The sequence below is a fragment of the Stenotrophomonas forensis genome (assembly GCF_028752115.1).
Taxonomy (GTDB): domain Bacteria; phylum Pseudomonadota; class Gammaproteobacteria; order Xanthomonadales; family Xanthomonadaceae; genus Stenotrophomonas; species Stenotrophomonas forensis.
Genome location: NZ_CP082270.1, coordinates 3,916,259 through 3,971,187, shown reverse-complemented (window position 1 = coordinate 3,971,187; position 54,929 = coordinate 3,916,259). Strand labels below are relative to the sequence as shown.

The window sequence follows — 54,929 nt, the reverse complement described above, 5'->3', positions numbered from 1 at the left end:
ACCTGGTCGCCGCCTACGCCTACCGCGATACGGGCAACTACTTCTCGGGCAAGCATGGCTACGATGACTTCCCGCAGACCCGGCGCACGCTGGCACCGCTGAATCCGCCGCGTACCGAGGTGTTCAACACCTCCTCGCGCTCGAAGTCGGCGCTGCTCAAGGGCACCTGGCGCATCGACGACGCGCAGACGCTTGAGGCGGGCTACCGCCGTTACGAAGGCACCGCCGGCGAGATCATGGCCTCGCAGATCATCCGCGTTGATCGTGACCGCATCCCGCAGTGGGATCCGGGCCACGTCGACATGGACAGCTACACCCTGCGCTACCGCTTCAATCCGGACAGCGAGCTGGTCGACCTGCGCGTCAATGCCACCTACACCGATACCGACAGCGTGATGTACAACAGCCTGACCGGCATCACGCCGTGGTATTTCGACCGCCGCACCGAGTGGTATGACGCGCCCAGCTTCAGTGGCGACCCGGGCTACAAGGATGCCTACCGCAATCCGCTGCGGCAGAAGCGCTTCGGCCTGGACGCCAGCAACACCTCGAGGTTCGATACGCAGGCGGGTGCGTTCACGCTCGACTACGGCCTGTCCTACAGCGATGAAGACATCGCGCCGGGCAGCTCCGGGCCGGTCATGCACGACGATCTGGTCAACAACCGCTTCCTGCGCAATGCCGAGCGCAAGGAATACAGCGCAGTGGCGTCGCTGAAGTGGCAGCCCGACGAGCATTGGGAGCTGCTGGCCGGTGGCCGCTGGAACCGCGTGGATGTGCATGACCGCAACCGCCTGGCCACGCCCGACGCCTACGAGGTGCAGGGCCAGTACCGCTACACCGAGCTGCTCAACGGCAACCCGGCGCTGCCGTCGTGGCGGGCCAAGCGCATCGCGCTGCTGAACTGGTATCCGGATGCCAACGGCAACTTCACCCAGGAATCGCTGCTGGCCTCGCCGTACAAGAAGGGCACGGTGGCCGACATCGGTGGCTGGAACTTCTACGACGCGGGCAAGGCGCAGGACCTGGAAGTGCCGGTCAGCTGGAGCTGGTCGCAGCCGATCCGCCGCCGCGACAGTGCGTTCTCGCCGACTGCCAGCGTGGCCTACCGCTTCAGCGAAGACACCATGGTCTACGTGAAGTACGCCGAAGGCACCAAGCTGCCAAGCCTGTTCGAGACCACGCTGGGCCTGTTCACCGCTGCCAAGCCGGTGGGTGAACTGAAGCCGGAGCGTGCGCGCAGCTGGGAAATCGGTGCCAGCACCATCCGCTACGACCTGTTCACCGCCGGCGACCGCCTGGCGCTGAAGCTGGCCTACTTCGATACCCGCATCGACGACCTGATCACCCGCGATTACCGCACACTGTCGGCCGGCCTGATCCGCAACGTCGACCGGTTCAAGGTGTCGGGCATGGAGTTCCAGTCCAGCTATGACAGCGGCAAGCTGTTTGCCGATCTGTCCGCGCACTACTACTTCAAGGCCAAGACCTGTGCGCCGGACATTGCCGCCGAGCGTCGCGCCTATGGCGAGCAGCGCAAGAACGCGGAGCTGGCCGGCACGCCGGACTGCGTCGATGGCGGCTTCGAAGGCTCCTACACCAACACGCAGAACCCGCCGCGCTACATGGTCAACCTGACCCTGGGTTCGCGCCTGTTCGACGAGCGCCTGACCTTCGGCACCCGCGTGGTGCACAACGCCGGCCCGATCAGCAAGCTGGACAAGGAATGGAACGTCGGCCTGTCGGCGATCCAGCAGCTGTACCGGCCGACCACCCTGGTCGACCTGTTCGCCAGCTGGAGCTTCAACGACCAGCTGTCGGTGGAGGCGGGCGTGGACAACCTGACCGACCGCTACTACCTGGACCCGCTTGCCCTGGGCGTGATGCCTGCCCCGGGCCGCACCGCGCGGCTGGCGTTGACCTGGAAGTACTGATCGACTGCGCAGTGCGCCTTCGGTGGGTGCGGACCCTGGTCCGCACCGCTCCTGCGCTGTAACGGGTAGCGCCGGGCCATGCCCGGCGCTGTCCATCGCGTGCTTACAGACCGGTCGCGGCCTTCACCGCGTCTTCGTGCAGCGATTCGTTCAGCTCATCCACCACCGTGCTCCACGCCGCATCGGCCTGCAGCGATTCAGACAGGAACTGGCGCTGGGCGTCGTTCCAGTACGGCGCCTCGACCACTTCCACATCGGTGGCCAGCTGGTGCTCGCGGATGAAGCGGGCGATGCCCTCGGCGCTGGCGTCCAGGCCGAGCTGCAGGAACAGGTTGGTCATGCGCGGTTCGGTGGTGATCATCATCGGTTCCTGCGGGAAGAAGGGATGGTCCATTATCGATGCACACGGCCTTGGGGAAAGCCCTGCGGCGAACGTCTACAGCACGACGACCCCCTTGGCATCCCCCATGAACGCACACATCGCCCCTGAAGACAGCCGCAGCCTGCGGCTCAAGGCCGCCACCCGCGACAGTCACGGCGCGCTCGACAAGCGCATCATGGCCGGCGACATCTTCGCCGACCGCAGCAACTTCGCCCGCTTCCTGCGCGTGCAGTACCGCTTCCACCGCAGCATCGACGCGCTGTATGCCAATCCTGCGCTGGACGCACTGCTGCCGGACCTCGGCGAGCGCCGTCGCCTGAAGCAGGTGTCACGCGACCTGCAGGACCTGGAACAGACCCTGCCGGGTGCGGACATTGCTGCGCTGCCGGCCGACCTCCCACTGCCGGCGGCGCTGGGCTGGCTGTACGTGGCCGAAGGCTCCAACCTCGGCGGCACCATCCTGTACAAGATGGCGGCCAAGCTGGGACTGGATCGCGACTTCGGCGCCCGCCACCTTGCCGCGCACCCGGATGGCGCCGCCCGCCATTGGCGTGAGTTCACCGCCGCACTGGACGCGGTGCCATTGAGCGCCGAGCAGGAACAACAGGTGATCGATGCCGCTGATGCCGCGTTCCGCAGCGTGCATGGCCACGTTGAAGTGGAATTCGCCTGATGTACGCCTGCCGCCTGCGGGCACCGCGCTGATGCGCTGGCTCTGGTTCGCGCTGGGTTGGGTGATGGTCGGGCTCGGTGTGATCGGCGCGCTGCTGCCGGTGATGCCGACCACCATCTTCCTGATCCTGGCGGTGGGCTGCTTCGCGCGCAGCTCACCGAAGTTCGAGCAGCGCCTGCTGGCGCATCCGCGCTATGGCCCGTCGCTGCGGCTGTGGCGCGAGCAGGGTGCGGTCTCGCGCAAGGGCAAGGCTTTTGCCAGCGCCGGCATGGCGGTGGGCTTCGCGCTGTTCTGCTGGGGGGCGCACCCGTCGTGGCGCCTGCTGCTGGGCGTGGGCCTGTTCTTCGCGGTCAGCGCCGGCTACGTGCTCAGCCGCCCGGCACCGCGGCTGGAGCCCACGCCTCTGGTGGAAGTGGACGATGCCAATGATCCGCGCTCGGCCCGCCGCCGTGCCGCGACCCCTGATGCTGATGGAAACCGAGACGATGCTGCCTGCTGACCTGGCCCCCGTGGCTGCCCCTGCACTGACGCCCTGGGGCATGTACCTGGCCGCCGACGTGGTGGTGAAGAGCGTGATGATCGCGCTTGCGCTGGCATCGCTGGCTACCTGGACCGTGCTGCTGGCCAAGGGCTGGGAGCTGGCCCGGCAGGCCCGCCAGCTGCGTGCGGCGCGCGCGCTGTTGCTGCAGGCGCCAAGCCTGCCGGCCGAAAGCGCGGAGGCCAGCGCGCAGCAGGGGACCGCGCTGGCCATGCTGGAGGCCGCACGCACCGAACTGCGTCTGTCGCAGGACCTGGACAGCCGCGACGGCATCAAGGAACGCGTCGCGTCGCGCCTTGACCGCATCGAGCTGGAGACCGCGCGCCTGCAGCGACGGGGCATCGGCGTGCTCGCCAGCATCGGCGCGGTGGCGCCGTTCGTGGGTCTGTTCGGCACGGTGTGGGGCATTATGAACAGCTTCATCGGCATCGCCCACAGCAACACCACCAACCTGGCGGTGGTCGCGCCGGGCATCGCCGAGGCCTTGCTGGCCACCGCGCTCGGCCTGGTCGCGGCGATTCCCGCGGTGCTGGTCTACAACCATTTCAGCCGCGTGCTGGCCAGCCTGCGCGGCCTGCTCGGTGATCTGTCCGCGGCCGTGCAGCAGCTGGTGTCGCGTGATCTTGATCGTGCCGTGCCGCGTGCTGCAGCGACACCGCTGCGCGCGGTGCACTGAGGCGCGGCGATGGCAATCAGGACCGCATCCGACCGCGATGACGCGCCGGAAGAAGCGCACGAGATCAACGTCACGCCCTTCATCGACGTGATGCTGGTGCTGCTGATCATCTTCATGGTGGCCGCGCCGCTGGCGACCGTGTCGGTGCCGGTACAGCTGCCGGCCAGCAGCGCCAGCGCCACGCCGCCGGAACAGGCGCCGGTGTATGTGACCGTGCAGGCCGACCTGTCGCTGCGCGTGGGTGAGCACCCGGTGGCGCGCGATGGGCTGGCGGCTGCATTGAAGGCCGCGACCCACGATGACAGCGGACAACGCATCTTCCTGCGTGCCGATACCGATGTGCCTTATGGCGAACTGATGGCGACCCTGGATGCGCTGCGCGCAGCCGGATACCTGAAGGTGGCGCTGGTCGGGCTGGAGCATGGCGCACGATGAGCGGACTGCGGCGCTGGGCGACCAGCCTGGCGATCGTGCTGCTGCTGCACGCGCTGCTGATCGGCGCGGCCTGCTGGTGGGCGGCGCGCGCGCCGGCGCTGACCGCCGCCGCCCCGCCCGCGGCGCTGATGCTGGAACTGGCGCCGATGGCGCAGGCGCCGCAGGTACCGCCGCGCGAGGTAGCCACTGGGCCGCTGCAGCAGCAACAGCAGCGGCAGGCGCCGACGCCGACCGTACGCGAGCAGCCGAAAGCACCCGTGCAGCCACAGGGCGATCTGCCTCCGCCCAAAGCACCGGAACCAACGCCCTCGCCGGAGACCGCCGACGCCAATGTCGCGCAGACCAGCGCACCGCCGCAGGTGGCCGCTGACGCCGCCGCGCGTTATACCGCACCGCAGACCACCGCCGGTGAGCGCAGTCGCGCGGAGGCGACCTGGGAAGGACGCCTGCTTGGGCACCTGCAGAAGCACCGCCGCTATCCGCGCCAGGCCGAGCGCCTGCGCCAGCAGGGCGTGGTCTTTGTGCGTTTCGCGGTCGCCCGCGACGGTGCAGTGTCGGGCCTGAAGCTGGGCCGCAGCAGCGGCTTCGAACTACTGGACCAGGAGACGCTCGATACCGTGCAGCGCGCCAGCCCGGTACCGGCGCCGCCCGCCGAAGTGGCCGGCGACCCGGTGCAGGTGATGGTGCCGGTGTCGTTCTTCCTGCGCGGGCGCTGACCAGCCGTTGCTTGAGCAAGCGGTCGGAGCCGTAGAGTCGAGCTTGCTCGACTGCTCTTGCGGTGCGGGCCAAAAGCAGTCGAGCAAGCTCGACTCTACGGGTTTGCGCATGGCGTGGATTACAGCAGCGGCACCAGCAGCAGCGCCACGATGTTGATGATCTTGATCAGCGGATTGATCGCCGGGCCGGCGGTGTCCTTGTAGGGGTCGCCGACGGTATCGCCGGTCACCGCGGCCTTGTGCGCCTCGCTGCCCTTGCCGCCGAAGTGGCCATCCTCGATGTACTTCTTGGCGTTGTCCCAGGCGCCGCCGCCGGTGGTCATCGAGATGGCCACGAACAGGCCGGTCACGATCGTGCCGATCAGCAGCCCGCCCAGCGCGCGTGGCCCCAGCAGCAGGCCGACCACCACCGGTACCGCCACCGGCAGCAGCGACGGCACGATCATTTCGCGGATGGCCGAGCGGGTCAGCATGTCCACCGCCCGGTCGTACTGCGGCTTGCCGGTGCCCTGCATGATGCCGGGGATCTCGCGGAACTGGCGCCGCACTTCTTCAACTACCGCGCCGGCAGCCCGGCCGACCGCTTCCATCGCCATCGCGCCGAACAGGTAGGGGATCAGGCCACCGATCAGCAGGCCGATGATCACCGTGTGGTCGCTGAGATCGAAGCGGAATTCCTGTCCTGGATGCGCGGCCTGCAGGTTGTGGGTGTAGTCGGCGAACAGCACCAGTGCGGCCAACGCCGCCGAACCGATGGCGTAGCCCTTGGTCACCGCCTTGGTGGTATTGCCCACTGCATCCAGCGGATCGGTGATGTCGCGGATCTCCGAAGGCAGCTCGGCCATCTCGGCGATGCCACCGGCGTTGTCGGTTATCGGGCCGTAGGCATCCAGGGCGACGATCATGCCGGCCATCGACAGCATCGCGGTGGCAGCGATGGCGATGCCGTACAGGCCGCCCAGTGCGAACGCGCCCCAGATCGCCGCGCACACCGCCACCACCGGTAGCGCGGTGGATTTCATCGAGATGCCGAGGCCGGCGATGATGTTGGTGCCATGGCCGGTGGTCGAGGCCTGTGCCACATGCTGCACCGGCTTGTACTGGGTGCCGGTGTAGTACTCGGTGATCCACACGATCAGGCCGGTCAGTACCAGCCCGATCAGCGCGCAGCCGTACAGCGCCATCGGACCGTGCACGTTGTCACCCATCAGCCCGGTGGTGATCGGGTAGAACGCAATCGCAGCCAGCACGCCGGAGACGATCACGCCCTTGTACAGCGCGCCCATGATCGAGCCGCCGGGCTTCACCTTGACGAACAGCGCACCGATGATCGAGGCGATGATCGATACGCCGCCCAGCACCAGCGGATACAGCACCGCGTTGGCGCCCGCCTCGGCCAGCATCAGGCTGCCCAGCAGCATGGTGGCGATGACAGTGACCGCATAGGTCTCGAACAGGTCGGCGGCCATGCCGGCGCAGTCGCCGACGTTGTCGCCAACGTTGTCGGCGATCACCGCCGGGTTGCGCGGGTCGTCCTCGGGAATGCCGGCTTCCACCTTGCCGACCAGATCGGCGCCGACGTCGGCGCCCTTGGTGAAGATGCCGCCGCCCAGGCGCGCGAAGATCGAGATCAGCGAGGAGCCGAAGGCGAGGCCGACCAGGGCGTGCAGCGCCTGTTCCATCGGCAGGCCCATGCGCAGCAGCAGTGCGTAGTAGCCGGCCACGCCCAGCAGGCCCAGCCCGACCACCAGCATGCCGGTGATCGCACCGCCACGGAAGGCGACGTCCATCGCCGCGCTGATGCCGTGGCGTGCGGCCTCGGCGGTGCGCACGTTGGCGCGTACCGACACGTTCATGCCGATGTAGCCCGCCGCGCCGGACAGCACCGCACCCACTGCGAATCCAATGGCGGTGTACCAGCTGAGGAAGATGCCGACCAGCACGAACAGCACCACGCCGGCGATGCCGATCGTCAGGTACTGGCGGTTGAGGTAGGCACGTGCGCCTTCCTGGATCGCGGTGGCGATCGCGATCATGCGTTCATTGCCGGTGGGTTGGCGCAGGATCCAGCGCGCCGAGACGATTCCGAACAGGATCGCGAGAATGGCGCAGCCCAGCGCCAGTGACAGCCCGTGACGTTCCAGCATTAGACCCCTCCGCAAAATGGATGGACAAGCATCCAGTGGCGATGAACGGCACCACGAGGGGGACGACGGGCTGCAGCCTGGAACCAACCCGTACCGACCTTGGAGGTCGTCCGACGTATGGCGGTGTTCAGCATTCCCTGGTGCCCGCAGTATGCGTTCGACGCACCGTAGAGTCGAGCTTGCTCGACTTTCCCCTGGCGCAAAGCGCGATCACGCCCTTTGCACCCCGTTAAGCCATGCTCTGCAAGCCTGCGAAGAGTCCAGAAGGAGATTCCCCCATGCGCCTGTCCCTGTTGATGCTTGCTGCCCTGGTGCCTGCCGCCCCGGCATTCGCCGCGGAAACCCCGGAGCTGCAGCGTGCGGTGGGTGCCCCGCAGGCGGTGGGCGCGGCGCATACGCTGCGCCAGATCCCCGAGGCCTGCGCGCGGCTGGAAGGCGTGTTCACCGGCGATGCGGCAGAGCCGTACCGCTTCTCCGCCGTGCGTACCAGCGAGCAGTGCCAGCCACGCGCGCGCTTCGTCGACTATGCCAAGGCACAGCCGAGTGCCGACAAGGGCTGGAAGCTCAACGATGTGATCCGCGTACCCAGCGCCGCGTGCCCGGCGCAGCAGGCGGTGGTGCGGGTGTGGCGCCTGCCGTCGAGCAACAAGGTCGAGCTGGATGGACAGGGCCAGTCGCGCATCTACCTGGAAGAGGCGAAGAAGCAGGCCGCCGCCGGCAAGATTCCGCAGGTGACGATGTTCGCCGCGCAGCTGCAGATGGAAGGCAAGGCCTGCAACTGAGGCCGTCCGGCGACGCGAATCCACGCGTGGCGTGACGTGAGGTAGAGCCGGCCGCTGGCCGGCAACCGGGCATCACCCGGCCAACGCCGCTCCCCGCGCCACCAGCAGCTCACGCAGGGCCTTGCGGTGGCAGTGTGCTTCATCTTCGCAGTAGCACCCTACGCTGATGTCGCTGTGCTGCGACAGCGCGGCCAGCAGGTCCAGCGCGTGGGCGGCATCGGGCGCCTTCATCTCGGCCTTGTAGTGGCGGAAGAACGCATTCCAGTCGGCCGCGGTTTTCGCCTCGTGCGCCTGCTTCACCAGCTCCGCGCTGGGCGACAGGGTCGGGAACCAGACATCGTACCAATCCTGACTGGCGAACTCGCTGCGCGGCACACCACGCGGCGGTCGCCGCACCGTGCCGATGCGCAGTCCCTCGCCGGCGACGCGTGGCGTACCGAGTCGAACTACTCGCAGTGCCATGGCACACCTCCAAAAAAAAAGGGGACGGAGGGGATTAAGTCGCAACCGCCCCAACGCTGATGGGGGAGGGATGACGGAGGGGCAGTTACGACTTAATCCCCTCCGTCCCCTTTTTCGGTTCAGCCCTCGAAGGGCGGCAGCTTCTGCTTCACCGCCAGGTTCTTCAGGGTGACGTACTTCGGCAGGCCGTCGGGGCCGTAGGGCAGTGGTGCTTCGCCCTTGATCAGCGGTGACAGGTAGGCGCGTGCCTTGGCGGTGATGCCGAAGCCGTCGCGGCGGATGAAGCCGGCCGGCATCTTCTTCTCGTGGTTGGCGATCTTCGACAGCGGCGCCGCTTCAATCTTCCAGCGGTACGGCGCGTCGCTGCTGCGCACGATCACCGGCATCACGCCGTTCTGGCCCTTCAGCGCCAACTGCACCGCAGCCTTGCCCACCGCCTGCGCCTGCTCCCAGTCGGTCTTGCTGGCCAGGTGCCGGGCCGAGCGCTGCAGGTAGTCCGGCAGGGCCCAGTGCACCTTCAGGCCCAGCTGGTCCTTGACCCGTCCGGCCAGGTGCGCGGCTACGCCGCCCAGCTGCGAATGCCCGAACGAGTCCTTGCCGCCGCCGGCATCGGCGACGAAGCGGCCATCGGCAGTGGCGATGCCCTCCGAGGCCACCACCACGCAGTAGCCGACGCGCTCGACCACCGCCTTCACCTTGGCCAGGAACAGCGCCTCGTCATAGGCGCGTTCGGGCAGCAGGATGATGTGCGGGGCTTCGTCATCGCCGTTGCCGGCCAGGCCCGCCGCCGCCGCCAGCCAACCGGCGTGGCGACCCATCGCTTCGTAGATGAAGACGCGGGTGGAAGTCTCGGCCATCGCCGCCACGTCCAGCGCGGCCTCGCGCACCGAGACCGCGGTGTACTTGGCGGCCGAGCCGAAGCCGGGGCAGGTGTCGGTAACCGCCAGATCGTTGTCGATGGTCTTGGGCACGCCGATGCAGGTCAGGTCGTAGCCCGACGCCTTGGCCAGCTGCGAGACCTTCAGCGCGGTATCGGCCGAGTCGTTGCCGCCGTTGTAGAGGAACCAGCGCACGTCGTGCGCGCGCAGCACCTCCAGCAGGCGGTCGTAACGTGCACGGTCAGCGTCCAGTGATTTCAGCTTGACCCGGCACGAACCGAACGCGCCGCCCGGGGTGTGGGCCAGCGCGCGGATGGCGGCGGCGCTCTCCTTGCTGGTGTCGATCAGCTCTTCGCGCAGGGCGCCGAGGATGCCGTTGCGGGCGGCCAGGACCTTGATGCCCTTGGCCCGGGCCTGCTCGATCACCGCAGCTGCGGTGGCGTTGATGACCGCGGTGACACCACCGGACTGGGCATAGAGGAGAGTACCGTTGCGCATGCTTCTACCTGCTCGGGGGAGGGGACATTGCAGGGACATTACCCGGATGCGGTAAAGTGGCGCTATTGCGGTGCAGCGATACCGGACCGTCCGGGACGCGAACCTTCTTTGTTTTCAACACGTTGGAGTCAGGTCAATGCGATTGGTTCTGTTGGGACCGCCCGGTTCGGGCAAGGGGACACAGGCGACGCGCCTGAAGGAAAAGCTGGGGATCGCCCACATTTCGACCGGTGACATGCTGCGCGCGGAAATCGCCGCCGGCACCGAGCTGGGCAAGCAGGCCAAGACGGTGATGGATGCCGGCAACCTGGTGTCGGACGACATCCTGCTGGGCATGCTGGAATCGCGCCTGACCCAGGCCGATGTCGCCAAGGGCTTCATCCTGGATGGCTACCCGCGCAATGTGGCCCAGGCCAATGCGATGGACGGCCTGCTGGCCAAGATCGGCCAGCCGCTGGACGCGGTGGTGCAGCTGGACGTGGCCACCGAGCTGCTGGTCGAGCGCATCGCCGGTCGTGCCAAGGAGCAGGGGCGTGCCGATGACACGCCGGAAGCGGTGCGCCAGCGCCTGCAGGTCTACAACGACCAGACCGCCCCGGTGGTCGACTTCTACGCCGGCCGTGGCACCCTGGCCCGCGTCGACGGCGTCGGTGAGCTGGACGAGATCGAAGCGCGCATCCTGGCGGCGATCAAGGCCTGATCCGGCCGGGCCGGCACACGGTTCCGGCCCTTGGGCGCAAAAAAACACAGGCCTGGTCCGCGAGGATCAGGCCTGTGTCGTTTGATAGGCGCCAGCAGAGGGCTTGCTCAGGGCCCCGCAGCATGAGCTCCCTTGGGGATGGCCTCTTGGGGAGTAGGACCGGTTCGGGTACTGCGGCTGGCAGTTCGAATTGTGTCCGGGTTCACAGAACATCGCTATCGGGAATTCCCTGACAGATGATTGGAGTTTTCTCACATCCTGTGTAGGACTTGTCTTACCCAAGCGCGGACATTGGCCCTATACAGCCGTCATCGGTCACAATCCTCGGTCATGAGCAGCGTACATATCCTTGCAATCGCCGGCACCTTCATGGGCGGCGTGGCCGCCCTGGCGCGGGAACTGGGCCATCCGGTCAGCGGCAGCGACCAGGCCATCTATCCGCCGATGTCCACCCAGCTGGAACAGCTGGGCATCACCCTGGACCAGGGCTATCGCGCCGACAGCGTGCCGGCCGGCACCGATGAGGTGGTGATCGGCAACGCGTTGTCGCGGGGCAACGCGGCCGTGGAGGCCGTGCTTGACGCTGGCCAGCGCTACATTTCCGGCGCGCAATGGCTGTCCGAACGGGTGCTGCCGGGGCGTGACACCCTGGCCGTGGCCGGTACCCATGGCAAGACCACCACCACCACCATCCTCACCTGGCTGCTGGAAAGCGCCGGGCGTTCGCCGGGCTTCCTGATCGGCGGCGTGGCCGAGGATTTCGGCGTCTCCGCCCGGCTCGGCCAGGGCCGCGAGTTCGTGGTCGAGGCCGACGAATACGACACCGCATTCTTCGACAAGCGCAGCAAGTTCGTGCACTACCGGCCGCTGGTGGCCATCCTCAACAACCTTGAATACGACCACGCCGACATCTTCCCGGACGTGGCGGCGATCCAGCGCCAGTTCCACCACCTGGTGCGCACGGTGCCGGCGCGTGGCCGCCTGATCGTCAACGGCGAAGACAAGTACCTGGCCGAAGTGCTGGCGATGGGCTGCTGGACCCCGGTCGAGCGCTTCGGATTCGATCCGTCGCTGGAGTGGCATGCCGAGCTGCTGGCTGCCGATGGCAGCGCGTTCCGCGTGCATCATCGGGGCCAGCCGCTGGGTGATGTGCAGTGGTCGCTGCTGGGCCGACACAATGTGCTCAACGGCCTGGCCGCGCTGGCGGCCGCGCATGCGGTAGGCGTGGCGCCTGCTGATGTGATCCCGGCGCTGGCGCGGTTCCGCAGCGTCAAGCGCCGCATGGAAGTGATCGGCAGCGTTGATGGCATCACCGTCTACGACGACTTCGCCCATCACCCGACGGCGATCGCCACCACGCTGGAAGGCCTGCGTGCCAGGGTCGGCGATGCACGCATCGTGGTCGCGATGGAGCCGCGCAGCAACTCGATGCGGCTGGGTGCACATGCACAGGCGCTGGCGCCGTCGCTGGCACTGGCCGATGAAGTGGTGTTCCTGCACCGCCCGGAGCTGGCCTGGGACGCTGCCGCGGTGATCGCCGCGGTACGCGGCCAAGCGCACGCGGTACCCGATACCGATGCCCTGCTGGCACAGCTGCAGTCCCATGCACGCAGTGGTGACCATGTGGTGTTCATGTCCAACGGTGGCTTCGACGGCGCACCGCGCCGCTTCCTCGCCGCCCTGCAGGCCCGATGAGCGCCGACGGTTCGCTGCCGCTGTTCCCGCTGCACAGCACGCTGGTGCCGGGTGCAGCGGTGGGCCTGCGCGTGTTCGAGCGACGCTATCTGGATCTGGTCCGTGACAGCGGCCGCAGTGGCGAGGGCTTTGGCGTCTGCCTGATCCTCGACGGCCAGGAAGTGGGCGCACCGGCGACGCCGGCGGCGTATGGCGTGCAGGTGCGCATCGAAGATTTCGATGTCGGCGCCGATGGCGTGCTGCAGCTGCGCCTGCGTGGCACCCGCCGCTTCCATGTCGAGCGCACGCGGGTCCGTGACAACGGCCTGGTGGTGGCCGACGTGAGTTGGTGCGAAGAAGATCCCGACGACGAACTGCGGCCACAGCATGCGCTGCTGGCCACGGTGCTGGGGCACATCATCGAACAGGCGGGCGAGGCGTATGCGCCGGCGAATCCGGCACTGCTGGATCAGGCGAGCTGGGTCGGTTGGCGCCTGGCCGAACTGCTGCCGCTGAGCGAGCAGCAGCGCCTGCAGCTGCTGCAGATGGACGACCCGCATCAGCGCCTGCAGCAGTTGCTGGGCTGGATGCCGTAGCCGGCAAAGGCCAACCAAGGTTGGCCACTACCAGAGCGCGGCGTAACTGGCAAACGCCAACCAGGGTTGGCCACTACCAGAGCGCGGCGTAACCGGCAAACGCCAACCAAGGTTGGCCACTACCAGAGCGCGGCGTAGCCGGCAAAGGCCAACCAAGGTTGGCGACTACCAGAGCGCGGCGTAACCGGTAGATGCCAACCTTGGTTGGCAGCCTTTACCCGAAGCGCCAACCAAGGTTGGCGACTACCAGAGCAGCACCGCCTCCGTCAGCGCGCGGTGGTCTTCAACCGCAGTACCGGCAACCCGGTCTCGCCGTGCACGTCCTCGCGCTGCGGCAGGCCCTGTACGGCCTCCTTCACCGCGTTCATGGCCGGGTCGACGCCGCGCAGCGGATGCCACATGCCGATCCATTCGAAGTGGCGCTCGTAGCGCAGGGTCTGTGCGCTGCCCAGCCATAGTGGCGTATCGCCGGGCTGCAGCTGGGCCGGGGCCGGCCACAGGCGCAGTACGTAGCGCTCATCCGGCTGCGCACCCTGGCGCACCATCAGCAGCGCTTCCACCCGCGTTTCCAGCGTGGCCGGCAGTACCGGCAGTTGGTCGGCGCCGGTGTTCTTGTCCAGCATCAGCAGGGCTTCCTGCCAGCCGGCCTGTTCCTGCCGCTTCCAGCCGCGGGCCTCCAGCTGCGCCTGCAGCGGCGCCAGCGGGCCGGCCACCTGCACGTCCAGCGGCCAGCGCTGGTCATCATCGAACTCGTTGCGGCGCGCCGGCAGCGTCGACCAGTCGTGCTGCCACCACGCCTGCATGTCCATCGCCTGCGGCGCCGGCAGGGTCGGTTCAAAGCGCTCCAGCTTCACCGGGATGTGGCGCGGCGCGTACCACATCGCCGCCAGGGCGAAGACGCCGTAGAACAGCCACGCCACCGGCTTCACCCAGAACGAGCGGTTGAAGCGCCGACGGTAGGCGATGCCCAGCACCAGCAGCCAGAACGTGCCGAACAGCATGCCGCCGATCACATCGCTCAGCCAATGTGCACCCAGGTACAGCCGCGAGAAGCCGATCAGGCTGACCACGATGCCCGACACCAGGTACGGCCAGACGCGGGTGCGGCCCGGCATCTCGCGCGCGATCAGCACCGCGAAGAAGCCGAAGGTGATGGTGGCCATGGTCACCGACACCGACGGGAAGCCGAAGCCGCTGCTGGCATCGACCGGGCGCACCACATCCACGGTGGCGCCGAGCAGCATGGTCAGCGCCAGGCCGAAGGCCAGTGCGGCCAGCCAGTGCGCGGCGGCCATCCAGCGTCGGCGCCAGATCAGGTAGCCCATCGCCGCCGCGGTGGCCGGCAGCAGTACCTGCCAGGCGCCCAGCGACGCCAGCGCGGCCATCGGGTAGTCGGCCAGCGGGTTGCGCAGCGCCAGCATGGCCTGGTGCACCAGCAGGTCGATCGCCAGCGGTTCGCCATGCGCGACCACCACGGTCAGCAGCGCGAACCAGCCCCAGCCCAGCACCAGCAGCATCAGCGCCAGCATCGCCAGCGGTACCGATTCACGTCGTTTCGGGTCGAGCACGCCGACGGTGTAGCGGCCCAGCGTCGGGTGGCGGTTGGACCAGTCCAGCAGGCGCGCCAGCCAGTTGTCCATGCGTGCGGCCGACCAGCGGTAGCCGTACAGCACGATGGCCCAGACCAGGCCGAGGATCACCATCAGCAGGCCGACCACCACCACCAGGCGTCCGGCCACGGCGGCCACCGCGTCATAGGCTTCGCCCAGAACCCAGCCGGGGGCCAGGAACAGCACCGCCCAGGAAATGCTGGCGATGCCGCTGGCCTGCATGTAGCGGCTGGCAGGCATCTTCATCATGCCGGCAATGGCCGGCACGAACGGGCGGATCGCACCGACGTAGCGTGCGATCAGGATGCTCTTGAACGCATTGCGGCGGAACAGGTTCTCGCCGCGATCGAGCAGCTGCGGATAGCGGCTGAACGGCCAGATGCCGCGCAGGCGGTCACCCCAGCGACGGCCGATCCAATAGCTGATGCCATCACCGGCGAACGCGCCCAACGCTGCCGCCGCCACCGCGTACGGCCCGGAGATCTGGCCCAGGCCGATGAACACGCCCACCGCGAACAGCAGCGGCAGGGCCGGCACGATGGCGCCGAGAATGATGACCGCATCGCAGAAGGCGATGAGGAAGATAACGGCACCCGCCAGCACGGGGTGAGCGGCAATCCACGCGAGGGTGGCGTCGATCCATGAAGAGTCCATTGCCCGATTATAGGGGCGTGAAGGTGACTGGTTCCCAGCCGCTTCGTGACCGTTTGCAACCGGCGCCATCGCCTAGAATGGGCCCATGCCGCATACGCCAGACGCTCCACCGCATGCCTTGAAGGCCGACAGCTTCGGCCGCATCCTCCTTGTGAAAGGCCCCGATGGCCCGTTCGTGCGCCGCGATCTGGGCGCCACGCCGCTGTGGCTGCGGCTGCCTGCGTGGTGGCTGGCACGCCGCGAAGCACGCGCGCTGCAGCACATCCATGGCATGCCTGACGTACCGCAGTTGCTGGCCTGGGATGGCCGCCACCTCGACCGCAGCTTCATGGCGGGCGATGCGATGTACCAGCGTCCACCCCGCGGCGACGTGGCCTGGTTCCATTCGGCGCGACGGCTGCTGCAGCACCTGCATCGGCGTGGCGTGGCCCACAATGATCTGGCCAAGGAAGCCAACTGGCTGGTCACCGAGGATGGCCGTCCAGCGCTGATCGACTTCCAGCTGGCGGTGATCGGCGATCCGCGTTCGCGCTGGATGCGCCTGCTGGCCCGCGAGGACCTGCGCCACCTGCTCAAGCACAAGCGCATGTATTGCCGCGAGTCGCTCACTCCGGTGGAGAAGCGCGTGCTCAAGCGCACTTCGTGGGTGCGCGAGCTGTGGTTCGCCACCGGCAAGCCGGTCTACCGCTTCGTCACCCGGCGCATCCTGCACTGGGAAGACAACGAGGGGCAGGGGCCGAAGCCGTGAGGGCATCGCAGGTGGTGACCGCCGCGCCGAGTGCGGGCAGCGTGCTGCGCGCGCAGACGGCCGGTGCCCACTTTGTACATGCCTGCCAGGCCAGCACACAGCGCGGGGATCGAACCGCGTTGCAGGCCTACCGTGACATGGCGGCGAGCATTCCTGGCTGGTTCGACGGGCTGATGGCACTGCGCAATCGCGGCATGCGCCTGTTGGGCATGAAGGACCTGGGTTCGCTGCGCGCTGTGCAGGACATCGAGCAACCGCGTCCGGGGCAGCGGCTCGGCATCTTCACGCTGCAGTCGCTGGATGCCGATGCCATCGTGCTGGAAGACAACGACCGCCACCTGCGCGTGCAGTTGGCCCTGCAGTGGCAGGGCGATGTGCTGGAAGTGGCGACGGTGGTGCACACCCACAACGCGTTCGGGCGCCTGTACATGCTGCCGGTAGCCCCGGTGCACCGGCTGATCGTGCCGCACCTGCTGCAGAAGCAGGTACGCGCGTATGGGTAGGTCCAGGCAATGCGTGGATGCGCCGAGGCCGTTGTAGAGTCGAGCTCGCTCGACTGAAACGCCAGAATCAGTCGAGCAAGCTCGACTCCACGAAGGTGAGTGCCGGTGACCTTACGGCGCCGCCGGCACCACCTGCTGGCCAATGAAGTTGCGCTTGGCGTCGAAGTCGTAGGCGATCTGCAGCTGGCCCACATCCGGGCAGGCGTGGCAGTCGCGCAGCGGTGTGCGGTACAGCAGGCGGATGCCGCCATTCTCCAGCGGCGTCGCTCCCGCCGACTGCGCGGGTGCGAACGGCGTCGCCTGCGGGTTGGCCTTCAGCAGTTCCTGCACCGTCGGGTCCGCGCGCAGGGTGTCGTCCAGCTGCACGGCATCCACATCGATGCGCTTGCCACTGGCGTCGACCAGGCGGGTGCCTTCGTTGGTGTTGGCGCGGAACGGGTACTCCACCGTGGCCACGCCCAGCCCGTCACTCTCGTGCCAAGCGGTCACGTAGGCCAGTTCGCCGCCGGTGGACAACTGTTCGGCGGCGGTGATCGCATCGGCGCTGGCGCCACCGGCGTGCATCGCATCGCGCAGGCAGTCACGCGTGGCCGCATTCTCGCCCTGGCGGCAGGCGTTGAGGTCGCCATCCCAGACCACCGCCTCACTCCAGCGCATCCTGCCATCCGCAGCGGCCTTGGCCGCGCTGGGCGCGTCACCGGCGGACGGCTCCTTGCCGGGTTCCGGCGAACGGCCCTGGCAGGCGGTCAGCAGGGCGAGCCCCAAGGCAGGCAGCAGCAGGCGGGAACGGCGCATGGCGTGGACCTCGTGCGTTGTCTGGAGGCCCGAGTATCGTCAAGGCCGGGTGAACTCCGCGTCGGCGCGGCATACTAGCGGCTCATTGCATACGCTGGAGTGTGGAACGTGGGCAGTCTGCAGGGCAAAACGCTTTTCATCACCGGTGGCTCGCGCGGCATCGGCCTGGCCATCGCGTTGCGCGCCGCGCGTGACGGCGCCAACGTGGCGATCGCCGCCAAGTCGTCGGTGCCGAATCCGAAGTTGCCGGGCACCATCCACAGCGCGGCCGAGGCGGTTACGGCGGCCGGTGGCCAGGGCCTGGCCCTGAAGTGCGACATCCGCGAGGAAGAGCAGGTGCAGGCGGCCGTCGCCGCCACCGTCGACACCTTCGGTGGCATCGACATCCTGGTCAACAACGCCAGCGCAATCTGGCTGCGCGGCACGCTGGATACGCCGATGAAGCGCTTCGACCTGATGCAGCAGGTCAACGCGCGCGGCAGCTTCCTGTGCGCACAGGCCTGCCTGCCTTACCTGCTGCAGGCGCCCAACCCGCATATCCTCACCCTGGCACCGCCGCCCAGCCTGGAGCCGAAGTGGTGGGGCCCGCACACCGGCTATACGCTGGCGAAGATGGGCATGAGCTTCGTCACCCTCGGCGTGGCCGCGGAGTTCGGCCCGCAGGGCGTGGCGGTCAATGCGCTGTGGCCGCGCACGGTAATTGCCACCGATGCGATCAACATGATTCCGGGCGTGGATGCCGCCGGCTGCCGCACGCCGCAGATCATGGCCGACGCCGCGCATGCCGTGCTGGTGCGCGAAGCGGCGGGTTTCCACGGCCGGTTCCTGATCGATGATGAGGTGCTGGCGCAGGCCGGTGTCACCGATCTGTCGGGCTATGCAGTGGATGCGTCGCGGCCGTTGCTGCCGGACCTGTTCCTGGATTGAGCTTGACCCGCTGGACGAGGCCGAGGGCTGCGACCCTCGGCCTGCTGCGCTAGAATGCGCAGCTGTAATCGTTTTCAACAAGGAAGTGAACGCATGTCACGCACTCTTTCCCACGCGGCGCTGGCCGCGTCGCTGTCATTGATCCTGGGCGCCTGCGGTGGCAAGGCGCCGGCAACCGCGGGTGACGCTGGTCCTTCCGGCAAGCCGGACGCAAGTACCGCAAGCTCCGACGCACAGCAGCAGTTGACCGCAAAGCTCAACGCCTACATCGGCTGCTTCAACGCGCTTGATTCGAAAACACACGGCAGCATCGAGTCCTACACGCGCTGGATCAAGGACGTCGACGCCGGCCCGAGCGGGCGCGAGACGCAGGTGTACGGGCCGTTCGAGATCAGCGACTACGACATGAAGCAGTGCGACGCGCCGGTGACCGAAGCGATCGCTGCCAAGCCGGCCCTGGCCGATCTTGATGCCGCTGCTGGCCGGTATCAGCAGGCGCTGAAGGCACTGGTGCCGCTCAGCAAGGACGCGCACGACTACTACGATCGCCAGGACTACGAAGACGACCAGTTTGCCAAGGGCAAGCAGATGCATGCGCCTTTGATGGCCGCCTTCAAGGACTTCGTGGTTGCCAGCGAAACGTTCAACACCGCGCTGGAGCGCCACAACGACGCTGCCCAGCGCGAGCAGCTCAAAGCACTGGAACAGGCCGAGGGGCGCACGCGCGAGTACTACCGCCTGGCGATGATGCTGGAAGCGAAGGCGATCGTGGAGTTGATGACCGATGACGGCTTTGATCAGGCCGCGGCCCGCGAGCACCTGGATGCCTTCAACCGCATTTCCGATGAAGCGCACGCCAAGGTTGCCGACCAGCAGCCGGGCAAGACGGACTGGGAAGGCTTCGAGCGTGGAGCCGAGAATTTCCGCCGCGAAGGCAAGGAGCGGCTGCAGCGTGTCAGCGAGAACAAGCCCTACACCGATTTCGAGCGGCGCATGCTTGATTCGCCCTCGATGGCGCCGCGCGGCTCTGCCAGCAAGCTGATGCAGGAGTACAACGCGCTCGTTTTCCAGAGCAATCGCCAGTAACCGAGGCGTTCATCGCGCCATTTTGTCGTAATCGAACAGGTCGATTGCGACGTGACCCATGGCGGGGCGCCGAAGGGCGGCGTCTTCCGGCGCTGCCGGGACGGGTGTGGGCGCGATGAACCACGATGACTGCAGTTTTTACTTGTGCAAGGAACTGATTTGAACGCATCCACACGTATGCTTCCGTTGCTTCTGCTTGGCTCGCTGGCAGGCCTGGCCGGCTGCAACAAGCCGGCGGGGTTGGCCGTGGCCGACCCCGGGCTGGTAAAGGTCAATGCCTACATCGAGTGCTACAACGGCGTCGAGCAGCCCGTCCACGAAGGTTTCCAGGCCTACACCGGCTGGATGAAGGATCCCGAGGCCGGCCCGACCGGCAAGGAAGCGCAACCGCGCTCGCCCGGCAAGGTGCTGTCGCACCGGGTCGAGTATTGCGGCCAGTCGATGACCGACGCACTGGCGAAGACCCCGGCACTGCCGATGGATGGCCCCGCGCGCGACTATCAGCAGGCGTTCCAGGCCCTGAATGCCCTGACCGAGCGCGCCGATGGCTACTTCACCCGTGAAGACTACCGTCGTGATGGGGGCGAAGGCATGCGTGCACAGCATGCGCCGCTGATGCAGGCCTATGCCGCCTTCTTCAAGGCCAGCGAAGCGATGGATGTGGCGCTGGAGAAGAACGAGAACGAGCGCCGCGCCGCGGAGCTGAAGCGGATCGAGGAAAGCGAGGGTCGCTCGCTGGCCTACTACCACCTGCGCATTCTCGGCGACGGCAAGCAGCTGGCCATGGCGTTCCAGGGCGACGCGCCGGACCTGGCGGTAGTGCGCAAGCAGCTGGCCGACTATCAGGCGCTGGTGACCGAAGTGCAGAACGGCGGTGTCGGCAAGGATGACCCGATGTGGGGCCACGTGCAGCGCTCGGCTGACAAGCTGGTGCGTACCGCAGGCCGCGGCGTCGAGCGCCTGGAACAGGGGAAGCCGATCAGCGCCGAAGCGCTGGCGGCCGAGCGCAAGGCCTCGGGCAGCTGGCTCACCACCGATCCTGAAGGCGCGCAGTCGACGATCCTGGACGCCTACAACGACCTGGTGACCACCAGCAACCGCCTGCGCTGAGCGGTGCCGCGCGGCCACGCAGCGCGTGGATCCGCCAAGGGCAGCGCCGGGTCATCCCCGGCGTGCGCCCTCAATGGTTGAACGCATCCGGCAGTTCACCACCGCACCTGCGGCAGTGGCGGGCGTCCGGCTCGTGGCCTTCCAGCCCGCAGTGCGGGCAGCCGCGGGCATCGCGGCGTGCGGCCAGCTCGGCTTCGCGCATGGTGCTGGCCAGTTCGGCGGTGTAGATGCCGGTGGGCACGGCGATGATGCTGTAGCCGATCAGGATCAGTACCGAGGTGACGAAGCGGCCGAGTACGGTCTGCGGCACGATGTCGCCGAAACCGACCGTGGCCATGGTCACAACCGCCCAGTACATGCTGGCCGGAATGTTGCTGAAGCCATGTTCCGGCCCTTCGATCACGTACATCAGTGCGCCAGCGATGATGGTGATGGTGATCACCGTGAACAGGAACACCAGCACCTTGCGCCGGCTGCGCCACAGCGACGTCATCAGCACGCCGCTTTCCTCGATGTAGCGGGTCAGCTTGAGGATGCGGAACACGCGCAGGATGCGCAGCGCGCGCACCACCAGCAGGCTCTGCGCGCCGGGAATGAACATCGACAGGTAGGCGGGCAGGATCGACAGCAGGTCGATGATGCCCCAGATGCTTACCGCATAGCGCAGCGGGCGCTTGACCACCGCCAGCCGCAGCAGGTACTCGGCGGTGAAGATGATCGTGAACGCCCATTCCAGGATGTACAGGCCGGTGGACCATTCGGCATGCAGGTGCTGCACGCTGTCGATCATCACCACCAGGATGCTGGCGATGATCGCCACCACCAGGATCAGGTCGAAATTGCGCGAAGGCCGCGAGTCGTGGCGGTAGATGATGTCGAACCACCGACGGCGCCAGCCGGTCTCGGTGGCGGGGTTCAGCTGGGGGGCGGAAAACGGTCGCATGGGCGCATTGTGCCGCAGGGGTTCCGGCGCGAGAATGGGGATTCCTGAACCCTGCCGACTGCCATGACCGCCGCGACCGACCCGCTGATCTCCCTTTCGCACTACTACCTGCCGGTCTACAAGCCCCGCCAGGTGGTACTGGAGCGAGGCCAGGGCGCCCGCGTGTGGGACAGCCAGGGCCGTGAGTTCATCGACCTGGCCGCCGGCATCGCCGTGTGTGGCCTGGGCCATAACGACCCGGACCTGGTGGCCGCGCTGGTCGAGCAGGCCGGCAAGCTCTGGCACACCAGCAACGTGTTCTACAGCGCACCGCCGCTGCACCTGGCCGAAGAGCTGGTGAAGGCCAGCCGCTTCGCCGAGCGCGTGTTCCTGTGCAATTCCGGCGCCGAAGCCAACGAAGTGGCGATCAAGATGGTCCGCAAGTGGGCCTCCAGCCAGGGCCGCCCGGCCGACAAGCGGGTGATCATCACCTTCCGTGGCAGCTTCCACGGCCGCACCCTGGGCGCGGTGACCGCCACTGCCCAGCCGAAGTACCAGGAAGGCTACGAGCCGCTGCCCGGTGGCTTCCGCTACATCGATTTCAACGATGAAGTGCAGCTGGAAACCGCAATGGCCGCCGGTGACGTGGCAGCGGTGATGCTGGAGCCGATCCAGGGCGAGGGCGGCGTGATGCCGGCCAAGTCCGGTTTCCTCAAGCGCGTGCGCGAGCTGTGCGACCAGCACAACGCGCTGCTGGTGCTGGACGAGATCCAGGCCGGCATGGGCCGCACCGGCACGTTGTTCGCACACTGGCAGGACGATGTGGTGCCGGACATGGTCACCCTGGCCAAGGCACTGGGCGGTGGTTTCCCGATCGGCGCGATGCTGGCCGGCCCGAAGGTGGCCGAGACCATGCAGTTTGGCGCGCACGGCACCACCTTCGGTGGCAACCCGCTGGCCGCGGCGGTCGCCCGCGTGGCCTTGCGCAAGCTGGCTTCGGCGGAGATCGCCGCAAACGTCAGCCGCCAGTCGAAGGCGCTGCGCGATGGCTTCGCCCGCATCAATGAAGAGTTTGGCGTGTTCAGCGAGGTGCGTGGCCGTGGCCTGATGCTCGGTGCGGTGCTGAGCAAGGACTTTGCCGGCCAGGCCGGTGCCATCCTCGACCATGCCGCCGAGCAGGGCCTGCTGACCCTGCAGGCCGGCCCGGACGTGCTGCGCTTCGTCCCGTCGCTGAACATCACCGACGAAGAAGTGGCCGAAGGCCTGAAGCGCCTGCGCGCGGCGATTGCCGCGTTCATCGCCGCGCGCTGATCCTTGGCGGTAGAGCCGGGCCGATGCTCGGCTCTACAGGATTGCGTAGCGCTTCAACACCTTCCCCAACCCGCGCCCGTCGCGCACCGTTTCGGCGTTCAGGCCGGCCGCGCGCGCGCCGCGCACGTTGGCGAAAAGATCATCGACGAACAAGGTGCGCGCAGGCGCAACCTGCAGTACCTCGAGCACGCGCTGGAACACCCTTGGCTGCGGTTTGCGCAGGCCGAAATCGGCACTGCAGAACACGCGGTCCTGCAGCGCCGGAAACAGGTCCGGCAGCAGGGCGGGCAATGCCTGCACCATCAGCGCGCCGTTGTTGGTCAGTACCGCCATTGGTAGTTGCAGCGCCTGCAGCCGCTGCAGCACGGCCACCTGCGGGTGGCTGGCGGCCTGCCGTGCAGCCACCCAGGCGGCCACATCGAGCGTCCTGCCCAGAAGCCCGCCAAGCTGCGCCAGATAGGTTGGGCCATCCAGTGCGCCACGGTCATGCGCGGCGTCCAGCCCGCTGTCGTACAGCGCGGCCTGCACGGCCTGCGGGGAAACGTCCAGCGCCTGCGCCAGGTGCAGCACGCGCTGCGCGCGCTGGTACTGCACCAGCACGCCATCCACATCCAGCAGCAACAGGTCGATCCGCATCGGCCGAGCATGCCATTGCCATGGATGCGCGCAAACCCTGGAGCGTGCATGCGACAGACGGTCGCAGACGGGAGCGCATGGGCCTGCCTAGAATGGCGCTTGAATCCGCAGGAGATGCAGCGATGAAGGCTTGGACGGTGGCAGTGGGACTGGGTGCGCTGATGCTGGCGCCATCAGCGATGGCGCGGGTCTGTGCGGTGAGCATCGACAGCACCGACCAGATGAGCTTCAGCAGCCGCGAGATCAAGATTGCCGCCGACTGCAGTGCCGTGGACCTGACCCTGCGCCACACCGGCAAGCTGGCCGCCACCGCGATGGGGCACAACTGGGTGCTGACCCGCACGGCCGACTACCAGCCGGTGGCGATGGCGGGCATGCGCATGACCCTGGCCGACAGCTACCTGCCGAAGGCCGACAAGCGCGTTCTGGCCCACACCAAGGTCATTGGAGGTGGCGAGACCACGCGCGTGCGCTTCTCCACCCAGGGCCTGCAGAAGGGCGGTGACTACACCTTCTTCTGCTCGTTCCCCGGCCACTTCGCGATGATGAAGGGCAAGCTCGTCTTCGGTTGATGCCGTCTGTAGAGTCGAGCCATGCTCGACTGCTCTGTGCCAACCAAGGTTGGCACCTACCAGATGCGGCAGTGCCAACCAAGGTTGGCACCTGCCGGGGCAGCACTCAGCCCTTGGCGGCCTTGAATGCCACGCGTGCAGCGGCCAGCGTCGCCTCGATCACGGCATCGTCGTGGGCGCTGGACAGGAAACCGGCCTCGTAGGCGGACGGTGCCAGGAACACGCCCTGTTCCAGCATCGCGTGGAAGAAGCGGTTGAACGCCGGGATGTCGCAGGCGGTGGCCTGCGCATAGGTCTCCACCTTTTCGCTGGTGAAGAACAGCCCGAACATCGCGCCTACGCGGGTGGTGGTCACCGCCACGCCAGCTTCGGCGGCGGCGGCTTCAAGGCCGGCGCACAGGCGCGCGGTGCGCTCGGCGAGGTCGGCGTGGAAGCCCGGCTGCTGGACAAGTTCCAGCATCGCCAGGCCGGCGGCCATCGCCACCGGATTGCCGCTCAGCGTGCCAGCCTGGTAGATCGGGCCGGCCGGGGCGATCTGCTGCATCAGCTCGCGGCGACCGCCATAGGCGCCCACCGGCATGCCGCCGCCGATGATCTTGCCGAAGGTGGTCAGGTCCGGGGTGATGCCGTAGTGCGCCTGCGCACCGCCAAGGGCAACGCGGAAGCCGGTCATCACCTCGTCGAAGATCAGCAGCGCGCCGTGCTTCGTGCACAGTTCGCGCAGGTGCTGCAGGTAACCCTCGCGCGGGGGAATGCAGTTGGCGTTGCCGACCACCGGTTCGATGATCAGGCCGGCGATGTCGTCACCCTGCTGTTCGAACAGTGCGGTGGCGGCTTCGAAGTCGTTGTAGGGCAGGGTCAGGGTCAGCTCGCTCAGCCCGGCCGGAACACCCGGTGAGGTCGGCACGCCCAGGGTCAGCATGCCGCTGCCGGCCTTGACCAGGAACGAGTCGCCGTGGCCGTGGTAGCAGCCTTCGAACTTGACGATGCGATTGCGGCCGGTGGCGCCGCGCGCCAGGCGGATCGCCGACAGCGTGGCTTCGGTGCCGGAGTTGACCATGCGCACCATCTCGCAGGACGGCACCAGGCGGGTGATGGTCTCGGCCATGGTCACTTCGGCCGCGCACGGTGCGCCGAACGAGAGGCCGTTGTCGATGGCCTTCTTCACCGCCTGGCGCACCGCCGGGTGGTTGTGGCCGACGATCATCGGGCCCCAGGAACCGACGTAGTCGATGTAGCGGTTGCCGTCGACGTCGTACAGGTAGGCGCCGTCGGCGCGCTCGACGAAGAACGGCTCGCCGCCGACCGACTTGAACGCGCGCACCGGCGAATTGACGCCGCCCGGCAGCAGCTGCTGGGCGCGGGAGAACAGGGCGTGGGACTGGTCGTGGTTCATGGGGCTTTCCTGGGTGTTACGCGAACTGGGCGAGGAGGGCGTGCTGGGTTGCGACCGGGTCTTCGGCGGCGAACACGCTGCTGACCACGGCGACCAGGTCGGCGCCGGCGTCGATGATGGGACCGACATTGTCCGGGGTCAGCCCGCCGATCGCCACCCGCGGCACGCCCAGTGCGGCGCTTTGCCGCAGCAGGTCGGGGTGGGCGCGGCTGCTGGTGATCTTGGTGGTGGTGGGGAAGAAGGCGCCAAAGGCCACATAGCTGGCGCCGGCGGCCACGGCCTTTTCTGCATTGGCCAGCTGGTCGTAGCAGGACGCGCCGATGATGGCCTCGGCCCCCAGCAGCGCACGCGCGCTGGGGATGTCGCCGTCGGTGCCGCCCAGATGCACGCCGGCCGCGCCGACCGCCTTGGCCAGCAGCGGGTCGTCATTGATGATCAGCGGTACGCCATGGGCAGCGCACAGGCCCTGCAGGGCAGTGGCCTGCTCCTGCCGCAGGGCGTCACTGGCGGTCTTGTTGCGGTACTGCAGCCAGGTGGCGCCGGCGGCCAGCAGCGGCGCGGTGCGTACCAGCAGGCGTGCGGTATCGGGTTCATCCGGGGTGATCAGGTAGACGCCGCGGGGCGCCGGGGAAGCTGAAGTCATCGATGGCTACCGGTGAGTGGACCGCAATGGGACAATGGCGGCCCGTGAATCCAGCCCTGATTATCCGATGAGCGATGCCACCCCCACCACCTTGCGTACCTGGATGTGCGTGGTCTGCGGCTTCCTGTACAGCGAAGCGGACGGCTTGCCGGAGGAGGGCATCGCGCCGGGCACGCGCTGGGAGGACATTCCCGAGACCTGGACCTGCCCGGACTGCGGGGTGACCAAGGCCGATTTCGAGATGGTCGAGGTCGATTGACCAGCCCCGTCTGTGGGTGCGGACCGTTGGGGTGGGTGCGGACCGTTGGTCCGCACACCTGACAGAATCAATGCAGCCGCGGCATCGGCCCGCCAAGGTCGATCAGCTTCTCGCGCAGCCACTGCGCATCGCTCGCCTCGGGGTTGCGCTTCAGGTACTGGCCCAGGTCATGACGGGCCCCGGCCAGGTACTCCAGCTGCAGGTAGGCCAGGCCGCGGTCGCGCAGGGCGTCGTCCTGTTCCGGGGCCAGCTTGAGCAGCCGGTCGGCACTGCGTGCGGCGCGGTCCCATTCGCCGGCCTCGGCATAGACGCCATGCAGGTTGCGCAGCATGCGCATCAGGATCGCGCGCGCCGGCGCCGGGTCGAGGATCTGCGCCAGCACCTGGTCGTCGGGCATCTGCCCGCCCAGGTGTGACTTGGCCCGCTCGCGCAGTTCATCCACGTCCAGTGGCCGGCCGCCGTTGAACGGGTCCATCACCAGCACGCCGTCATCCACCGGCAGGCGCACCAGGAAGTGGCCGGGGAAAGACACGCCATCAAGGGGAATACCCAGCCGGCGCGAGACTTCCATCTGCACCAGGGCCAGCGAGATCGGATTGCCCAGGCGGCGCTCGAACACCTGGTTGAGGTAGCTGTTGCGCGGGTCGTAGTACTCGTCGTGGTCGCCGCTGTAGCCCAGCTCGTCGAACAGGTGGCGGTTGATCGCCGCCATCTTCAACGGGCTGTTGTCGATGGCCTCCACTTCCGAGCGGAGGTGGTCGACATGGCTCTGGATCAGCGCCTCGTAGGTGGACGGCTGCAGATCGGGGTATTCATCGCGCGCGATCAGCAGTGCGGTTGGCAACAGCGGCAGCGCCTCGTCTTCGAGGTCGGCCAGTGCATCCCAGTCGGGGAGTGTGATCCGGTCCTGCATGGTCACAGACTGGCGTCATTCGCAGACGGTTTCAAGCGGTGCCGCGTGAAAAAGCCATGGCCTGGGCCGATGGGCTTCCAGTGGGTGTGGACCTTGGTCCACACCACAGCCTGCCCGTGCGCGGCAAGCCAGTGCCGACCAAGGTCGGCACCTACCGGTCCTGCTCAATGCAGGGCGAAGATCTACTCGATGCCCGGGCCGAAGGTCAGCGCGGTGCCGTCCTTCAGCTTCAGCTTTTCGGCCTGGCCGGCGTTGAGTTCCAGCACGTAGCGCGCCGGGCCGCCGCTGGGGTACGGCGGACACATGTCGCCGGCCGAGCACGGCGGCACGTCGCGCTGCTGGCTGACCAGTTTGCGTTCGTTGTCGAAGTACAGGATGTCCAGCGCGATCTTGGTGTTCTTCATCCAGTACGCCTGCATCTCTTCGCGGTCGTGGACGAACAGCATGCCGTGGTCGGCCGCCATCTGGTCGCGGAACATCAGCCCGCGCGCGCGGGTTTCATCGTTGGTGGCCAGCTCGACCTGGTAGCGGGCGCCGTCCAGCTCGACCCAGTGGCGGGCCGCGTCGGTGGCGCAGCCGGCCAGGGCCAGCAGCGGAAGCATCAGCAGCGAACGCAACAGCGACATCGTCAGGATCCTTGGAAGGGTCAGAGCACGACCGGCGGCTCGCCGCCGACGATCACCACGTCGGCGCGACGGCGCGCGAACAGGCCGACGCAGACCACGCCCGGCAGCTGGTTGAGCTCGCGCTCCAGCTTCTCCGGATCGGTGATCTGCAGGTTGTGGATGTCCAGGATCTGGTTACCGTTGTCGGTGACCACGCCTTCGCGCCAGGTCGGCTGGCCGCCGGTCATGTCGCGGATCTGGCGGGCGACCAGGCTGCGCGCCATCGGGATCACTTCCACCGGCAGCGGGAACCCGCCCAGCACCGGCACCTGCTTGCTCGGGTCGACGATGCAGATGAAGCGCTCGCTGGCCTCGGCGATGATCTTCTCGCGGGTCAGCGCGGCACCGCCGCCCTTGATCAGGCACTTGTTCGGGTCGCACTCGTCGGCGCCGTCCACGTACAGCGACAGGTTGCCGCTGTGGTTCAGCTCGATCACCTCGATGCCGTGCTGCTTCAGGCGCGCGGTGCTCTGCTCGGAACTGGACACCGCGCCCTTGATGCGGTGCTGGATGCGGGCCAGGGCATCGATGAAATAGGCCACGGTGGACCCGGTGCCGACACCGACGATCATGCCGTCTTCGACGTATTCGATGGCTTTCTCGGCGGCCAGGCGCTTGGCTTCGGACATGGGAGAACTCTCAGGCAGGGAATCAGGATTTCTTTTCCAGCGACAGCAGCAGCTTCCACTGCGTGGCGGTCACCGGGAACACCGACAGGCGGTTGCCCTTGGCAACCAGCGGGAAGCCTTCGCCGAGCTCGTCGGCGTGCAGCTTGATCTCGTCCAGCGCGATCACCTGCTTGAGCTTGCGGTCGAAGGCCACGTCCACCAGCATCCAGCGCGGGTTCTCGCGCGTGCTCTTGGGGTCGTGGTAGTCGGATGCCGGGTCGAACTGGGTGTCGTCCGGATAGGCCGCGCTGGCCACCGTGGCCAGGCCGACGATGCCCGGCACCTTGGTATTGGAGTGATAGAACAGGATGCCGTCGCCGACCTGCATGCCATCGCGCATGAAATTGCGCGCCTGGTAGTTGCGCACCCCGTTCCAGGGTTCGACCTTGACCTTGGCCAGGTCATCGATGGAGAAGGCGTCCGGTTCGGACTTCATCAGCCAGTAGCGCTTGCGGGCGGTCATGCGTTCACGGGGGCAGCGGAGGGGAACAGGGTGCCGCCTTCGGTGCAGATCGCATCCACCGGCACGTCCCACGACGCCACCGGCAAGGACTCGACCTGCTGCACCGCGAACGCCGCACCGACCAGCCAGGGCGGCGCCGGCCGGTCATGGCGGAAGGCGAAGCTGCGATCATACCAGCCGCCCCCCATGCCCAGCCGCCGGCACTGCGTGTCGAAGCCCACCAGCGGGGTCACCACCAGCGCCATCTGCGCCGGTTCCAGCGTGTCTGCCAGCGCCACGTCGGGCTCGGGGATGCCGTAACGGTTGCTGGTCAGCGGTTGGCCGGGGCGCCACGGTGCGAAGCGCAGCACGTCGCCGGCCAACACCGGCAGGCAGTAGGTGAGGCCTTCGGGCAACTGCAGCTGCCAGCGGTGCAGGGCGATCTCGCCATCCAGCGCCCAGTAGCCGGCCACGGCGCCTTCGCGCGGCGCGAACGGCAGTGCCAGCAGGGCATCGGCAAGTAATTCGGCGGCGGCAATGCGCTCAGCGGCGGAAAGGTCGCGGCGGCGTTGCCGCAGGTCGTGGCGCAGGGCCTGGCGCGGGTCGGTCATGGCAGCGTGCGGCAAGGATCAGCCGCCATTGTGCCGGAAAGAACAAGGGCGACGCCCGAAGACGCCGCCCTTGCTGGAATATTGCATTCTCCGCAATGTCGATGCATGCGAAACGACCTTGAACCCGGGGGCTCAAGTGGGAACGCTGGAGAACCATCGGGCTTCCCGCTACAAGGCGGACCTGCACTCCCGGCGCTGTCGCGCTCCCGGTGTCGTTCTTAAGGGACAAGGCGAATGTTTGCACATGCCGTCGAGTACCGCAGAGAACGCGTTGCCATTATAGCCAGCGCGCAGGATCTGGATAGGCCGTTCGTCGGCAACAGTCCGTGCCAATTCAGATATGAGAATTGGCGCGTTGTGCGCGTTCTTCAGGCGCCGCCGTCGATCGCGCGGTCCAGGCGCCGGTTCAGATCGGCCAGCGTCTGCTGCAGCGCCACCGCCTGGCGGGCGTTCTCGTCGCGCAGCAGTTGCAGTTCATGGGCCAGGTTCAACGCGGCCAGTACCGCCACGCGGTCCACGGCGGCCATGCGGTTGCTGCCGCGGATCTCGCGCATGCGGGCATCGAGCAGGCGCGCGGCGGCCATCAGGCTGTCGCGTTCATCGCCACCGACGCCCACGGTGTATTCACGATCGAGGATGCGGACACTGACCGGTTCGGCACTCATGTGTGCTGCTCCAGGGATTTGAGCCGGCTGATCATTGCTTCCACCCGCGAGCGTGCCTGCTCGTTCTTGGCCAGCAGCGTGGAACGCTCGGCCACCAGCTGTTCCTGCTGGTGGCGCAGGCTGCGGTTCTCCTCGGCCAGGCGCTGGTTGCGTTCAAGCAACGCCTCCACGCGGGCGGCGAAGTCCTGCAGCTGGGCAAGGGGATCGGCGGGTTCCATGCGGGCACGATAGGCAAGCCGGGCAAGGGCGGTCAAGCGTTGTCGCAGCAAGGCCGGACGGCCACGGGGAGGAGGCCGTCGGATTGCTACACTACGGGGTCTCACGGGCGCGCCGGCGCGCCCCGGGTTTCCTTTTCCGAACGAGCCGCACGATGACTGAACTTCCCTCCGTCGACGACGTTAACCGCGCCAGCCAGGAACTGGGCCTGGGCGCCACCGCCGCCGAGCTGCACGGCGCACTGTGCGGCTGGCTGGCCGCCGGCGGCGCCCCCGGCAACGACTGGCCGGCGCGCGTGCTGGCCGACGACAACCTGCCGCCGGTGGCCGCCGACAGCGTGCTGGGCCAGCTGCTGCAGGTCACCATCAAGCAGCTGGAAGACCGCGACTTCGCCTTCGAGCTGTTGCTGACCGACAGCGACGAGGTGGCCGCGCAGGCCGATGCCATGTTCAGCTGGACCCGCTCGTTCCTGGGCGGTTTCGGCCTGGGCAGCGGCGGCCGCCGCCCGACCCTGTCCGAAGAGGGCGAAGAGGCGCTGACCGACATGGCCAGCCTGGCCCGTGCCTCCAGCGAGGATTTCGAGGCCGGTGGCGATGACGACGACGACGCCCTGTCGGAGATCGAGGAGTTCATCCGCGTGGCGGTGCTGCTGCTGCACGGCGACGTGGTGCTGGCCTCGCGCCATCGGCAGCGCCTGAACTGATGGATATCAAGCAGCGCACCGGCATCGCGGCCGGCGAGTACAAGCGTCGGCGCCGCCAGCTGATGGACATGGCCGGCGAGGACGCGATCCTGGTGCTGCCGGCTGCGGCGGAGAAGGTGCGCAGCCTCGATACCCATTATCCGTTCCGGCAGGATTCGGACTTCCAGTACCTGAGTGGCTTCCCCGAGCCGGAAGCGGTGCTGGTGCTGATTCCCGGCCGTCGCCATGGCGAGGCCATCCTGTTCTGCCGCGAGCGTGATGCCGAGCGTGAGGCCTGGGACGGCAGCCGTGCTGGCCAGGAAGGCGCGGTGGCGCAGTTCGGCATGGACGATGCCTATCCGATCGATGATCTGGACGACATTCTGCCGGGCCTGCTGGAAGGGCGGTCGCGCGTCTACTACCACTTCGGCCGCGACGCGGATTTCGACCTGAAGCTGATCGGCTGGGTCAACCGCGTGCGCTCACAGGTGCGCCACGGCGCGCAGCCGCCGCATGAGTTCCTGGAGCTGGGCCACCTCCTGCACGAACAGCGCCTGTTCAAGTCCGGTGCCGAAGTGGCGCTGATGCAGCATGCCGCGCAGATCAGCGTGCGCGCCCATCTGGCGGCGATGAAGGCGGCCAAGGCGGGAATCCACGAGTACGAGCTGCAGGCCGAGCTGGAACGCGTGTTCCGCGCCAATGATACCGTTCCGGCGTACTGCAGCATCGTCGGTGCAGGCCGCAACGGCTGCATCCTGCACTACCGCGACAACAACGCGCGTTCGCGTGATGGCGAGCTGGTGCTGATCGATGCCGGTGCCGAGTACCGCGGCTACGCCAGCGACATCACCCGTACCTTCCCGGTGAACGGCCGCTTCAGTGCCGAGCAGCGCGCGCTGCATGACCTGGTCGGTGAGGCGCAGGCCGCGGCACTGGCGCAGGCGAAGCCGGGCGTGCCGTACGAGAGCGGCCACCTGGCGGCGGTGCAGACCCTGACCGAGGGCCTGCTGCGGCTGGGCCTGCTGAAGGGCACGCTGGAAAAGAACCTGTCCGAAGGCCTGTACCAGCGCTTCTACCGGCACAAGACCGGGCACTGGATCGGGCTGGATGTGCACGACGTGGGCGATTACCGCCTGGCCGGTGATTCGCGCCTGCTGGAGCCGGGCATGGCGTTCACCATCGAGCCGGGGTTGTACATCGGCGTGGACGACACGACGGTGGAGCCACGCTGGCGCGGTATCGGCATTCGCACCGAGGATGATGTGCTGATCACCGATGATGGCCATCGGGTGTTGACCGAAGGCCTGGCGCGCAGCGCCGACGAGATCGAAGCGGTGATGGCGGGTTAAGGGGTTTCGGCAGGGCTTGCAGCCCTGCACCTGCTGAAACGCAACAGCAACGGCAGAAGCTGACATTCCGTGGGATGGCGGGGCGGTGTGGGTGGTCAGGACACGCCGTAAACCCCCCTCCGGGGTCCGGCCCAGCCGCTGGCGGCTGTGCGTTCGGGCGCTTGCGAAGCAGTGCTTCGCAAGCAAAGCGCCCTCACCCATGGGGGCTCGATGGCGCCATCCATGGCGCCAACGGTCCTGCCCACCCACACCGCCCCGCCTCTGACAGATCCCTGCGATCTGTCGGTGGGTGCCGACCGTTGGTCGGCACATCTGTCAGATATCGAATGAATCTTCCACGCATGGCGTGGATCTACTGGCCACTGCGGCTGTTGGTGGGTGTCGACCTTGGTCGACATAGAGCGAGCGAAGCAAGCGACCCGCTTTTGCTTTTCTATTTTCTTTTCCGTGGTTGGACGCGCGCAGGAAACTGTCAAAGGCCGGGCGGGGTGGGTTTGCAGGACCGTTGGCGCCATGGATGGCGCCATCGAGCCCCCATGGATGGGTTTACGGCGTGTCCTGCAAACCCACCCCGCCCGGCCAAGCGCGGCTTTTGCTCTAAGCATCCAACCACGAGGGGCTCAGCCGTTGGCCGCTGCAAACTCCGGCCGCGTTAGGTTGTCCGCCTCGCCCTCGGTGCACAGCACTTCGTCCTCGATGCGGATGCCGCCATACGGACGGAAGAAGTCCACGCGGTCCCAGTTGATCGCATCGCCATGGCCGGCGTCCTTCACTTCGTTCAACAACATGTCGATGAAGTACAGGCCCGGTTCGATGGTCACCACCATGCCCGGCTCCAGCACGCGGGTCAGGCGCAGGTAGGGATGCCCCGCCGGGCGCTCGACGCGGCCGCCTTCGTCGCTGGCCGCGAAACCGGCCACGTCGTGCACCTGCAGGCCGATCAGGTGACCGATGCCGTGCGGGAAGAACGCGGCGCTGACGCCGGTCTCCACGGCGGTCTGCGGCGACACCTTGATGACGCCGAAGTCCTTCAGTACGCCCATCAGCGAGAGATGCGCGTCCACGTGCAGCTGCTTGTAGTCGAAGCCGGCGCGCACCGCCGCACACATCTTCTGCTGGGCGGCATCGACGGCGGCGATCATCGCGGCGAACTCGTCGTGGCCGTGCGCGGCGTAGGTGCGGGTGATGTCGCTGGCGTAGCCGTACGCGCTGGCGCCGGCATCGATCAGGAAGCTGCGCAGCGGCTGCGGCGCCTTGCGGCCCAGCTCGGTGTAGTGCAGCACGGCGGCGTGTTCGTTCAGCGCGACGATGTTGCCGTACGGCAGTTCATTGGCATCCTGGCCCACGGCCTGGCAGTAGGCCATGTGGATGCTGAATTCGTCGGCGCCATTGCGGAATGCGGCCTCGGCGGCACGATGGCCACGCACGCCCAGCACCTGCGCCTGGCGCATCAACGCGATTTCATACGGCGTCTTGTAGGCGCGGTGCCATTCCAGGTAGTTCACCACCGGCGCCGGGTTGTTCGGCACGAATGCACCCAGCGCGCTCTGCGGCTCGCCGAGGATCGCGCAGCGCGACGGGTCGGCCGGCAGCAGCGCCAGTGCTTCTTCGGGCGTGCGGATGATGTGGATGTCGAAGTGCTCCACCCACCAGCCGCTCGGTGCATCCGGCACCACGTGCCAGTAATCGAAGGGCTGGTGGAAGATCACCGCCGGGCGCTTGCCGGGCGTGAACACGATCCAGCTGTTCGGCACGCGGGTGAGCGGCAGCCAGGCCTTGAACTGCGGATTCACCGCGTACGGGTAGTCGCGGTCGTCGAACACCTGGTAGTGCAGGGTGCCGCTGGGCACCACCAGGTGATCGAAGCCGCCGCGGGCCAGCGCCTGTTCGGCACGTCGGCACAGCACGGCCAGGTGGTCGGAATACAGGGCGCCGGGGTCTTGCTGGATCATTGCGGTGGCTCGACACGGAAAACGGCCCTAGATTCTGCCGCATACCGCGAAAAACCGCTGTGCCGGAACCGGCACTCAGGCCGTCGAAACCGGTCCCTCGTCGCTGTCTTCGTCCACCCACTGGCGCAGCAGCTGCCGATGTTCGCGTGACAGGGTGAGGAAGCGGAAGCCGGTCCAGCTCTGTCCCGGCACGTGCGCCGGTTCGCTCCACAGCAGGTGCACGCCTACGTCGATGGCTTCCTGGCGGCCATCGGCCATCGGCAGCGGGAATCGCAGCTGGTACAGCGCATCCTCGCGCAACGGCACGCTGGCCAGCATCAGCATGCCGGTTTCAGAAACGTTGCCGAGGCGGCCCACTACGCTGTCGCGCATCTGGTCGGTCACCGGCACCAGGTCCGAGACCTGGCGGCGCGGTGCCCGACGGGTGTCCTGTGGCGGCTGGGTGTTCATGCAGGGGTTTTCCGGGTGTGGCCCACGGCCAGCGCACGCAGCGCATCGAGGCTGGCCTGCCAGGCACGATCGACCAGGCGGCCCTTGTCTTCGGTGACCAGCTGCGCGCGGCCGGCGCTGAGCTGGCGGGCGAGGGTATCCAGGTCGGTATCGGCGATCTTCTGTCCGCGTGGATTGACCATCAGCGCGTGGCCGGTCAGCAGGCTGTACCACGACAGGCGCTGGCGGCGCAGTGTGCCATCGCCGGTGTCGATGTCGAACCAGCTGCCGAACGGCAGGGTGGACAGCTGTTGGTAGGCGGCTTCTTCGGCACTGCTGCGTGGCTCGGCGGGCGCGCCTGCGCTGGACGTGCCGGCATGCTCGCCCAGTCGCGCGCGTGCTTTCAGGCGTGCGCTGAGTTCGGTACGCGATGTGCTTTCGTCCTCGCCGCCGGGCGTGGCCAGGCGACGCGCGACGGCGGCGGCCTCCTCGGCGTGGTAGCCGACCTGCACCAGCGCCGCTTCCACCTCGGTGGCCAGCGCAGCGTCGGTGCCATCGGCAGCGTCCGCGGCCTGGGCGGTCACCGCCGCGATGCGCTGGGTCTGCTGCAGGCGCTCCTGCCACTGCGGTGAATCGTCACCATGCCGCAGGCGGGTCAATGTCAGGGCGTCGGCCCACGCCTGGCGCAGCAGGGTCTGCACGAAGCGCGGCGGCGCCTGGGTATCGCAGCACTGGTCGATCTGTGCACTGGCCTGGCGTCGTGCCAGGTCCAGGCGTTCCTTGCCGCGTGCGGCCTCGACGTGGCGGCGCTCGGCCAGCTCGGCGCGATGGGCGGCCGCGCGCTGGTGCTGCTGCACGTCTTCATTGGCGGCAGCGAAGGCCTCGGGCGTGCGCGCATCCTGGCCGAGCAGCCCCTGCACGCTCTGCGCCATGCGCTGCAGCAGTTGGGGGTCGACGTCATCATCGCCGAGCCAGTGGGCGCCGGCTTCGGCGATCTGGTTGAGCAGTTCGCGGGCGGGGTGCTCGTCACGCACGAAGAAGCCAGGGTCGGCCATGGCCGCGCGCGCCAGCGGCACCTGCAGGCGCGCCAGTAGCGCGGCCGGTACCGGGTCGGGACGTTGCTGCTGCTGTACCTGCTGCATCAGCAGGCGCAGCAGGTCGAGATTGTCGCGGTCGTGGCTGCCCAGCTGGGCCTGCGCGCCGTGTTCGCTGCGCAGCTGGGCGACCACCGCGGTCTGCAGGTCGGCAAGGCCGGTGGCGGCGCTGGACTGGGCCTGCAGGCGCGCGAGCACCGCATCCACGGCGGCGCTGGGTACCGCAGCGGACGGCGCGGGCGCGGTGCTGGCGTGCCGGGCCTGCTGCAGCAGGTCGTGCAGCGCACTGCCGGTGGAGGTGGTGAGCCCAGGCACGGCGGTGTCGCGGCCACCGGCGTCGCTGACCGCCTCCTGCACCAGGTTCGACCACGAGCCTGACGCTGCCGACCCGTTCCAGCCGGTCAGCGGCGCTGCCGGGGCACGCTTGGCCGGCTGCGTCGCGCGGCCACCGCCGACGGAGTGGGTGATGATGCGTCGCGTGCTCGACGAACGGGCCAGGTAAGGCGTGTAGACCAGGCCGGGCAGAACGCCGTTCTGGGCCAGCAGCGCATTGGCGCGGTCGAGCACATCGCCCAGCCGTTCCAGCACCTGGCGCTCGAAGCTGCGATACAGCGCCAGCTGTACGTCGGCGCCGAGGGTGTCCTGCTCCGCGAGCCGGCGCACCATCGCGCACAATGCCTGCGGCGCCAGCGGCAGCGCGTCGGCCTCGAATGCCGGCGCCGCCGCCAGCACGCCCAGCCGTTGCCCGAGCAGGTTCAGGGTATTGGTCGAGCGCAGGGTTTCGCGCCGGATCATCTCGGTCAGCAGCAGGTCGCGGTCGACGTCATGCTCGGCCACCAGCGACAGCCCCAGCATGCCCGGCAGCGGCGGCGGGGTGGCCCCGGCGGGGGTTGCAGCCGCAGGCTCGCGCAGGCGCGCCAAGGCCTCGGCAACGGAATCCAGCATGCGGTCGGGGAAATGACCGGCAAAGGCATGCAGCTGGCCGCGCTGGGCCATCAGTTCGGCCTGCTGCAGCGGATTGCGCGCGCGATCGGCGTCGTGCAGCAGGGTCTGTTCCAGCGCTTCGACGGTCAGGATCAGCGGCGCGGCCAGGGTCTGCCGGCACAGGCCGATCAACGCGCCCAGCAGTTCGCGCACCCGCGGCGGCAGGTCGGCCGCGGCCAGGCGGGCCTTGTCGGCAGGGGTGGGGGAAAAAACAGCTGACATCGGCGAGCGGTACCCGGATTCCCGCGGATCGATCTGGTGAATCTACCGTGTCGGCCGATGTCGGCGCTACTTTAGGGTGAATGTGAAATGCATCTGCCGGGCATGGCCCCGATGCGCGGTAGTGCCGGCCGCTGGCCGGCAACGCGATCCGCACCGGATTGCCGGCCAGCGGCCGGCACTACCCGTTACGGCGGAGGCCTTACTCCTCCAGGAACAGGCTCACCACATCGTTGGTGAAGCGGCGGCCCAGCTCGGTGGGCTGTACGTGGCCATTGTCAACGGTCAGCCAGCCGCGCTGCACGGCCTCGGCCAGCGGTGCGTCCAGCACGCTGCGCGGCAGGCCGGTGCGCGACTCGAAATCGCGCAGGCTGAAACCTTCGTGCAGGCGCAGCAGGTTCAGCATGTACTCGAACGGCAGCCGCCCGGGGGCGATGACATCGTCGCCGCCGAACGAGGCGGGGGTGCCCGCGCTGTCGAGGTAGGCCTGCGGATGTTTCAGTTTCCAGCGTCGCAGTACGTGCTCCTCGGCACCGGAACTGATCTTGCCGTGCGCGCCGGCGCCGATGCCCAGGTAGTCGCCGAAGCGCCAGTAGTTCAGGTTGTGCGCACTCTGCCGGCCAGGGCGCGCATAGGCGCTGACCTCGTACTGGCCAAAGCCGGCCTGTGCCAGCAGGGCCTGGCAGTGTTCCTGCATGTCCCAGGCGTTGTCCTCATCGGGAATGCCCTGCGGCGGCCGTGCGAAGAACACCGTGTTCGGTTCCAGGGTCAGCTGGTAGTGCGAGATGTGCGCCGGCTGCAGTGCGAAGGCGCGTTCAAGATCGGCCCCGGCGCCGGCCAGGGTCTGTTCCGGCAGCGCGTACATCAGGTCGATGTTGAAATTGTCGTAGCCCGCGTCCTGCGCCATCTTCACCGCGCGCTCGGCCTCGCCACTGTCGTGGATGCGGCCCAGGCGCTTGAGCATCGCGTCGTCGAAACTCTGGATGCCGAAGCTGAGGCGGTTCACGCCGGCCGCGCGATAGCGGTCGAAACGGCCGTGTTCGGCGGTGCCCGGGTTGGTTTCCAGGGTGATCTCGGCATTGGGCGCGAAGCGCAGGCGCGCGCTGGCCTGCTGCAGGAAGCGGTCGATCGCTTCCGGCGGGAACAGGCTGGGCGTGCCGCCACCGAAGAACACGCTGTGCACCACCCGTCCCCAGACCAGCGGCAGGTCCTGGTCCAGGTCGCGCAGCAGCGCGTCGATGTAGGCATCGAACGGCAGCTCGCCCTTGGCCTGGTGCGAGTTGAAGTCGCAGTAGGGGCATTTGCGCACGCACCACGGCAGGTGCACGTACAGCGACAACGGCGGCGGCACCAGGCGCGGCGGAGTGTCGTGGTCGCCCGGGCAGGTTTCGCCGGGCAGGTGGTTGCAGTGGTCGTGGGCGTGCGGCATGGGCTTCATCGGTAGTGCCGGCCACTGGCCGGCTTCCCTTGGGTAATCAGGAACGCATCAATACAGCGTGGCCAGCTGCTGCTTGAGCTGCTGCAGGGCGAGGGCGCGGTGGCTGATGGCGTTCTTCAGGGGCGTTTCCATCTCCGCGGCGGTCAGGCCGTGGGTGGTATCCAGGAACACCGGGTTGTAGCCGAAGCCGTTGCTGCCGCGCGGTTCGCGGGTGATCTGTCCTTCCCAGCGGCCCTCGCAGATCAGTGGCTGCGGGTCGGTGGCATGGCGCAGCAGGACGATCACCGCATAGAAGCGGGCGCTGCGCTGGCCGTCGGGCACTTCGGCCATCGCGTCCAGCAGCTTGGCGTTGTTGGCCGCGGCATTGGTCGGCTGGCCGGCATAGCGCGCGCTGTACAGGCCCGGTGCACCGCCGAGGGCATCGACGATCAGGCCCGAATCATCGGCCAGCGCCGGCAGGCCGGTCGCTTCGCAGGCCGCGCGCGCCTTCAGCAGCGCGTTCTCGACGAAGGTCAGGCCGGTCTCTTCCACGTCGCCCAGGCCCAGCTCGGCGGCGGAGGTGATCTGCAACGGCAGGTCGGCGAGGATCTCCTGCATCTCCACAAGCTTGCCGGCGTTGTGGCTGGCCAGTACCAGTTTCTTCATTGGCGGGGCTCCAGCAGGTCCCAGGTGTTGCCATACAGATCGCGGAACACCGCGACCGTTGCATAGGCTTCTTCGCGCGGTGCTTCCAGGAATTCGACCCCGGCGGCCAGCATCGCCGCGTGGTCGCGGTGGAAGTCGTCGGTGTTGAGGAAGAAGGCGACCCGGCCACCGGTCTGGTTGCCGATGCGGCTGCGCTGTTCCTCGTTGCTGGCGCGGGCCAGCAGCAGGGCGGCGGCGCTGCCGTCGGTCGGTCCGACCACCACCCAGCGCTTGCTGCCCTGGTCGATGTCTTCCAGCAGCGAGAAGCCGAGCTTGCCGGTGTACCAGGCGATGGCTTCGTCGTAATCAGCCACCACGAGGGTGGTCAGGGCAAGGCGCCGGTTCATGCCGACAACGCCGCCTGCTGGGCGTCCAGCAGTTCGCGCACGCCCTTCTCGGCCAGGCCCAGCAGGGCGTCCAGTTCATCGCGGCGGAAGGCATGGCCTTCGGCGGTGCCCTGCAGTTCGATGAAACCGCCACCGTCGTTCATCACCACGTTCATGTCGGTGTCGCAGTCGCTGTCTTCGGCGTAGTCCAGGTCCAGCACCGGCGTGCCGCGGTACACGCCCACCGACACGGCCGCGACCGCGCCCAGGATCGGGTTGCGCTTGATGTCGCCGCGCTTCATCAGCACGTTCACTGCATCGACCAGGGCCACGTAGGCGCCGGTGATGGCGGCGGTGCGGGTGCCACCGTCGGCCTGCAGCACGTCGCAGTCGAGGGTGATGGTGCGCTCGCCCAGCGAGTTGCGGTCCACGCAGGCACGCAGGCTGCGGCCGATCAGGCGCTGGATCTCCAGCGTGCGGCCGCCCTGCTTGCCACGCGCCGCTTCGCGGTCGCTGCGGGTGTGGGTGGCGCGCGGCAGCATGCCGTACTCGGCGGTCACCCAGCCTTCGCCCTTGCCGCGCAGGAAGCCCGGGACGCGGTTCTCGACACTGGCGGTGCACAGCACGCGGGTTTCACCGAAGCACACCAGCACCGAACCTTCGGCATGGCGGGTGAAGCCGCGTTGGATGACGACCGGTCGGAGCTGGTCGGGCTGGCGGCCGCTGGGGCGGGAATCGGACATGATGCGGGTTCCGTAATGGCGTGGGAGTACGCCGCCACGCCCGCGGCCTTCACGGGGCGGGCAAGGGGGCTCTGGTGAGGGCGCTAGGGTACCATTCCCCCTTTGCACGCACCGGACACAATCCATGATTCGAAGCATGACCGCCTATGCCGGCGGCGAGCGGGTCACCCCGTGGGGCACGCTGGGCTGCGAGCTGCGCTCGGTCAACCACCGCTTCCTGGAGGTCGGCACCCGCCTGCCCGAGGAACTGCGGGCGCTGGAGCCGCAGCTGCGTGAGCGCATTGCGGCGCGCCTGAGCCGCGGCAAGCTGGATCTGGTGATGCGCCTGCGCGCGCCGGAAGCGGCGGGCAGCCTGCAGGTCAACGAGGTGCTGCTGGGGCAGCTGGGCCAGCTGGCCCACCGGCTGACCTCCGATTTCCCCAATCTGCAGGTCAGCTTCACGGAACTGCTGCAGCTGCCCGGCGTGACCCAGGGCGAGGCGACCGACGCGGCGGCGTTGCAGGCCGAGGCGCTGTCGCTGCTGGACCAGGTGCTGGACGGTTTCGTTGCCGCCCGTGAGCGTGAAGGCGACAAGCTGTCCACGGCGATTGCCGAGCGCGTGGATGGCATCGAGCGCATCGCCGCCGAAGTGCGCAGCTTGATTCCGGCCATTCGCGACGGCCAGCGCGCCAAGCTGGCCGCACGCCTGGCCGACCTGCCGCACCCGGTCGATCCCGGCCGCGCCGAGCAGGAACTGGTGCTGTGGCTGCAGAAGCTGGACGTGGATGAGGAACTGGACCGCCTGGGCAGCCACATCGTCGAGATCCGTCGCGTGCTCAAGCAGCGCGAGCCGGTCGGTCGCCGCCTGGACTTCCTGCTGCAGGAGTTCAACCGCGAAGCCAATACGCTGGGCTCGAAGTCGGTGGACAGCCGCACGTCCAATGCGGCGGTCGAGCTGAAGGTGCTGATCGACCAGATCCGCGAGCAGGTGCAGAACATCGAGTGAGACGGCAGGGGCGCCTTCTGGCGCCCTTCTTCGGTCCGGCATTCAGACCACGCTGACGCCCGGCGCTCCCGCGTTCAGGCGGCCCACCACGGCTGCCTGGGAGAACCCCGCATCGTGGAAACAGGCCAGCACCGCATCCACCGCTTCCGGTGCGCATGACACCAGCAGGCCACCACTGGTCTGCGGATCGGTCAGCAGTGGCTGCCAGTGCGCCGCCATGCCCGCGGCGAAGCGCACCTCGGCGCCATACGAGGCCCAGTTGCGGCTGGATGCGCCGGTCACGCAACCCCGCTGCAGCAGGTCCAGCGCCTGCGGCAGCAGCGGCACCTGTGCACTGTCCACCTCGGCAGCGACGCCGCTGGCGCGGCACACTTCCAGCAGATGGCCGAGCAGGCCGAAGCCGGTAACGTCGGTCATCGCGTGCACACCGTCCAATGCGGCCAGCGGCACGCCAACGCTGTTCAGGCGGGTGGTTGATTGGACCATCTGCCGGTAGCCGTCGGCATCCAGCAGTTCCTTCTTCAGCGCCGACGAATACACGCCCACGCCCAATGGCTTGCCCAGCACCAGCACATCGCCGGCGCGGGCATCGGCATTGCGCTTGAGCCGCTGTGGATCGAGCACGCCGATCGCGGCCAGGCCGTAGATGGGCTCCACCGAATCGATGCTGTGGCCACCGGCGACCACGATGCCGGCATCGGCACAGGCGCGTTCGCCACCCTGCAGGATGCCGCGGATGGTGTCCTGCGGCAGCACGTTGATCGGCATGCCGACGATGGCCAGCGCGAACAGTGGCCGCGCGCCCATCGCATACAGGTCAGACAGCGCGTTGGTCGCAGCGATGCGGCCGAAATCGAACGGGTCGTCGACGATCGGCATGAAGAAATCGGTGGTGGCGACGATCGCCTGGCGATCATCGAGGCGATACACCGCCGCGTCGTCGCTGGTCTCACGCCCGACCAGCAGTTCGGCCGGTGCGGGAAGCGCCGGAACCCCACGCAGCAGCTCGGAAAGCACCCCCGGCGCGATCTTGCAGCCGCAGCCGCCACCATGGGCCAGTGAGGTCAGGCGTTGCGGGGCATCGGCGGGTGAAGGGGCGGGGGACTGCGCGTGCGTGGCCATGCCGACATCTCCTGCGGAAACACCAATGGCGGAAGGCAGCAGGAGTCGAACCTACCAGGGAACGATCGACGCCCCCTGCTGGGTTTGAAGCCCAGCCGCATGCCCGGATGCGCATGCCTTCCGAAAGTACGGCGATGCCGGGGCGCTCAACCGTGGGGGGCGTTCCATTGCAGATCGCCGCGCGGCCGATGCTGGTCACCGACGCGTCGAGTGTAGCCAACGCGATTGAAGAACTCCAAGATCTGGATGCTGCGCTTGCGGCCCAGGCCGATGGCATCGCGGAAGGCGGCCGCATCCACGGTGCCCGTGGCCTGTGACAGCTGCGCGACGATCGCAGCGAGTTCGGCGATGCGGGCCGGTGCATAGAACAGGTCCGGTACCACCTGGAACAGTTCACCGCGCGCAGCGGCGCGGCGCAGGATGGCGCGGACGTCGTCTTCGGCGAGGCCACGGTCGGCGGCGAGCGTACGCACCCATGGCGGATCGAAACCGCCGGCGTCCAGCTGTGGCAGCACGCGTTCGAGCAGCTGGCGTTCGCGCTCCGGTGGTGCGTGGTCGTGGCCGGGCAGGCGCCACCAGGCCCCCACGCGCTGCACGCTGCCGTGGTCGAGCAGATCCTGCAGCAGCGCATTCCACAGGCCGGTCGCCAGCGCAGGAAGGGTGCTGCGCTGCAGGCGTCCGCTGTCGACACCGGGTTCGTCCGGTCGTCGCTCGTGCCAACCCCGTAGCGAGGTGATCACCTGCTCGCCAAGCGCCTGCCAGTGCGAGGCGAGGATGATCACCGTGTCATCGCGGATGACGATGCGCCGCGCGTCCGCGGGCAGGTCGATGCGATCGGCGGCACGTCGGCAGTAGCGTTGCAGGGCGGTAGCAGGAATGCCGGCAGGCGCCTGTTGCAGCAGCGGGCCAGGCCCGGCGCCGGCCGCCAGTTGCTCCAGCGCCGCCAGCCACGCAAGCCGGGCAGGGCTGCGCCGCCGCCGTTGCGGCGGCTCCGGGTCAAGCACGATGCCGCCTCCCAACGTGTGGGTGGCCGCCGAGTCGCGGGCGATGAAGCGGTCGCCGCACATCGCGCAGACCGGCGCATCGAATACCAGCTGCACGAGCTGCCCGTTGCCGTGGTCATGGTCCTCCAGCAGCACCGCATGGGCCTGCCTGTGCATCGTGCCCCAGTGGATGTGCAGGGGCGCCCGGTCGCGCAGCGGCGGCGCCAACGCGGAAAGCCGCAGGCGCACGTCGACGCGGGTGGTGGCCCGCATCGCACGCGGATCGGCAATCCAGTCGCCACGGTTGATGTCGTCGCGGGCGATGGCCGCCAGGTTCAGTGCGCAGCGCTGCCCGGCCATCGCATGCTCGCTGGCCTGGTTCTGCGCATGGATGCTGCGCACGCGCACGTCGGTGGCAGCCGGCATCAGCTGCAGGTGCTCGCCTGCCGCGGCGATGCCGCCGTGCACCGCGCCGGTCACCAGCGTGCCGTGCCCGGCCAGCGAGAACACGCGGTCCACCGGCATGCGGAACAGTTCACGGCGCAGCGCGTCCTGGCGCGCGTTGGCATCGCCCGCGGCCCACGCGTGCAGGTGCGCGCGCAACGCGTCGATGCCTGCATCCCCGGGCGCGGTGCTGTTGCAGGCAAACATAGGGGCATCCTGCAGTGGCGTGCCGGCCAGCAGCGCGGCGACCTCGATCTCGACCCGGGCGATGCGCGCGGCATCCACGCGGTCGATCTTGGTCAGTGCCACCACGCCGCGATTCACACCCAGCAACTGCAGGATCGCAAGGTGCTCGCGGGTCTGCGGCATCACCCCATCGTCGGCAGCGACCACCAGCAGGGCGACATCGATGCCGGTGGCGCCGGCCACCATCGTGTGCACGAAGCGCTCATGGCCTGGCACATCCACGAAGCCCAGCGTTGCGGCGGGGCCCTGCGCGTCGGTGCCTTCAAGGGGCACGTACGCGTAACCCAGCTCGATGGAGATGCCGCGCGTGCGTTCTTCCTGCAGGCGATCGGTCTCGATGCCGGTCAGTGCGCGTACCAGGCTCGTCTTGCCATGGTCGATATGCCCGGCGGTGCCGACGATCATGCCTGCAGCGTGCTCCATTGGGCGAGGAAGTCCGCTTCGTCGGCAGGTTCCAGGCAGCGCAGGTCCAGCCACAGCGCGTCATCGGCGATGCGGCCCAACACCGGCCGGGGCAGCTGGCGCAGGCGCTTGGCCAGGCGATCCAGACCACCCCGACGGGCCGATGTGACCCGCAGCCCGGCGCTGGCCAGCTGGGCCTGCGGTTGCGCCCCGCTGCCGATCTGGCTGTGCATCGATGCGCGTTCAAGGGTGCAGTCGGTCGTCAGCGCGGAACGCATGGCCGGCAGCAGGCGCTGTGCCTGTGCATCGATGTCCTGCTGCGTGCGCGTCAGCGTTCGCAGCGTTGGCAACCGTTGCGCCAGGTACTCCGGTTCGCGGTACAGGGCCAGCACCGCTTCCAGTGCGGCCAGGCCCATCTTGTCCATGCGCAGTGCCCGCTTGAGCGGGTTGCGGTTGATCCGCGCAATCAGGTCGGCGCGGCCGGCGATGATGCCGGCCTGCGGCCCGCCCAGCAGCTTGTCGCCACTGAACGAAACCAGATCCGCACCGGCGGCCAGTGCGTCCTGCACGGTCGGCTCGTGCGGCAGGCCGAAGGTGGCCAGATCACACAGGCTGCCACTGCCCAGGTCCACCACCAGCGGCAGGCCATGCTGATGCGCGATTGCCGCCATCGCCGCGGTGTCCACCTTGGCGGTGAAACCCGTGATCGCGTAGTTGCTGGCATGCACCTCCATCAGCAACGCGGTGCGGGCGCCGATGGCGCTGGCGAAGTCGGCCGGATGGGTGCGGTTGGTGGTGCCTACTTCCAGCAGGCGCGCCCCGGCGCTACGCATCACATCAGGAATGCGGAAGGCGCCGCCAATCTCGACCAGCTCGCCGCGTGAGACCACCACCTCGCGGCGGTTGGCCAGGCTGTTGAGCAGCAGCAGGACCGCCGCCGCATTGTTGTTGACCACGGTGGCGGCTTCGGCGCCGGTCAGCTCGCAGACCAGCGCCTGCACCCGTGCATCGCGGTCGCCACGGCGGCCGCGGCTGATGTCGAACTCCAGATCGATCGGCACGGTCATCGTACGGGTGACCGCGTGCACGGCGGTTTCGGGCAACAGGGCGCGGCCGAGGTTGGTGTGCAACACGGTGCCGGTCAGGTTGAACATCGGCTGCAGGTCGAGCCGCGCATCGGCGGTGATTGCGGCGTCGAGCGCCGCGACCAGCGCCGGGCCTTCAATGGCCTGGTGCAACTGCTCGGCCGATAGCTGCGCGGCACTGATGCGCTCACGCAGCGCCTGCAGATGTACGCGCAACAACTGGGTGATGCGGCTGCGGCCGTGGCCCTCGATCAGTGCTCCCAAGGCCGGCAGGCGCAGCAGCCGGTCCAGCGAGGGCAGGGCAGCGGCCGATGCCGGGGTGGGGGGCGTGGCTGTCATTGGCTCAATCGCCGTCGGATTGCCACAGCAGCGGATTCTGGCTGGCACGCGCGTAGCCTTCCTCGCCCAGCAGCAGGTCCAGCGACAGCGTGCCGAGATCATCAGCGACCGGTTCCAGTGCCGGATCCTTTTCCAGATAGAGGATCTTGCGGTAGCTGTGGCAGTGGTCGCAGGTCTCCGCTCGCACGGCGCTTTCACGTACGGCTTCGCCGCTGTCGCCGTCCACATCGGCCAGGGCGCGGTAGGCAATGTCCTTGCCGGCGGCGCCGCACTGGCTGCACTGCACGCGCACGTAGTGCCACTGGCAGGCACACAGCGAGCAGGAAAGATAACGGTAGGACGCGTAGGGCGGCCGTGCCTGCACCACGCTGGCCACCGGCAGGGTGCCGCACAACGGGCACAGCCCCGGCGCATCGGCCAGCGGTTTCAGGTCGGTGGGGCGGAAGCTGTCGGCCAGCACCGCCCAGTACACCTGCAGCGCGTTCATCACCAGCAGTGCAGCCACCGCATCCAGCGAAGGCGCGTCATCACGCTCCAGCACCGCATGCGCCTGTGCATCGAGCCATGCGTCATCGGCAGCGGCAACGCGCTGCAGTTCCTGCCGGGTTTCCGCCGGCAGCCCGGCCTCATCGGCACAGTGCCGGCACAAGGTGCGCAACCAGTCGCGCCAGTGCCCATCCAGCTGCAGCGTGTTGGCCGGCCGCAACGGCATCCCAGCGCCGGCTGCTGCACTCGATTGCTGGGAACGCGCCTGCGCCTGCAGGGTCTCGCGTTGCTGCGGCGTCAACTCGTCCAGCAGCGACTGCTGCGCATCGGCCAGGGCTGCCAGCAGCTGCAGATAGCCGCCGATGGCGCTGTGCGCAGCCAGGCTGCGCAATCGCGCCGCACGTCCGGCAAACAGCGACGCGGTATCGGGCAGGATGATGCGCGGAACATCGCGCGAGGCCAGCGTCTCGATTTCACCGGGTTCAAGGATGCGTTGCGCCATGCAGGGCCAGCCGGAAGAACCAGCCTCCATCCTCGCCGTTGTCGGCGCTGGCGTCCAGCGCACAGCCGGCCATTTGAAATGGTTGGGGTCAGATCCGTTTTCCATAGGAAAACGGATCTGACCCCATCGGTTGTTGCCGTGTTCATCGTGTCGACCAAGGTCGACACCCACCAACAGCAACGCAGAACGCCGTCCCGACAGATCGCAGAACTCTGTCGAAGGCGGGGTGGGTCCGGTTGCGGGGGCGTGAGCCGCATGGATGCGGCGACCGAGCTTACATGGATGTACTTGCAGCGTCCCCCGCAACCGGACCCACCCCGCCATCCCTCAGGAGACCCGCTTTTGACGTTGACGTTGATTCTGCGGGTGCAGGGCCGCAGGCCCTGCCGCTACCCCTCTTCCCGCCGCCCGCGCAGGATGTCCCGGAACCACTGCCGATGGTGCTTGTACGCCCACCCATAGGTCACCTTGCCCTGGGTCATCGCCCGCACCGAACCCTTGATCCAGATCGCCGCATAGATATGCACCACGATCGCGCAGACCAGTACCCAGCCGAACAGCGCATGGGCCAGCACCGAGAAGCGGATCACCCCGATCGGGAAGAAGTGGCTGAAGTACTGCCGCCAGATCACGAAGCCGGTCAGCAGCAGCGCCGACAGGCAACCGATGATGGCCCAGAACAACAACTTCTGGCCGGCATTGAAGCGGCCCACCGGCGGCAGCTTCTCGTCCTCGTTGCGCAGCACATCGCGCATGCCGCGCATCCACGCGCGGTCATCGGCGCTGAGGAAGTTGTCACGCCACATCCGCAGCGCCAGCAGGGCAAAGCCGATCACCATGGCCAGGCCGATGAACGGGTGCAGGATGCGCGTCCACGGCCCGCCGCCGAACAGCTGGGTCAACGGAAACAGGGCAGGGTGGAACAGCGCCAGCCCGGACAGCGCGGTCAGCACGAAACAGATCGCCACGATCCAGTGGTTGATGCGGGTCGGCGCGCGGTAGCGGATGATCTGCCGCGGGTGCGGTGCGTACTTCATGGCCGCTGCTCCTCTTCGATCTTCTTCGCCTCGTGTTCGGCCTCTTCCTCTTCCTCGTCGTTCACCGTGTTGCGGCCGATGCCGATGTAATGCAGGAAGCCGACAAACGCGGTAGCGGCGATGGCCAGCACGCCCAGCGGCTTGGCCACGCCCTTCCACACCTCCACCATCGGGCTGATGCGCGGGTCTTTGGGCAGGTCGGCGTACAGTTCGGGCTTGTCGACGTGCTGCAGCACGTACATCACGTGGGTGCCGCCGACGCCCTGTGGGTCATACAGGCCGGCGTTCTCGTAGCCGCGTGATTTCAGGTCCTCCACGCGGCCGGCCGCATGCTCGGTCATCGCCTGCTTGCTGCCGAAGGTGATCGCACCGGTCGGGCAGGTCTTCACGCAGGCCGGCTCCTGGCCCACCGCCACGCGGTCCGAACACAGCGTGCACTTGTAGGCCTTGTGGTCCTTCTTGGAAATGCGCGGGACGTCGAACGGGCAGCCGGTGACGCAGTAGCCGCAGCCGATGCAGTTCTCTTCCTGGAAATCGACGATGCCGTTGGCGTACTGGATGATCGCGCCCGGCGACGGGCAGGCCTTCAGGCAACCCGGATCGCTGCAGTGCATGCAGCCTTCCTTGCGGATCAGCCATTCCAGCTTGCCCTTCTCGTCCTCGTACTCGCGGAACTTCATCACCGTCCACGACTGTTCACTCAGGTCGGGCGGGTTGTCATAGCTGCCGACGCAGCTGCCGACCTCGTCGCGCAGGTCGTTCCACTCCATGCAGGCGACCTGGCAGGCCTTGCAGCCGATGCACTTGCTCACGTCGATCAGCTTGGCGACCTGGCCGGTGTGCGCACCACGCGCCTCCGGCGAGGGCGTGGTGGTGGCCGAGCGGCGGATGATGTCCAGCGATTGCAGTGACATGACGTGTCTCCTACACCTTCTCGACCTTGACCAGGATGCACTTCGACTCGGGCGTCTGCGAGTTGCCGTCACCGATGGCGTTGGTCAGCGTATTGGCGATGTAGCCGGGCTTGGCCGCACCGAGGAAGCCCCAGTGGATCGGTATGCCCACCTGGTGCACGGTCTTTCCATCGATCTGCAGGGCTTTGATGCGCTTGGTCACCATCGCGACGGCTTCGATATGGCCGCGCTTGGAACTCACGCGCACGCGGCTGCCGTTGTTGATGCCCAGCTCGTCGGCCAGCGCCGCGCCGATCTCGACGAACTGCTCGGGCTGGATGATGGCGTTGAGCTTGCCGTGCTTGGTCCAGAAGTGGAAATGCTCGGTCAGGCGGTAGGTGGTGGCCACATGCGGGAACTCGTCCGGCGAGCCGATCTGCGCACGGTCGCTGGCAAACACGCGCGCGGCCGGGTTGTTCAGCGTCTGCGCCTGGCCGGGGCTGAGCGGGTTGCTGCGCAGCGGTGTATCGAACGGCTCGTAATGCTCGGGGAACGGGCCCTCGGCCATGCCGGCCTTGGCGAAGAAGCGGGCGATGCCTTCGGGGTTCATGATGAACGGTCCCATGCCGCCGGCCGGATCTTCGTCGGCCTTGAAGTCGGGTACGTCCACGCTGCCCCAGTTCTTGCCGTTCCACGCCAGCAGCGTGCGTCGCGGGTCGAATGGCTGGCCGGCCACATCGCACGAGGCGCGGTTGTACATCACGCGGCGGTTGGCCGGCCACGCCCAGGCCCAGCCCAGCGTATTGCCGATGCCGGTCGGGTCGCTGTTGTCACGCCGCGCCATCATGTTGCCGGTCGGGCCCCAGGCGCCGATGTAGATCCAGCAGCCCGATGAGGTGCTGCCATCGTCGCGCAGGTCGCCGAACGCGGCCAGCTGCTCGCCGGCCTTGCGCACCAGCTTGGTCGGGTACTTGGGATCGAACACGTCCGCCAGTGCCTTGCCGTTGTATTCCATCGCCAGTTCTTCCGGCGTCGGCACCTCCGGGTTGGAATACTTCCAGGCCAGATCGCGCACCGGTTCCCACCATGCGCCGCCGTCCTTCTCGTACATCGCCTTGATGCGATGGAACAGCTCGGACATGATCTCGATGTCGCTGCGCGCTTCGCCCGGCGGGTTGGCGCCCTTCCAGTGCCACTGCAGCCAGCGCGAGGAGTTCACCACCGCGCCGTTCTCCTCGGCGAAGGAGGTGGTTGGCAAGCGGAATACTTCGGTCTGGATGGCGCGGGGATCGACGTCGTTCAGCGCGCCGTGGTTCTGCCAGAACGCAATCGTCTCGGTTTCCAGCGGGTCCATGCTGACCATGAACTTCAGCTTGGAGAACGCGCTGATCAGCTTGCCCTTGTTCGGCGCCGAGGCCAGCGGGTTGAAGCCCTGGCAGATGTAGCCGTGGATCTTGCCTTCGTTCATCAGCTCGTACGCCTGCAGCATGTCGTACGGCTTGTCGAGCTTGGGCAGGTAATCGAAGCACCAGTTGTTGTCGGCGGTGGCGGCGTCGCCCCACCACGATTTCATCAGGCTGACGTGGAACTTCGGATAGTTCTGCCAGAACGACATCTGGTTGGCGCGCAGCGGCTTCTGTGTGCGCTTGGCGATGTAGGCGTCGTAGTCCTGTTCGTCCTGTTTCGGCAACGTCAGGTAGCCGGGCAGCAGGTCGGACATCAGGCCGATGTCGGTCAGGCCCTGGATGTTGGAGTGTCCGCGCAGCGCGTTCATGCCGCCGCCGGCCACGCCGATGTTGCCCAGCAGCAGCTGCACCATGGTGCCGGCACGCACGTTCTGCGCGCCCACCGAGTGCTGCGTCCAGCCCAGCGCGTACAGGATGGTCATCGCCTTGTCCTTGCCGGCGGTGGACGCGATCATGTCCCAGACCTGGCGGATGCTGTCGGCCGGCGTACCGCAGATGCGTTCGACCATCTCCACGGTGTAGCGCGCGTAGTGCTGCTTGAGCAGGGTGTAGACGCAGCGCGGGTCCTTCAGCGTCGGGTCGCTGCGCACGAAGCCATCATCACCATAGACGTAGTCCCAGCTGGAACGGTCGTAGCTGCGCTTTTCTTCGTTGTAGCCCGAATACAGGCCATCCTTGAAGGCGAATTCGTCCTTCACCAGGAACGACATGTCGGTGTAGTTCAGCACGTACTCGTGCTGGATGCGGTCCTCGGTCAACAGGTAGTTGATCAGGCCGCCCAGGAACACGATGTCGGTGCCGGTACGGATCGGCGCATACACGTCGGCCACCGCGGCCGAGCGGTTGAAGCGCGGGTCGACCACGATCAGGCGGGCCTTGTTGTGTGCCTTCGCTTCGGTCACCCATTTGAAGCCGCACGGGTGCGCCTCGGCGGCATTGCCACCCATGATCAGGATCAGGTCGGCATTCTTGATGTCGACCCAATGATTCGTCATCGCACCACGGCCTAGCGTCGGGGCAAGACCTGCCACCGTCGGGCCGTGTCAGACACGTGCCTGGTTGTCGAATGCCAGCATGCCGAGGGAGCGCACGACCTTGTGGGTCAGCACCGCGGTTTCATTGCTGGTGGCCGAGGCCGCCAGCATGCCGGTGGTCAGCCAGCGGTTGACCGTCTGCCCGGCCTCGTTCTTCTCTACGAAGTTGGCATCGCGGTCTTCCTTCATCAGCCGCGCGATGCGGTCCAGCGCATCGTCCCAGCTCAGCCGCTTCCACTCGTTCGAGCCCGGTGCGCGGTACTCGGGGTAGAGCAGGCGCGACTTGCTGTGGATGATGTCGGCCAGGCCGGCACCCTTCGGGCACAGCGTGCCGCGGTTGACCGGATGGTCCGGGTCGCCTTCGATATGGAAGATGCTCGGCTCGGCGTTCTTGGCGCCATCGCCGAGGCTGTACATCAGGATGCCGCAGGCCACCGAACAGTAGGTACAGGTGTTGCGGGTCTCGGTCGCGCGGGTCAGCTTGTACTGCCGGACCTCCGCGAGCGCGATGCCGGGCGCGAAGCCCATCAATGCCAGGCTGGAGCCCACCAGGGTTGTCCCGGTGACCTTCAGGAACTGGCGGCGACTCATCGAGGGCATGCCGTTCTCCTTGGATGGCGGGGCGGCACGCAGACCACCCGGCTGTCGGTAGGTACGGCCCGGTTATAGCACAGGCCCCCGGATGCCCATGTGGCACAAGGTCCGGCCGCCTCGCCAAGGGGCGCGAAAAGGGGCGGCTCTGGTAAAGTTGCGTGCCCGCACCCCGGGGAGCCGTCTGCCGGGCCTGGTTCCAGGATGTTCCGCGCAGCCTCCGCCGTCCTGGCGCGATCCTCCGCGCCGGATCTGGAACATCGAGGAAAAATTTTGCGAAATCAACCAGTTGGGTTCCGTGCATGAGCGCCCCGTCACCTTCGTCGGACGCCGTCGCGCGCGGCACGCTGTACATCGTTGCCGCCCCCTCCGGCGCCGGCAAGAGCAGCATCGTCAACGCCACGCTGGCGCGTGATCCGCAGATCGCCCTGTCGATTTCCTTCACTTCGCGTGCGATGCGCCCGGGTGAAGTGAACGGCCAGCACTACCACTTCGTCAGTGCCGAAAAGTTCGAGCAGATGATCGCCGCCGGCGATTTCTTCGAGCATGCCTGGGTGCACGGCGACTGGAAGGGCACCGCCCGGCAGTCGGTGGAACCGCAGCTGGCCGCCGGCCAGGACGTGCTGCTGGAGATCGACTGGCAGGGCGCGCAGCAGGTGCGCCAGCTGGTGCCGGGCACGGTCACCGTGTTCATCCTGCCGCCGTCCAAGCAGGCGTTGCAGGACCGCATGCGCAAGCGCGGCCAGGACAGCGAGGCGGTCATCGCCCAGCGCCTGGGCGCGGCGCGTGACGAGATGCTGCACTTCAACGAGTTCGACTACGTGATCGTCAACGAGGTGTTCGACACCGCCGTCGACGAGCTGTGCGCCATCTTCACCGCCAGCCGCCTGCGTCGGGAGGCCCAGAAGGTCCGCCACGCCGGCCTGATCCAGGCCCTGTTGACCCCCGATCCGGGCGCAACTGACTGATTCCAAAAGAATAGGGTGGGGGTTGGCTTGATTTTGTCCAGCCCCTGCCAGTACACTCCGTCCCCTTTCCCTCATTCGACTGAGCGGCCGACCGGTCGCCGGGAGCCCGTATGGCCCGCATCACCGTAGAAGATTGCCTGGAAGTCGTTAACAACCGTTTCGAACTGGTCATGATGGCTTCCAAGCGTGCCCGCCAGCTCGCCAACGGCGTGCAGGCCACGCTGGACAACAGCGAGACCGAGGACAAGCCGACCGTGCTGGCGCTGCGCGAAATCGCCGCCCGCAAGATCGACAACGCGCTGATCGACGAAGTCGAGAAGGCCGAGCGTGAGCGCGCCGAGCGCGAAGCGCTGGAGTGGGCCGCCGCCGAAGTGGTCGCCGACGAAGACATGTCCAAGAACGACGATTGATCACATCGATCAGAGTCATTGCTGGATAGCCGAACAGCCCGCCCCGCGCGGGCTGTTTCGCATTCAGGATTTGCCGTAAACGTCGCGCTGGAATAGGCTTCGGGCATGAACCCAGGCCCCACTGCCAAGGTCGCCGCAGCCGCCACTGCCGCCGTACCCGACTACGTCCTCCAGCTTGAACGCGCCGCCCATTACCTGCCGCCGGAGCAGCTGCCGCTGCTGCGCCGTGCCTGGGAAGTCGGATCCGCTGCGCACGCTGGGCAGACGCGCAAGTCGGGCGAGCCCTATATCACCCATCCGGTGGCCGTGGCCCAGGTGCTGGCCGAGCTGGGCCTGGACGTGGAAGCGCTGATCGCCGCGATCCTGCACGACACCATCGAAGACACCCCGCTGACCCGTGAGGAACTGGCCTCGGAGTTCGGCGAAGCCGTGGCCGAACTGGTCGACGGCGTGACCAAGCTGGACAAGCTGAAGTTCCGCGACCGCCAGGAAGCGGCCGCCGAGAGCTTCCGCAAGATGCTGCTGGCGATGTCGCGCGACCTGCGCGTGATCATGATCAAGCTGGCCGACCGCCTGCACAACATGCGCACGCTGGGTGCGCAGAGCCGCGAGGCACGCGGCCGCATCGCCCGCGAGACGCTGGAGATCTACGCACCGATCGCGCAGCGCCTGGGCATGAGCCTGGTCAAGAGCGAACTGCAGAACCTCGGTTTCAAGGCGCTGTATCCGTGGCGCCACGCGATCATCGAAAAGCACATCCGCAGCCAGCCGGTGGTGCGCCGCGAAGCGATGGCGCAGGTGGAAGTGCAGTTGTCGCAGCGCCTGGCCAAGGAAGGGATCGAGCATCGGCTGATCAGCCGCATCAAGACCCCGTGGAGCATCTACAACAAGATGCGCGACGAGAACAAATCCTTCGACCAGGTGATGGACGTGTTCGGCTTCCGCCTGGTCGTGCGCAGCGTACCCAGCTGTTACCACGCGCTGGGTTCGGTGCATGCCACCTTCAAGCCGCTGGATGGGCGCTTCCGCGATTTCATCGCCATTCCCAAGGCCAACGGTTACCAGTCGCTGCATACCGTGCTGTTCGGGCCCTATGGTTCGCCGATCGAAGTGCAGATCCGCACCGAAGAGATGGACCTCATCGCCGAACGCGGCGTGGCCGCGCACTGGACCTACAAGTTCGGCGGTGATTCGCCCAACAGCGCGCAGAGCCGTGCGCATGCCTGGATCGTCGAGCTGATCGATTCGCAGCGCGCCGCCGGGTCCTCGCTGGAATTCCTCGACAACGTCAAGGTCGACCTGTTCCCGGACGAGGTCTACCTGTTCACCCCGAAGGGCAAGATCCTGGCCCTGCCGCGCAACTCCACCGCGCTCGATTTCGCCTATGCCGTGCATACCGACGTCGGCAACATGGCGGTGGCCTCGCGGGTGGACAAGAAGCTGGTGCCGCTGCGCACCAAGCTGGTGTCGGGCCAGTCGGTGGAAATCATCACCGCGCGCTCGGCCACGCCGAAACCGCAGTGGCTGGAGTTCGTGGTCACCAGCAAGGCACGCACCGCCATCCGCCACCAGCTCAAGCAGCTGGAACACGAA

The 54,929-nt window shown here is 67.6% G+C and carries 55 protein-coding genes, 1 tRNA gene and 1 other RNA gene (2 of these 57 running past the window's edge); 24 read left to right on the top strand and 33 right to left on the bottom strand.

Features of this window, described 5'->3' with window-relative positions:
- Positions 1-1,934, top strand: the 3' portion of a protein-coding gene (locus K5L94_RS18270) for a TonB-dependent receptor (RefSeq protein ID WP_274511118.1). 985 nt of this gene lie to the left of the window's left edge; the window shows 1,934 of its 2,919 coding nt (coding positions 986-2,919); its start codon lies beyond the left edge, outside the window; it ends in the stop codon at positions 1,932-1,934.
- A 103-nt stretch (positions 1,935-2,037) separates the two neighbouring features.
- On the opposite strand, the gene K5L94_RS18265 is transcribed toward K5L94_RS18270, so the two are convergent.
- Positions 2,038-2,295, bottom strand: a complete 258-nt coding sequence (locus tag K5L94_RS18265) for a DUF2789 domain-containing protein (protein WP_010483993.1) — start codon at positions 2,293-2,295, stop codon at positions 2,038-2,040.
- Positions 2,296-2,401: 106 nt separating this feature from the next.
- Between K5L94_RS18265 and K5L94_RS18260 the strand changes: the two genes are divergently transcribed.
- Genes K5L94_RS18260 through K5L94_RS18240 form a run of 5 tightly spaced genes read left to right on the top strand, consistent with a single transcriptional unit; the run spans position 2,402 to position 5,354 of the window.
- Positions 2,402-2,989 carry a biliverdin-producing heme oxygenase gene (locus K5L94_RS18260; RefSeq protein WP_008267425.1) on the top strand — a complete coding sequence of 196 codons (588 nt, stop codon included), beginning with the start codon at positions 2,402-2,404 and terminating at the stop codon, positions 2,987-2,989.
- Positions 2,990-3,020: 31 nt separating this feature from the next.
- A complete protein-coding gene (locus K5L94_RS18255) occupies positions 3,021-3,488 on the top strand; it encodes a YbaN family protein (protein ID WP_053451376.1) in 468 nt (155 codons plus the stop codon).
- Entirely contained in the window at positions 3,475-4,203 is a 729-nt protein-coding gene (gene exbB / locus K5L94_RS18250; RefSeq protein WP_053450718.1) for a tonB-system energizer ExbB, read from the top strand. Before K5L94_RS18255 ends, exbB begins: the two co-directional genes overlap by 14 nt.
- Before the next feature lie 9 nt (positions 4,204-4,212).
- Complete coding sequence (gene exbD / locus K5L94_RS18245) at positions 4,213-4,638, top strand: TonB system transport protein ExbD (protein WP_274511115.1); 426 nt, start codon at positions 4,213-4,215, stop codon at positions 4,636-4,638.
- Positions 4,635-5,354, top strand: coding sequence for an energy transducer TonB (locus K5L94_RS18240; protein ID WP_274511114.1), 720 nt, complete (start codon positions 4,635-4,637; stop codon positions 5,352-5,354). The genes exbD and K5L94_RS18240 overlap by 4 nt, the downstream gene beginning before the upstream one ends.
- Before the next feature lie 119 nt (positions 5,355-5,473).
- On the opposite strand, the gene K5L94_RS18235 is transcribed toward K5L94_RS18240, so the two are convergent.
- On the bottom strand, positions 5,474-7,501 hold the full coding sequence (locus K5L94_RS18235; protein ID WP_008266593.1) for a sodium-translocating pyrophosphatase: 2,028 nt from the start codon (positions 7,499-7,501) through the stop codon (positions 5,474-5,476).
- Between the two features lie 278 nt (positions 7,502-7,779).
- On the opposite strand from K5L94_RS18235, the gene K5L94_RS18230 reads away from it, so the two are divergent.
- Entirely contained in the window at positions 7,780-8,283 is a 504-nt protein-coding gene (locus K5L94_RS18230) for a hypothetical protein (protein ID WP_133935496.1), read from the top strand.
- 72 nt (positions 8,284-8,355) lie between these two features.
- On the opposite strand, the gene K5L94_RS18225 is transcribed toward K5L94_RS18230, so the two are convergent.
- Together K5L94_RS18225 and K5L94_RS18220 are read right to left on the bottom strand one after the other, a co-directional pair.
- A complete protein-coding gene (locus tag K5L94_RS18225; protein ID WP_274511111.1) occupies positions 8,356-8,745 on the bottom strand; it encodes a DUF488 domain-containing protein in 390 nt (129 codons plus the stop codon).
- A 119-nt stretch (positions 8,746-8,864) separates the two neighbouring features.
- Positions 8,865-10,121 (bottom strand): 6-phosphofructokinase, encoded by a 1,257-nt coding sequence (locus K5L94_RS18220; protein WP_053450713.1) that lies wholly within the window; start codon positions 10,119-10,121, stop codon positions 8,865-8,867.
- Positions 10,122-10,257: 136 nt separating this feature from the next.
- On the opposite strand from K5L94_RS18220, the gene K5L94_RS18215 reads away from it, so the two are divergent.
- The 3 genes from K5L94_RS18215 to K5L94_RS18205 all read left to right on the top strand — a co-directional run bounded on the left by K5L94_RS18215 (position 10,258) and on the right by K5L94_RS18205 (position 13,091).
- The gene (locus K5L94_RS18215) at positions 10,258-10,821 is read left to right on the top strand and encodes an adenylate kinase (RefSeq protein ID WP_008268721.1); all 564 of its coding nucleotides are present in this window, start codon (positions 10,258-10,260) and stop codon (positions 10,819-10,821) included.
- Between the two features lie 330 nt (positions 10,822-11,151).
- Positions 11,152-12,516, top strand: coding sequence for a UDP-N-acetylmuramate:L-alanyl-gamma-D-glutamyl-meso-diaminopimelate ligase (gene mpl, locus K5L94_RS18210; protein WP_274511107.1), 1,365 nt, complete (start codon positions 11,152-11,154; stop codon positions 12,514-12,516).
- Entirely contained in the window at positions 12,513-13,091 is a 579-nt protein-coding gene (locus K5L94_RS18205) for an LON peptidase substrate-binding domain-containing protein (protein WP_053450711.1), read from the top strand. The genes mpl and K5L94_RS18205 overlap by 4 nt, the downstream gene beginning before the upstream one ends.
- A 266-nt stretch (positions 13,092-13,357) precedes the next feature.
- Here the strand turns inward: K5L94_RS18205 and K5L94_RS18200 are convergent, their stop codons facing one another.
- A complete protein-coding gene (locus K5L94_RS18200) occupies positions 13,358-15,355 on the bottom strand; it encodes a bifunctional DedA family/phosphatase PAP2 family protein (protein WP_053450710.1) in 1,998 nt (665 codons plus the stop codon).
- Positions 15,356-15,440: 85 nt separating this feature from the next.
- Here K5L94_RS18200 and K5L94_RS18195 point away from each other — a divergent pair, with 85 nt between their 5' ends.
- Positions 15,441-16,103, top strand: a complete 663-nt coding sequence (locus tag K5L94_RS18195; protein WP_006467385.1) for a serine/threonine-protein kinase — start codon at positions 15,441-15,443, stop codon at positions 16,101-16,103.
- Positions 16,100-16,606 (top strand): DUF2867 domain-containing protein, encoded by a 507-nt coding sequence (locus tag K5L94_RS18190; protein WP_274511105.1) that lies wholly within the window; start codon positions 16,100-16,102, stop codon positions 16,604-16,606. Before K5L94_RS18195 ends, K5L94_RS18190 begins: the two co-directional genes overlap by 4 nt.
- Positions 16,607-16,717: 111 nt before the next feature.
- On the opposite strand, the gene K5L94_RS18185 is transcribed toward K5L94_RS18190, so the two are convergent.
- Positions 16,718-17,401: a hypothetical protein gene (locus K5L94_RS18185; RefSeq protein WP_053511064.1), complete on the bottom strand. Its 684-nt coding sequence runs from the start codon at positions 17,399-17,401 to the stop codon at positions 16,718-16,720.
- Positions 17,402-17,509: 108 nt separating this feature from the next.
- Here K5L94_RS18185 and K5L94_RS18180 point away from each other — a divergent pair, with 108 nt between their 5' ends.
- The 3 genes from K5L94_RS18180 (at position 17,510) to K5L94_RS18170 (ending at position 20,524) form a co-directional block, all read left to right on the top strand.
- Positions 17,510-18,328 (top strand): SDR family oxidoreductase, encoded by an 819-nt coding sequence (locus tag K5L94_RS18180; protein WP_274511103.1) that lies wholly within the window; start codon positions 17,510-17,512, stop codon positions 18,326-18,328.
- A 93-nt stretch (positions 18,329-18,421) separates the two neighbouring features.
- Positions 18,422-19,414 (top strand): YiiG family protein, encoded by a 993-nt coding sequence (locus K5L94_RS18175; RefSeq protein ID WP_274511101.1) that lies wholly within the window; start codon positions 18,422-18,424, stop codon positions 19,412-19,414.
- Positions 19,415-19,591: 177 nt separating this feature from the next.
- On the top strand, positions 19,592-20,524 hold the full coding sequence (locus K5L94_RS18170) for a YiiG family protein (protein ID WP_180880890.1): 933 nt from the start codon (positions 19,592-19,594) through the stop codon (positions 20,522-20,524).
- 70 nt (positions 20,525-20,594) lie between these two features.
- Here K5L94_RS18170 and K5L94_RS18165 read toward each other — a convergent pair whose 3' ends face one another.
- Entirely contained in the window at positions 20,595-21,467 is an 873-nt protein-coding gene (locus tag K5L94_RS18165; protein WP_053450704.1) for an ion transporter, read from the bottom strand.
- Between the two features lie 63 nt (positions 21,468-21,530).
- Between K5L94_RS18165 and K5L94_RS18160 the strand changes: the two genes are divergently transcribed.
- Complete coding sequence (locus tag K5L94_RS18160) at positions 21,531-22,757, top strand: acetylornithine transaminase (RefSeq protein WP_274511099.1); 1,227 nt, start codon at positions 21,531-21,533, stop codon at positions 22,755-22,757.
- A gap of 33 nt (positions 22,758-22,790) precedes the next feature.
- Here K5L94_RS18160 and K5L94_RS18155 read toward each other — a convergent pair whose 3' ends face one another.
- A complete protein-coding gene (locus K5L94_RS18155; RefSeq protein ID WP_274511097.1) occupies positions 22,791-23,393 on the bottom strand; it encodes an HAD-IA family hydrolase in 603 nt (200 codons plus the stop codon).
- 122 nt (positions 23,394-23,515) lie between these two features.
- Between K5L94_RS18155 and azu the strand changes: the two genes are divergently transcribed.
- Complete coding sequence (gene azu / locus K5L94_RS18150) at positions 23,516-23,965, top strand: azurin (RefSeq protein ID WP_053450701.1); 450 nt, start codon at positions 23,516-23,518, stop codon at positions 23,963-23,965.
- Positions 23,966-24,071: 106 nt separating this feature from the next.
- Here azu and hemL read toward each other — a convergent pair whose 3' ends face one another.
- Together hemL and thiE are read right to left on the bottom strand one after the other, a co-directional pair.
- On the bottom strand, positions 24,072-25,361 hold the full coding sequence (gene hemL, locus K5L94_RS18145) for a glutamate-1-semialdehyde 2,1-aminomutase (protein ID WP_053450700.1): 1,290 nt from the start codon (positions 25,359-25,361) through the stop codon (positions 24,072-24,074).
- A gap of 16 nt (positions 25,362-25,377) precedes the next feature.
- Positions 25,378-26,004 carry a thiamine phosphate synthase gene (thiE, locus tag K5L94_RS18140; RefSeq protein WP_053450699.1) on the bottom strand — a complete coding sequence of 209 codons (627 nt, stop codon included), beginning with the start codon at positions 26,002-26,004 and terminating at the stop codon, positions 25,378-25,380.
- A 34-nt stretch (positions 26,005-26,038) separates the two neighbouring features.
- On the opposite strand from thiE, the gene K5L94_RS18135 reads away from it, so the two are divergent.
- Entirely contained in the window at positions 26,039-26,263 is a 225-nt protein-coding gene (locus tag K5L94_RS18135) for a rubredoxin (protein ID WP_006467103.1), read from the top strand.
- Between the two features lie 67 nt (positions 26,264-26,330).
- On the opposite strand, the gene K5L94_RS18130 is transcribed toward K5L94_RS18135, so the two are convergent.
- The 8 genes from K5L94_RS18130 to K5L94_RS18095 form a co-directional block, all read right to left on the bottom strand.
- A complete protein-coding gene (locus K5L94_RS18130; RefSeq protein WP_274511092.1) occupies positions 26,331-27,176 on the bottom strand; it encodes a SirB1 family protein in 846 nt (281 codons plus the stop codon).
- 182 nt (positions 27,177-27,358) lie between these two features.
- On the bottom strand, positions 27,359-27,802 hold the full coding sequence (locus tag K5L94_RS18125) for a DUF192 domain-containing protein (RefSeq protein ID WP_008266483.1): 444 nt from the start codon (positions 27,800-27,802) through the stop codon (positions 27,359-27,361).
- A 20-nt stretch (positions 27,803-27,822) separates the two neighbouring features.
- On the bottom strand, positions 27,823-28,470 hold the full coding sequence (gene rpiA, locus K5L94_RS18120) for a ribose-5-phosphate isomerase RpiA (protein WP_006467017.1): 648 nt from the start codon (positions 28,468-28,470) through the stop codon (positions 27,823-27,825).
- Positions 28,471-28,492: 22 nt separating this feature from the next.
- On the bottom strand, positions 28,493-28,972 hold the full coding sequence (locus K5L94_RS18115; protein WP_049458240.1) for an EVE domain-containing protein: 480 nt from the start codon (positions 28,970-28,972) through the stop codon (positions 28,493-28,495).
- A complete protein-coding gene (locus K5L94_RS18110; RefSeq protein WP_053450697.1) occupies positions 28,969-29,562 on the bottom strand; it encodes a 5-formyltetrahydrofolate cyclo-ligase in 594 nt (197 codons plus the stop codon). The genes K5L94_RS18115 and K5L94_RS18110 overlap by 4 nt, the downstream gene beginning before the upstream one ends.
- An 83-nt stretch (positions 29,563-29,645) precedes the next feature.
- A non-coding RNA gene (ssrS, locus tag K5L94_RS18105) (6S RNA) lies at positions 29,646-29,831 on the bottom strand.
- A gap of 99 nt (positions 29,832-29,930) precedes the next feature.
- Positions 29,931-30,227: a cell division protein ZapA gene (locus K5L94_RS18100; protein WP_006467013.1), complete on the bottom strand. Its 297-nt coding sequence runs from the start codon at positions 30,225-30,227 to the stop codon at positions 29,931-29,933.
- Entirely contained in the window at positions 30,224-30,445 is a 222-nt protein-coding gene (locus tag K5L94_RS18095; protein ID WP_005410898.1) for a TIGR02449 family protein, read from the bottom strand. The genes K5L94_RS18100 and K5L94_RS18095 overlap by 4 nt, the downstream gene beginning before the upstream one ends.
- 152 nt (positions 30,446-30,597) lie before the next feature.
- On the opposite strand from K5L94_RS18095, the gene K5L94_RS18090 reads away from it, so the two are divergent.
- Positions 30,598-31,146, top strand: coding sequence for a UPF0149 family protein (locus K5L94_RS18090; RefSeq protein WP_053450696.1), 549 nt, complete (start codon positions 30,598-30,600; stop codon positions 31,144-31,146).
- 5 nt (positions 31,147-31,151) lie between these two features.
- Positions 31,152-32,474, top strand: coding sequence for an aminopeptidase P N-terminal domain-containing protein (locus tag K5L94_RS18085; protein WP_274512640.1), 1,323 nt, complete (start codon positions 31,152-31,154; stop codon positions 32,472-32,474).
- A 620-nt stretch (positions 32,475-33,094) separates the two neighbouring features.
- Here the strand turns inward: K5L94_RS18085 and pepQ are convergent.
- The 7 genes from pepQ to rph all read right to left on the bottom strand — a co-directional run bounded on the left by pepQ (position 33,095) and on the right by rph (position 40,343).
- Positions 33,095-34,426, bottom strand: a complete 1,332-nt coding sequence (gene pepQ, locus K5L94_RS18080) for a Xaa-Pro dipeptidase (protein ID WP_053450694.1) — start codon at positions 34,424-34,426, stop codon at positions 33,095-33,097.
- Between the two features lie 75 nt (positions 34,427-34,501).
- Positions 34,502-34,876, bottom strand: a complete 375-nt coding sequence (locus K5L94_RS18075) for a PilZ domain-containing protein (RefSeq protein ID WP_053450693.1) — start codon at positions 34,874-34,876, stop codon at positions 34,502-34,504.
- A complete protein-coding gene (locus K5L94_RS18070) occupies positions 34,873-37,155 on the bottom strand; it encodes a DUF1631 family protein (protein WP_053450692.1) in 2,283 nt (760 codons plus the stop codon). Before K5L94_RS18070 ends, K5L94_RS18075 begins: the two co-directional genes overlap by 4 nt.
- A 199-nt stretch (positions 37,156-37,354) precedes the next feature.
- Positions 37,355-38,581 (bottom strand): radical SAM family heme chaperone HemW, encoded by a 1,227-nt coding sequence (gene hemW, locus K5L94_RS18065; RefSeq protein ID WP_053451375.1) that lies wholly within the window; start codon positions 38,579-38,581, stop codon positions 37,355-37,357.
- Between the two features lie 57 nt (positions 38,582-38,638).
- On the bottom strand, positions 38,639-39,235 hold the full coding sequence (gene rdgB / locus K5L94_RS18060; protein ID WP_049457279.1) for an RdgB/HAM1 family non-canonical purine NTP pyrophosphatase: 597 nt from the start codon (positions 39,233-39,235) through the stop codon (positions 38,639-38,641).
- The gene (locus K5L94_RS18055) at positions 39,232-39,621 is read right to left on the bottom strand and encodes a VOC family protein (protein ID WP_053450691.1); all 390 of its coding nucleotides are present in this window, start codon (positions 39,619-39,621) and stop codon (positions 39,232-39,234) included. The genes rdgB and K5L94_RS18055 overlap by 4 nt, the downstream gene beginning before the upstream one ends.
- Positions 39,618-40,343 (bottom strand): ribonuclease PH, encoded by a 726-nt coding sequence (rph, locus tag K5L94_RS18050; RefSeq protein WP_274511080.1) that lies wholly within the window; start codon positions 40,341-40,343, stop codon positions 39,618-39,620. Before rph ends, K5L94_RS18055 begins: the two co-directional genes overlap by 4 nt.
- 124 nt (positions 40,344-40,467) lie before the next feature.
- On the opposite strand from rph, the gene K5L94_RS18045 reads away from it, so the two are divergent.
- Positions 40,468-41,328 (top strand): YicC/YloC family endoribonuclease, encoded by an 861-nt coding sequence (locus tag K5L94_RS18045; RefSeq protein ID WP_049457277.1) that lies wholly within the window; start codon positions 40,468-40,470, stop codon positions 41,326-41,328.
- Positions 41,329-41,370: 42 nt separating this feature from the next.
- On the opposite strand, the gene selD is transcribed toward K5L94_RS18045, so the two are convergent.
- From selD to fdnG, 8 genes are all read right to left on the bottom strand, one after another.
- Positions 41,371-42,450, bottom strand: coding sequence for a selenide, water dikinase SelD (gene selD / locus K5L94_RS18040; RefSeq protein ID WP_274511078.1), 1,080 nt, complete (start codon positions 42,448-42,450; stop codon positions 41,371-41,373).
- Positions 42,451-42,476: 26 nt separating this feature from the next.
- A tRNA-Sec gene (locus K5L94_RS18035) sits at positions 42,477-42,572 on the bottom strand.
- A 24-nt stretch (positions 42,573-42,596) separates the two neighbouring features.
- Positions 42,597-44,528, bottom strand: coding sequence for a selenocysteine-specific translation elongation factor (selB, locus tag K5L94_RS18030; RefSeq protein WP_274511076.1), 1,932 nt, complete (start codon positions 44,526-44,528; stop codon positions 42,597-42,599).
- Entirely contained in the window at positions 44,525-45,949 is a 1,425-nt protein-coding gene (gene selA, locus K5L94_RS18025) for an L-seryl-tRNA(Sec) selenium transferase (RefSeq protein WP_274511073.1), read from the bottom strand. The genes selB and selA overlap by 4 nt, the downstream gene beginning before the upstream one ends.
- Before the next feature lie 4 nt (positions 45,950-45,953).
- On the bottom strand, positions 45,954-46,937 hold the full coding sequence (fdhE, locus tag K5L94_RS18020) for a formate dehydrogenase accessory protein FdhE (RefSeq protein ID WP_053450688.1): 984 nt from the start codon (positions 46,935-46,937) through the stop codon (positions 45,954-45,956).
- A 389-nt stretch (positions 46,938-47,326) separates the two neighbouring features.
- Positions 47,327-47,974 carry a formate dehydrogenase subunit gamma gene (locus tag K5L94_RS18015; protein ID WP_053450687.1) on the bottom strand — a complete coding sequence of 216 codons (648 nt, stop codon included), beginning with the start codon at positions 47,972-47,974 and terminating at the stop codon, positions 47,327-47,329.
- On the bottom strand, positions 47,971-48,888 hold the full coding sequence (gene fdxH / locus K5L94_RS18010; RefSeq protein ID WP_053450686.1) for a formate dehydrogenase subunit beta: 918 nt from the start codon (positions 48,886-48,888) through the stop codon (positions 47,971-47,973). Before fdxH ends, K5L94_RS18015 begins: the two co-directional genes overlap by 4 nt.
- A 10-nt stretch (positions 48,889-48,898) precedes the next feature.
- Positions 48,899-51,967, bottom strand: a complete 3,069-nt coding sequence (gene fdnG, locus K5L94_RS18005; protein ID WP_274511067.1) for a formate dehydrogenase-N subunit alpha — start codon at positions 51,965-51,967, stop codon at positions 48,899-48,901.
- Positions 51,968-52,260: 293 nt separating this feature from the next.
- Here fdnG and gmk point away from each other — a divergent pair, with 293 nt between their 5' ends.
- The 3 genes from gmk to K5L94_RS17990 form a co-directional block, all read left to right on the top strand.
- Complete coding sequence (gene gmk / locus K5L94_RS18000; RefSeq protein WP_006466566.1) at positions 52,261-52,926, top strand: guanylate kinase; 666 nt, start codon at positions 52,261-52,263, stop codon at positions 52,924-52,926.
- 110 nt (positions 52,927-53,036) lie between these two features.
- The gene (rpoZ, locus tag K5L94_RS17995) at positions 53,037-53,336 is read left to right on the top strand and encodes a DNA-directed RNA polymerase subunit omega (RefSeq protein WP_005410877.1); all 300 of its coding nucleotides are present in this window, start codon (positions 53,037-53,039) and stop codon (positions 53,334-53,336) included.
- A 105-nt stretch (positions 53,337-53,441) separates the two neighbouring features.
- Positions 53,442-54,929, top strand: the 5' portion of a protein-coding gene (locus tag K5L94_RS17990; protein ID WP_006466563.1) for a RelA/SpoT family protein. Its footprint extends 675 nt past the window's final position; the window shows 1,488 of its 2,163 coding nt (coding positions 1-1,488); the start codon lies at positions 53,442-53,444; its stop codon lies off the right edge, out of view.

Bases quoted from the DNA above. Each gene is read 5' to 3' on its own strand.
- fdhE (WP_053450688.1), bottom strand. From the start codon at position 46,937: ATGGCGCAACGCATCCTTGAACCCGGTGAAATCGAGACGCTGGCCTCG.
- K5L94_RS18220 (WP_053450713.1), bottom strand. From the start codon at position 10,121: ATGCGCAACGGTACTCTCCTCTATGCCCAGTCCGGTGGTGTCACCGCG.
- K5L94_RS18225 (WP_274511111.1), bottom strand. From the start codon at position 8,745: ATGGCACTGCGAGTAGTTCGACTCGGTACGCCACGCGTCGCCGGCGAG.
- rdgB (WP_049457279.1), bottom strand. From the start codon at position 39,235: ATGAAGAAACTGGTACTGGCCAGCCACAACGCCGGCAAGCTTGTGGAG.
- K5L94_RS18125 (WP_008266483.1), bottom strand. From the start codon at position 27,802: ATGTCGCTGTTGCGTTCGCTGCTGATGCTTCCGCTGCTGGCCCTGGCC.
- hemL (WP_053450700.1), bottom strand. From the start codon at position 25,361: ATGAACCACGACCAGTCCCACGCCCTGTTCTCCCGCGCCCAGCAGCTG.
- K5L94_RS18195 (WP_006467385.1), top strand. From the start codon at position 15,441: ATGCCGCATACGCCAGACGCTCCACCGCATGCCTTGAAGGCCGACAGC.
- K5L94_RS18130 (WP_274511092.1), bottom strand. From the start codon at position 27,176: ATGCAGGACCGGATCACACTCCCCGACTGGGATGCACTGGCCGACCTC.
- mpl (WP_274511107.1), top strand. From the start codon at position 11,152: ATGAGCAGCGTACATATCCTTGCAATCGCCGGCACCTTCATGGGCGGC.
- K5L94_RS18070 (WP_053450692.1), bottom strand. From the start codon at position 37,155: ATGTCAGCTGTTTTTTCCCCCACCCCTGCCGACAAGGCCCGCCTGGCC.
- pepQ (WP_053450694.1), bottom strand. From the start codon at position 34,426: ATGATCCAGCAAGACCCCGGCGCCCTGTATTCCGACCACCTGGCCGTG.
- K5L94_RS18235 (WP_008266593.1), bottom strand. From the start codon at position 7,501: ATGCTGGAACGTCACGGGCTGTCACTGGCGCTGGGCTGCGCCATTCTC.
- rpoZ (WP_005410877.1), top strand. From the start codon at position 53,037: ATGGCCCGCATCACCGTAGAAGATTGCCTGGAAGTCGTTAACAACCGT.
- hemW (WP_053451375.1), bottom strand. From the start codon at position 38,581: ATGCCGCACGCCCACGACCACTGCAACCACCTGCCCGGCGAAACCTGC.
- K5L94_RS18265 (WP_010483993.1), bottom strand. From the start codon at position 2,295: ATGATCACCACCGAACCGCGCATGACCAACCTGTTCCTGCAGCTCGGC.
- K5L94_RS18155 (WP_274511097.1), bottom strand. From the start codon at position 23,393: ATGCGGATCGACCTGTTGCTGCTGGATGTGGATGGCGTGCTGGTGCAG.
- K5L94_RS18175 (WP_274511101.1), top strand. From the start codon at position 18,422: ATGTCACGCACTCTTTCCCACGCGGCGCTGGCCGCGTCGCTGTCATTG.
- K5L94_RS18165 (WP_053450704.1), bottom strand. From the start codon at position 21,467: ATGCGACCGTTTTCCGCCCCCCAGCTGAACCCCGCCACCGAGACCGGC.
- selA (WP_274511073.1), bottom strand. From the start codon at position 45,949: ATGACAGCCACGCCCCCCACCCCGGCATCGGCCGCTGCCCTGCCCTCG.
- K5L94_RS18045 (WP_049457277.1), top strand. From the start codon at position 40,468: ATGATTCGAAGCATGACCGCCTATGCCGGCGGCGAGCGGGTCACCCCG.
- K5L94_RS18240 (WP_274511114.1), top strand. From the start codon at position 4,635: ATGAGCGGACTGCGGCGCTGGGCGACCAGCCTGGCGATCGTGCTGCTG.
- fdxH (WP_053450686.1), bottom strand. From the start codon at position 48,888: ATGTCACTGCAATCGCTGGACATCATCCGCCGCTCGGCCACCACCACG.
- rpiA (WP_006467017.1), bottom strand. From the start codon at position 28,470: ATGTCCGAAGCCAAGCGCCTGGCCGCCGAGAAAGCCATCGAATACGTC.
- exbB (WP_053450718.1), top strand. From the start codon at position 3,475: ATGCTGCCTGCTGACCTGGCCCCCGTGGCTGCCCCTGCACTGACGCCC.
- K5L94_RS18230 (WP_133935496.1), top strand. From the start codon at position 7,780: ATGCGCCTGTCCCTGTTGATGCTTGCTGCCCTGGTGCCTGCCGCCCCG.
- exbD (WP_274511115.1), top strand. From the start codon at position 4,213: ATGGCAATCAGGACCGCATCCGACCGCGATGACGCGCCGGAAGAAGCG.
- K5L94_RS18100 (WP_006467013.1), bottom strand. From the start codon at position 30,227: ATGAGTGCCGAACCGGTCAGTGTCCGCATCCTCGATCGTGAATACACC.
- K5L94_RS18185 (WP_053511064.1), bottom strand. From the start codon at position 17,401: ATGCGCCGTTCCCGCCTGCTGCTGCCTGCCTTGGGGCTCGCCCTGCTG.
- K5L94_RS18160 (WP_274511099.1), top strand. From the start codon at position 21,531: ATGACCGCCGCGACCGACCCGCTGATCTCCCTTTCGCACTACTACCTG.
- K5L94_RS18115 (WP_049458240.1), bottom strand. From the start codon at position 28,972: ATGACCGCCCGCAAGCGCTACTGGCTGATGAAGTCCGAACCGGACGCC.
- K5L94_RS18215 (WP_008268721.1), top strand. From the start codon at position 10,258: ATGCGATTGGTTCTGTTGGGACCGCCCGGTTCGGGCAAGGGGACACAG.
- K5L94_RS18015 (WP_053450687.1), bottom strand. From the start codon at position 47,974: ATGAAGTACGCACCGCACCCGCGGCAGATCATCCGCTACCGCGCGCCG.
- K5L94_RS18205 (WP_053450711.1), top strand. From the start codon at position 12,513: ATGAGCGCCGACGGTTCGCTGCCGCTGTTCCCGCTGCACAGCACGCTG.
- K5L94_RS18055 (WP_053450691.1), bottom strand. From the start codon at position 39,621: ATGAACCGGCGCCTTGCCCTGACCACCCTCGTGGTGGCTGATTACGAC.
- thiE (WP_053450699.1), bottom strand. From the start codon at position 26,004: ATGACTTCAGCTTCCCCGGCGCCCCGCGGCGTCTACCTGATCACCCCG.
- selB (WP_274511076.1), bottom strand. From the start codon at position 44,528: ATGATCGTCGGCACCGCCGGGCATATCGACCATGGCAAGACGAGCCTG.
- K5L94_RS18170 (WP_180880890.1), top strand. From the start codon at position 19,592: ATGCTTCCGTTGCTTCTGCTTGGCTCGCTGGCAGGCCTGGCCGGCTGC.
- K5L94_RS18095 (WP_005410898.1), bottom strand. From the start codon at position 30,445: ATGGAACCCGCCGATCCCCTTGCCCAGCTGCAGGACTTCGCCGCCCGC.
- K5L94_RS18135 (WP_006467103.1), top strand. From the start codon at position 26,039: ATGGCGGCCCGTGAATCCAGCCCTGATTATCCGATGAGCGATGCCACC.
- K5L94_RS18090 (WP_053450696.1), top strand. From the start codon at position 30,598: ATGACTGAACTTCCCTCCGTCGACGACGTTAACCGCGCCAGCCAGGAA.
- gmk (WP_006466566.1), top strand. From the start codon at position 52,261: ATGAGCGCCCCGTCACCTTCGTCGGACGCCGTCGCGCGCGGCACGCTG.
- K5L94_RS18255 (WP_053451376.1), top strand. From the start codon at position 3,021: ATGCGCTGGCTCTGGTTCGCGCTGGGTTGGGTGATGGTCGGGCTCGGT.
- K5L94_RS18200 (WP_053450710.1), bottom strand. From the start codon at position 15,355: ATGGACTCTTCATGGATCGACGCCACCCTCGCGTGGATTGCCGCTCAC.
- rph (WP_274511080.1), bottom strand. From the start codon at position 40,343: ATGTCCGATTCCCGCCCCAGCGGCCGCCAGCCCGACCAGCTCCGACCG.
- K5L94_RS18260 (WP_008267425.1), top strand. From the start codon at position 2,402: ATGAACGCACACATCGCCCCTGAAGACAGCCGCAGCCTGCGGCTCAAG.
- K5L94_RS18075 (WP_053450693.1), bottom strand. From the start codon at position 34,876: ATGAACACCCAGCCGCCACAGGACACCCGTCGGGCACCGCGCCGCCAG.
- selD (WP_274511078.1), bottom strand. From the start codon at position 42,450: ATGGCCACGCACGCGCAGTCCCCCGCCCCTTCACCCGCCGATGCCCCG.
- azu (WP_053450701.1), top strand. From the start codon at position 23,516: ATGAAGGCTTGGACGGTGGCAGTGGGACTGGGTGCGCTGATGCTGGCG.
- K5L94_RS18110 (WP_053450697.1), bottom strand. From the start codon at position 29,562: ATGACCGACCCGCGCCAGGCCCTGCGCCACGACCTGCGGCAACGCCGC.